General features: G+C 57.8%; 59 protein-coding genes and 2 tRNA genes (1 of these 61 cut by a window edge). 35 read left to right on the top strand and 26 right to left on the bottom strand.

The window, feature by feature from the left end; genetic code table 11:
- The first annotated feature begins 119 nt into the window (after window positions 1–119).
- A tRNA-Met gene (locus tag ACR0JE_RS11695) sits at window positions 120–196 on the top strand.
- Window positions 197–312: 116 nt separating this feature from the next.
- Here the strand turns inward: ACR0JE_RS11695 and ACR0JE_RS11700 are convergent.
- The 10 genes from ACR0JE_RS11700 to ACR0JE_RS11745 all read right to left on the bottom strand — a co-directional run bounded on the left by ACR0JE_RS11700 (window position 313) and on the right by ACR0JE_RS11745 (window position 9625).
- Window positions 313–939 carry a hypothetical protein gene (locus ACR0JE_RS11700; RefSeq protein ID WP_480864280.1) on the bottom strand — a complete coding sequence of 209 codons (627 nt, stop codon included), beginning with the start codon at window positions 937–939 and terminating at the stop codon, window positions 313–315.
- Between the two features lie 400 nt (window positions 940–1339).
- A tRNA-Ser gene (locus ACR0JE_RS11705) sits at window positions 1340–1429 on the bottom strand.
- A gap of 141 nt (window positions 1430–1570) precedes the next feature.
- On the bottom strand, window positions 1571–2362 hold the full coding sequence (locus tag ACR0JE_RS11710; RefSeq protein WP_480864281.1) for a hypothetical protein: 792 nt from the start codon (window positions 2360–2362) through the stop codon (window positions 1571–1573).
- Between the two features lie 121 nt (window positions 2363–2483).
- Window positions 2484–3377, bottom strand: a complete 894-nt coding sequence (locus tag ACR0JE_RS11715; protein ID WP_480864282.1) for an RDD family protein — start codon at window positions 3375–3377, stop codon at window positions 2484–2486.
- Window positions 3374–4369 (bottom strand): stage II sporulation protein M, encoded by a 996-nt coding sequence (locus ACR0JE_RS11720; protein WP_480864283.1) that lies wholly within the window; start codon window positions 4367–4369, stop codon window positions 3374–3376. The genes ACR0JE_RS11715 and ACR0JE_RS11720 overlap by 4 nt, the downstream gene beginning before the upstream one ends.
- The gene (locus ACR0JE_RS11725; protein ID WP_480544461.1) at window positions 4369–5631 is read right to left on the bottom strand and encodes a DUF58 domain-containing protein; all 1263 of its coding nucleotides are present in this window, start codon (window positions 5629–5631) and stop codon (window positions 4369–4371) included. Before ACR0JE_RS11725 ends, ACR0JE_RS11720 begins: the two co-directional genes overlap by 1 nt.
- 17 nt (window positions 5632–5648) lie before the next feature.
- Window positions 5649–6605, bottom strand: coding sequence for an AAA family ATPase (locus ACR0JE_RS11730; RefSeq protein WP_480864284.1), 957 nt, complete (start codon window positions 6603–6605; stop codon window positions 5649–5651).
- Window positions 6595–7905: a hypothetical protein gene (locus ACR0JE_RS11735; RefSeq protein ID WP_480864285.1), complete on the bottom strand. Its 1311-nt coding sequence runs from the start codon at window positions 7903–7905 to the stop codon at window positions 6595–6597. Before ACR0JE_RS11735 ends, ACR0JE_RS11730 begins: the two co-directional genes overlap by 11 nt.
- Window positions 7902–8603 (bottom strand): hypothetical protein, encoded by a 702-nt coding sequence (locus tag ACR0JE_RS11740; protein WP_480864286.1) that lies wholly within the window; start codon window positions 8601–8603, stop codon window positions 7902–7904. Before ACR0JE_RS11740 ends, ACR0JE_RS11735 begins: the two co-directional genes overlap by 4 nt.
- A 134-nt stretch (window positions 8604–8737) precedes the next feature.
- A complete protein-coding gene (locus ACR0JE_RS11745; protein ID WP_480864287.1) occupies window positions 8738–9625 on the bottom strand; it encodes a MurR/RpiR family transcriptional regulator in 888 nt (295 codons plus the stop codon).
- A 96-nt stretch (window positions 9626–9721) separates the two neighbouring features.
- Between ACR0JE_RS11745 and ACR0JE_RS11750 the strand changes: the two genes are divergently transcribed.
- Genes ACR0JE_RS11750 through ACR0JE_RS11775 form a run of 6 tightly spaced genes read left to right on the top strand, consistent with a single transcriptional unit; the run spans window position 9722 to window position 15171 of the window.
- The gene (locus ACR0JE_RS11750) at window positions 9722–10804 is read left to right on the top strand and encodes an alcohol dehydrogenase family protein (RefSeq protein ID WP_480827860.1); all 1083 of its coding nucleotides are present in this window, start codon (window positions 9722–9724) and stop codon (window positions 10802–10804) included.
- Window positions 10801–11379, top strand: a complete 579-nt coding sequence (locus ACR0JE_RS11755) for a dimethylsulfonioproprionate lyase family protein (protein ID WP_480864288.1) — start codon at window positions 10801–10803, stop codon at window positions 11377–11379. Before ACR0JE_RS11750 ends, ACR0JE_RS11755 begins: the two co-directional genes overlap by 4 nt.
- Window positions 11376–12482: a mandelate racemase/muconate lactonizing enzyme family protein gene (locus tag ACR0JE_RS11760; RefSeq protein ID WP_480864289.1), complete on the top strand. Its 1107-nt coding sequence runs from the start codon at window positions 11376–11378 to the stop codon at window positions 12480–12482. Before ACR0JE_RS11755 ends, ACR0JE_RS11760 begins: the two co-directional genes overlap by 4 nt.
- Window positions 12479–12763 carry a cupin domain-containing protein gene (locus tag ACR0JE_RS11765; protein ID WP_480864290.1) on the top strand — a complete coding sequence of 95 codons (285 nt, stop codon included), beginning with the start codon at window positions 12479–12481 and terminating at the stop codon, window positions 12761–12763. Before ACR0JE_RS11760 ends, ACR0JE_RS11765 begins: the two co-directional genes overlap by 4 nt.
- The gene (locus tag ACR0JE_RS11770; RefSeq protein ID WP_480864291.1) at window positions 12760–13866 is read left to right on the top strand and encodes a mandelate racemase/muconate lactonizing enzyme family protein; all 1107 of its coding nucleotides are present in this window, start codon (window positions 12760–12762) and stop codon (window positions 13864–13866) included. The genes ACR0JE_RS11765 and ACR0JE_RS11770 overlap by 4 nt, the downstream gene beginning before the upstream one ends.
- Window positions 13867–13899: 33 nt before the next feature.
- Entirely contained in the window at window positions 13900–15171 is a 1272-nt protein-coding gene (locus ACR0JE_RS11775; protein WP_480864292.1) for an aspartate aminotransferase family protein, read from the top strand.
- A gap of 218 nt (window positions 15172–15389) precedes the next feature.
- Here ACR0JE_RS11775 and hemC read toward each other — a convergent pair whose 3' ends face one another.
- Window positions 15390–16361 (bottom strand): hydroxymethylbilane synthase, encoded by a 972-nt coding sequence (gene hemC, locus ACR0JE_RS11780; RefSeq protein WP_480548405.1) that lies wholly within the window; start codon window positions 16359–16361, stop codon window positions 15390–15392.
- Window positions 16362–16468: 107 nt separating this feature from the next.
- On the opposite strand from hemC, the gene hemE reads away from it, so the two are divergent.
- A complete protein-coding gene (hemE, locus tag ACR0JE_RS11785) occupies window positions 16469–17503 on the top strand; it encodes a uroporphyrinogen decarboxylase (protein ID WP_480864396.1) in 1035 nt (344 codons plus the stop codon).
- A gap of 58 nt (window positions 17504–17561) precedes the next feature.
- On the opposite strand, the gene ACR0JE_RS11790 is transcribed toward hemE, so the two are convergent.
- Complete coding sequence (locus ACR0JE_RS11790) at window positions 17562–18671, bottom strand: CaiB/BaiF CoA transferase family protein (protein WP_480827865.1); 1110 nt, start codon at window positions 18669–18671, stop codon at window positions 17562–17564.
- A 158-nt stretch (window positions 18672–18829) separates the two neighbouring features.
- Here ACR0JE_RS11790 and ACR0JE_RS11795 point away from each other — a divergent pair, with 158 nt between their 5' ends.
- The 6 genes from ACR0JE_RS11795 to uvrC all read left to right on the top strand — a co-directional run bounded on the left by ACR0JE_RS11795 (window position 18830) and on the right by uvrC (window position 25503).
- Window positions 18830–19759, top strand: a complete 930-nt coding sequence (locus ACR0JE_RS11795) for an ABC transporter ATP-binding protein (RefSeq protein ID WP_480864293.1) — start codon at window positions 18830–18832, stop codon at window positions 19757–19759.
- Window positions 19756–20517, top strand: a complete 762-nt coding sequence (locus tag ACR0JE_RS11800) for an ABC transporter permease (protein ID WP_480864294.1) — start codon at window positions 19756–19758, stop codon at window positions 20515–20517. The genes ACR0JE_RS11795 and ACR0JE_RS11800 overlap by 4 nt, the downstream gene beginning before the upstream one ends.
- Before the next feature lie 103 nt (window positions 20518–20620).
- On the top strand, window positions 20621–21418 hold the full coding sequence (locus tag ACR0JE_RS11805; protein ID WP_480864295.1) for a S49 family peptidase: 798 nt from the start codon (window positions 20621–20623) through the stop codon (window positions 21416–21418).
- Window positions 21419–21586: 168 nt separating this feature from the next.
- The gene (locus ACR0JE_RS11810; RefSeq protein WP_480864296.1) at window positions 21587–22537 is read left to right on the top strand and encodes a calcium/sodium antiporter; all 951 of its coding nucleotides are present in this window, start codon (window positions 21587–21589) and stop codon (window positions 22535–22537) included.
- 21 nt (window positions 22538–22558) lie between these two features.
- Window positions 22559–23338 (top strand): SDR family oxidoreductase, encoded by a 780-nt coding sequence (locus tag ACR0JE_RS11815; protein ID WP_480864297.1) that lies wholly within the window; start codon window positions 22559–22561, stop codon window positions 23336–23338.
- Between the two features lie 290 nt (window positions 23339–23628).
- The gene (gene uvrC, locus ACR0JE_RS11820; RefSeq protein ID WP_480864298.1) at window positions 23629–25503 is read left to right on the top strand and encodes an excinuclease ABC subunit UvrC; all 1875 of its coding nucleotides are present in this window, start codon (window positions 23629–23631) and stop codon (window positions 25501–25503) included.
- On the opposite strand, the gene ACR0JE_RS11825 is transcribed toward uvrC, so the two are convergent.
- The gene (locus tag ACR0JE_RS11825; protein ID WP_480864299.1) at window positions 25500–26384 is read right to left on the bottom strand and encodes a DMT family transporter; all 885 of its coding nucleotides are present in this window, start codon (window positions 26382–26384) and stop codon (window positions 25500–25502) included. The two genes, uvrC and ACR0JE_RS11825, sit on opposite strands and share 4 nt — an antisense overlap.
- Window positions 26385–26553: 169 nt before the next feature.
- Between ACR0JE_RS11825 and pgsA the strand changes: the two genes are divergently transcribed.
- From pgsA to ACR0JE_RS11840, 3 genes are read left to right on the top strand one after another with little or no spacing between them, the layout of a single operon-like run.
- Complete coding sequence (gene pgsA, locus ACR0JE_RS11830; RefSeq protein WP_480864300.1) at window positions 26554–27222, top strand: CDP-diacylglycerol--glycerol-3-phosphate 3-phosphatidyltransferase; 669 nt, start codon at window positions 26554–26556, stop codon at window positions 27220–27222.
- 3 nt (window positions 27223–27225) lie between these two features.
- Window positions 27226–27471, top strand: coding sequence for a molybdopterin converting factor subunit 1 (gene moaD, locus ACR0JE_RS11835; protein ID WP_480544441.1), 246 nt, complete (start codon window positions 27226–27228; stop codon window positions 27469–27471).
- Window position 27472: 1 nt separating this feature from the next.
- On the top strand, window positions 27473–27916 hold the full coding sequence (locus ACR0JE_RS11840) for a molybdenum cofactor biosynthesis protein MoaE (protein ID WP_480864301.1): 444 nt from the start codon (window positions 27473–27475) through the stop codon (window positions 27914–27916).
- A gap of 10 nt (window positions 27917–27926) precedes the next feature.
- Here ACR0JE_RS11840 and ACR0JE_RS11845 read toward each other — a convergent pair whose 3' ends face one another.
- From ACR0JE_RS11845 to ubiA, 3 genes are all read right to left on the bottom strand, one after another.
- On the bottom strand, window positions 27927–28247 hold the full coding sequence (locus tag ACR0JE_RS11845; protein WP_170446384.1) for a hypothetical protein: 321 nt from the start codon (window positions 28245–28247) through the stop codon (window positions 27927–27929).
- A gap of 1 nt (window position 28248) precedes the next feature.
- On the bottom strand, window positions 28249–30168 hold the full coding sequence (locus tag ACR0JE_RS11850; protein WP_480864302.1) for an OmpA family protein: 1920 nt from the start codon (window positions 30166–30168) through the stop codon (window positions 28249–28251).
- A 63-nt stretch (window positions 30169–30231) separates the two neighbouring features.
- Window positions 30232–31194, bottom strand: a complete 963-nt coding sequence (gene ubiA, locus ACR0JE_RS11855) for a 4-hydroxybenzoate octaprenyltransferase (RefSeq protein WP_480864303.1) — start codon at window positions 31192–31194, stop codon at window positions 30232–30234.
- 12 nt (window positions 31195–31206) lie between these two features.
- On the opposite strand from ubiA, the gene ACR0JE_RS11860 reads away from it, so the two are divergent.
- The 9 genes from ACR0JE_RS11860 (at window position 31207) to pheT (ending at window position 40918) form a co-directional block, all read left to right on the top strand.
- The gene (locus ACR0JE_RS11860; protein WP_480864304.1) at window positions 31207–31932 is read left to right on the top strand and encodes a 16S rRNA (uracil(1498)-N(3))-methyltransferase; all 726 of its coding nucleotides are present in this window, start codon (window positions 31207–31209) and stop codon (window positions 31930–31932) included.
- A 9-nt stretch (window positions 31933–31941) separates the two neighbouring features.
- A complete protein-coding gene (locus ACR0JE_RS11865) occupies window positions 31942–32667 on the top strand; it encodes an endonuclease NucS domain-containing protein (protein ID WP_480864305.1) in 726 nt (241 codons plus the stop codon).
- A complete protein-coding gene (locus tag ACR0JE_RS11870) occupies window positions 32664–33191 on the top strand; it encodes a hypothetical protein (protein WP_480864306.1) in 528 nt (175 codons plus the stop codon). Before ACR0JE_RS11865 ends, ACR0JE_RS11870 begins: the two co-directional genes overlap by 4 nt.
- A 67-nt stretch (window positions 33192–33258) precedes the next feature.
- Window positions 33259–34629, top strand: coding sequence for a glutamate--cysteine ligase (locus ACR0JE_RS11875; protein WP_480864307.1), 1371 nt, complete (start codon window positions 33259–33261; stop codon window positions 34627–34629).
- 106 nt (window positions 34630–34735) lie between these two features.
- Window positions 34736–35806: a Hint domain-containing protein gene (locus ACR0JE_RS11880; protein WP_480548432.1), complete on the top strand. Its 1071-nt coding sequence runs from the start codon at window positions 34736–34738 to the stop codon at window positions 35804–35806.
- An 85-nt stretch (window positions 35807–35891) separates the two neighbouring features.
- A complete protein-coding gene (gene pheS, locus ACR0JE_RS11885) occupies window positions 35892–36965 on the top strand; it encodes a phenylalanine--tRNA ligase subunit alpha (RefSeq protein ID WP_480864308.1) in 1074 nt (357 codons plus the stop codon).
- Window positions 36962–37396: a hypothetical protein gene (locus ACR0JE_RS11890; RefSeq protein WP_480864309.1), complete on the top strand. Its 435-nt coding sequence runs from the start codon at window positions 36962–36964 to the stop codon at window positions 37394–37396. Before pheS ends, ACR0JE_RS11890 begins: the two co-directional genes overlap by 4 nt.
- A 243-nt stretch (window positions 37397–37639) precedes the next feature.
- Window positions 37640–38443 carry a CE1 family esterase gene (locus ACR0JE_RS11895; RefSeq protein WP_480864310.1) on the top strand — a complete coding sequence of 268 codons (804 nt, stop codon included), beginning with the start codon at window positions 37640–37642 and terminating at the stop codon, window positions 38441–38443.
- Window positions 38444–38521: 78 nt separating this feature from the next.
- Window positions 38522–40918 (top strand): phenylalanine--tRNA ligase subunit beta, encoded by a 2397-nt coding sequence (pheT, locus tag ACR0JE_RS11900; RefSeq protein WP_480864311.1) that lies wholly within the window; start codon window positions 38522–38524, stop codon window positions 40916–40918.
- A 45-nt stretch (window positions 40919–40963) separates the two neighbouring features.
- Here the strand turns inward: pheT and ACR0JE_RS11905 are convergent, their stop codons facing one another.
- On the bottom strand, window positions 40964–41848 hold the full coding sequence (locus ACR0JE_RS11905; RefSeq protein WP_480864312.1) for a LysR family transcriptional regulator: 885 nt from the start codon (window positions 41846–41848) through the stop codon (window positions 40964–40966).
- An 84-nt stretch (window positions 41849–41932) separates the two neighbouring features.
- Between ACR0JE_RS11905 and ACR0JE_RS11910 the strand changes: the two genes are divergently transcribed.
- Complete coding sequence (locus tag ACR0JE_RS11910) at window positions 41933–42568, top strand: class I SAM-dependent methyltransferase (protein ID WP_480544428.1); 636 nt, start codon at window positions 41933–41935, stop codon at window positions 42566–42568.
- 85 nt (window positions 42569–42653) lie between these two features.
- The gene (locus tag ACR0JE_RS11915) at window positions 42654–43103 is read left to right on the top strand and encodes a YtoQ family protein (protein ID WP_353013522.1); all 450 of its coding nucleotides are present in this window, start codon (window positions 42654–42656) and stop codon (window positions 43101–43103) included.
- Between the two features lie 63 nt (window positions 43104–43166).
- Here the strand turns inward: ACR0JE_RS11915 and ACR0JE_RS11920 are convergent, their stop codons facing one another.
- The gene (locus ACR0JE_RS11920; protein ID WP_480548443.1) at window positions 43167–43865 is read right to left on the bottom strand and encodes a glutathione S-transferase family protein; all 699 of its coding nucleotides are present in this window, start codon (window positions 43863–43865) and stop codon (window positions 43167–43169) included.
- Between the two features lie 146 nt (window positions 43866–44011).
- Here ACR0JE_RS11920 and mscL point away from each other — a divergent pair, with 146 nt between their 5' ends.
- The gene (mscL, locus tag ACR0JE_RS11925; protein WP_480864313.1) at window positions 44012–44440 is read left to right on the top strand and encodes a large conductance mechanosensitive channel protein MscL; all 429 of its coding nucleotides are present in this window, start codon (window positions 44012–44014) and stop codon (window positions 44438–44440) included.
- Window positions 44441–44536: 96 nt separating this feature from the next.
- Window positions 44537–45346, top strand: coding sequence for a mechanosensitive ion channel family protein (locus ACR0JE_RS11930; RefSeq protein ID WP_480544496.1), 810 nt, complete (start codon window positions 44537–44539; stop codon window positions 45344–45346).
- Window positions 45347–45534: 188 nt separating this feature from the next.
- Here ACR0JE_RS11930 and ald read toward each other — a convergent pair whose 3' ends face one another.
- On the bottom strand, window positions 45535–46653 hold the full coding sequence (gene ald, locus ACR0JE_RS11935; RefSeq protein WP_480864314.1) for an alanine dehydrogenase: 1119 nt from the start codon (window positions 46651–46653) through the stop codon (window positions 45535–45537).
- A gap of 138 nt (window positions 46654–46791) precedes the next feature.
- Here ald and ACR0JE_RS11940 point away from each other — a divergent pair, with 138 nt between their 5' ends.
- On the top strand, window positions 46792–47250 hold the full coding sequence (locus ACR0JE_RS11940) for an Lrp/AsnC family transcriptional regulator (RefSeq protein ID WP_480544424.1): 459 nt from the start codon (window positions 46792–46794) through the stop codon (window positions 47248–47250).
- Here the strand turns inward: ACR0JE_RS11940 and ACR0JE_RS11945 are convergent, their stop codons facing one another.
- A complete protein-coding gene (locus tag ACR0JE_RS11945) occupies window positions 47251–48090 on the bottom strand; it encodes a CPBP family intramembrane glutamic endopeptidase (protein ID WP_480864315.1) in 840 nt (279 codons plus the stop codon).
- A gap of 226 nt (window positions 48091–48316) precedes the next feature.
- On the opposite strand from ACR0JE_RS11945, the gene ppk2 reads away from it, so the two are divergent.
- Window positions 48317–49252 carry a polyphosphate kinase 2 gene (ppk2, locus tag ACR0JE_RS11950; RefSeq protein ID WP_353013533.1) on the top strand — a complete coding sequence of 312 codons (936 nt, stop codon included), beginning with the start codon at window positions 48317–48319 and terminating at the stop codon, window positions 49250–49252.
- A gap of 66 nt (window positions 49253–49318) precedes the next feature.
- Here the strand turns inward: ppk2 and ACR0JE_RS11955 are convergent, their stop codons facing one another.
- Entirely contained in the window at window positions 49319–50338 is a 1020-nt protein-coding gene (locus ACR0JE_RS11955; protein WP_480864316.1) for a CAP domain-containing protein, read from the bottom strand.
- 302 nt (window positions 50339–50640) lie between these two features.
- The gene (gene rpsU / locus ACR0JE_RS11960) at window positions 50641–50847 is read right to left on the bottom strand and encodes a 30S ribosomal protein S21 (RefSeq protein ID WP_008207378.1); all 207 of its coding nucleotides are present in this window, start codon (window positions 50845–50847) and stop codon (window positions 50641–50643) included.
- Window positions 50848–50958: 111 nt separating this feature from the next.
- Between rpsU and ACR0JE_RS11965 the strand changes: the two genes are divergently transcribed.
- The 3 genes from ACR0JE_RS11965 to ACR0JE_RS11975 all read left to right on the top strand — a co-directional run bounded on the left by ACR0JE_RS11965 (window position 50959) and on the right by ACR0JE_RS11975 (window position 53787).
- Window positions 50959–51651, top strand: coding sequence for a COQ9 family protein (locus ACR0JE_RS11965; protein WP_480544420.1), 693 nt, complete (start codon window positions 50959–50961; stop codon window positions 51649–51651).
- A gap of 57 nt (window positions 51652–51708) precedes the next feature.
- Window positions 51709–52695: an NAD(P)H-quinone oxidoreductase gene (locus ACR0JE_RS11970; protein WP_480864317.1), complete on the top strand. Its 987-nt coding sequence runs from the start codon at window positions 51709–51711 to the stop codon at window positions 52693–52695.
- Between the two features lie 108 nt (window positions 52696–52803).
- On the top strand, window positions 52804–53787 hold the full coding sequence (locus ACR0JE_RS11975; RefSeq protein ID WP_480864318.1) for a quinone oxidoreductase family protein: 984 nt from the start codon (window positions 52804–52806) through the stop codon (window positions 53785–53787).
- A 130-nt stretch (window positions 53788–53917) separates the two neighbouring features.
- On the opposite strand, the gene ACR0JE_RS11980 is transcribed toward ACR0JE_RS11975, so the two are convergent.
- The 4 genes from ACR0JE_RS11980 to pyrC all read right to left on the bottom strand — a co-directional run.
- A complete protein-coding gene (locus ACR0JE_RS11980) occupies window positions 53918–54391 on the bottom strand; it encodes a YHS domain-containing (seleno)protein (RefSeq protein ID WP_353013544.1) in 474 nt (157 codons plus the stop codon).
- Window positions 54392–54579: 188 nt separating this feature from the next.
- Window positions 54580–54849 carry a hypothetical protein gene (locus ACR0JE_RS11985; protein WP_480864319.1) on the bottom strand — a complete coding sequence of 90 codons (270 nt, stop codon included), beginning with the start codon at window positions 54847–54849 and terminating at the stop codon, window positions 54580–54582.
- Window positions 54846–55451, bottom strand: a complete 606-nt coding sequence (plsY, locus tag ACR0JE_RS11990; RefSeq protein WP_170535701.1) for a glycerol-3-phosphate 1-O-acyltransferase PlsY — start codon at window positions 55449–55451, stop codon at window positions 54846–54848. The genes ACR0JE_RS11985 and plsY overlap by 4 nt, the downstream gene beginning before the upstream one ends.
- On the bottom strand, window positions 55451–55477 hold the 3' portion of the coding sequence (pyrC, locus tag ACR0JE_RS11995) for a dihydroorotase (protein WP_480864320.1). The gene runs 1254 nt beyond the window's last position; only the last 27 of its 1281 coding nucleotides appear in the window; its start codon lies beyond the right edge, outside the window; its stop codon occupies window positions 55451–55453. Before pyrC ends, plsY begins: the two co-directional genes overlap by 1 nt.

Consider the following 55477-nt stretch of genomic DNA (forward strand, 5'->3'; position numbering starts at 1 on the left):
AAGCCCCGGGAGAGTAGGTCACCGCCAAACCTAGTAAAAGCCCATATCTCTCTAATACGATGAAAAGAACACTACCCGGTCTCAAGTAGCCAAATAGGCAGTAGACCAACGCAAAGTGTCGCGGGGTGGAGCAGTCCGGTAGCTCGTCAGGCTCATAACCTGAAGGTCAGAGGTTCAAATCCTCTCCCCGCAACCAGCGTCAGAAAACCTCAGAACAGCCCATTCAGACTACAATTGATCCCCCGGATCAAGCGCTTACTCGTTGTCGACAGGTTTAGGTCCGGCACGACGCATTCGCTTCATGAGGGCCAGTTACTTTATGGTATTGGCAAAATTACCTGCGGCTTCGCCGAACCCAGATAAGGCATCTTCAATCTGTTGCTTCAACTCTTCTAGATTTGCGATTTCTCGCTGCTTAAAAGCCTCGAAGTCAACCAATAGCTGCTGTTCTATGATCGGAACGATGGGCGAATTGTTGATTATATTCTGCATTTCTTGCCACCATTGTGATCCCCCACCGTTGAGTGATTTTCTGAGTTGGGCTAGCTGATCCGCAAGAACTTCGTGCGCGCGTATTGCTCTCTGCAAGCGCTGATCCAGTTCGTCCTTTGAGGAGCCTGCACGATTTTGGCCGCGTTCATTTACTGCTGTTTGCGCCCTCTTGAGTGAATCAATCATTCCTTGGTTACTCTTTTGAAGGTCTTTGGTTGCAGATCTTGCCGCTGAGCGGGTACTTCCAAGCGCCTCGCGCTGACTAGTTCTATCCCTATCATCACCATTTCTTGTTTGATCTTTTCGATGATGGTGACCTTGCGCCCAGTTGACGCTGATTTGAAAAGCCTCGCCAACAATCGGCGCAGCTTGACAAGCCAGAGCGGTGGATTGGATAGCTGTAGCAAGAATAACGACTACAAATATTCTTGTGTTTGTCGAAATCATGTTTGCTCCTAGTCGTCGTCTATAGAATGCGTTCTTCAGAGAAATCGAAATACACTTCTCCAAGTTTCTTCCCGTGACGGTCGTTCACGTCGTGGCGACTATCTTCGTATTCGTCAGCCTCAAGTTTATCTGCAATTTCCCTAAGCGGTTTTGCTGTCCCCCAGCTAAGACCTTCACAGTTGGCCTTTTAACCTTGAGCTCAACATCACACTGAATCCAGTTTGTGGCTTAGCTGACTAAATAGTTGTCCACTGATTTCTCTTATATTGCTGATCTTTGAAAATACTGTTCGCTTTGCTTCGCATTTCGTCCCCAATTTTCTCTGCATTAGCCGTATATGGGGTAAATTCTATCTCAGCGCGCAGTTGTCTAGAACAAACAATGCAATGCTAAATTAGAATGGCGGAGACGAAGGGATTCGAACCCTCGAGACGGTTTCCCGCCTACTCCCTTAGCAGGGGAGCGCCTTCGACCACTCGGCCACGTCTCCGCCGACGGGTATATCCGTGCATGTCACGGAGTTACAAGGTCGATTCTGGTGCTGGAGTCATTTTTTATGACCTCAAGCACGGTTCTGGAAACGAAGCAGGGCCCCGACGGCAGTTATGCCGCCGCCGGGTTTAAGCGGGCTCTAACGGAACACGTCGACCAGATCCGAGACGCTGACGCCTTCCTTGATTTCTTTCAGGCGAGCAAAGATCATCGCGATTGCCACACCTGTCCAGCCATAGGCCAGCGCGTTCAGGATAGCCTCGGCTACGATCCACGTAAGGGTGGGTTCAAATCCGATGGCAGAGGTGTCGCCAAATCCAAACGCAAATACGAACCCCACTGCTGCAGACACCAGAAAGATGCACAGAATAAGCAGGACTAACGTGCCGACGATTGGCCAGCGATAGCCCTTTGTGAGCTGCGAGCTGCGATTGAGAGCTCCGAAACCGGATTTATCAATGACGATGGCCGGGACGATGACTGAGAATACCGCGTAGAGCCAAAGCCCGGGTACAAACACAAGCGCAAACCCGATCACAATCAGAATGCCGCTTACGATGGACAAAACCGCCAAGGCTGGCAGGTTGACCAAGGCGTTTTTGAAGTATTGGCCAATCTGGGCGGGCCGTCCGGATTTGGCGTCATAGGCCAGTTGAATGACCATGGCCGAGGTTAGCGAGATGGCGACGGATGAGATCAGCAGGGCCACGACAAAGGTGGAACTGAAAGTCGCCCAGTCGAACTCAACCCCCGGAACGGCTTCGAAATCCGTGTCCCAGGCATATGTATTCACAATGACGTCGATCAGAGCGGGGATGAAACCCAAAAGGATCACGATGTGAATTTTCCGGAAGAAGATCGAAAATGTATCACTCAGAACCGCGCCCACTCCGAAGGGGGCGTGGACGTGAGAAGTTGCAGTATCAGCCATCTGTATATCCTAAATTAAACGATATGGTCTTGGCTCAGATAAAGCAGCGCAGTTCCATTCACCTGCAAGGGGAAACTGCGCGTTAAGTCTCGCCCTTGGGCAAAACGGCAACAGCTTCTTATTAGACGTCTCCGTTCTCGGCGGTGTGGTGCTTGTCCTTCCGTTTGTCTCCGAACAACTGACGTTGTTCGAGGAAGGCGCGCTGTGCCTTGTAGAAGGCTTCGAGGAAGGCTTGGTGGTCTGCGTCCGGAACCGGGTCGGCATAGTCGATCTTGCGGCGCACCTGCGCGAAGACAGCGGCCAGCGTTTCTTTCTGTTGCTTGTAGGCGGCGGGGCCTTTGGCGCGATTGGCACCGCGCAGAACCCCTTCGAGGGTCTGCAATTCGAACGCACCATAATGTTCCAATTGATGCGACAGGAATTGATAAGAGGATTGCGTAGCTGTTAGTGGCCGGTTGTTTTCTGACATATCCGGCAGCAAAATGGGTTTCGGCAAATGGATCACGTATGTGCCTGCGATGATGTCCCCAAGCCGCTGCCGACGTTTATTGAACAAAGGGATCGCCAGAACGCTCAAGACCCAGGCCAACGAGATTAGGGATGGCACCAGAGCATCGGTTGTCAGCGTCAGCACCATCGTGCCGGGCAGGAAGATCTCGGCCTCTTTCATCAGGTTGCGCACGACCAGCGATTGCGTTGTCAGGGCCTGACCGTCTGCCGATACCACTTTGATCTTCATCAGCCGTTTACCAAGGGTTTGACCATTCCAGATCAGCTCGGAGGCGGCGTAGTAGGGGATGCGGATGACGAAGAAAAGCATCGCGCCAATTGCCGAAGCCGTGAACGGTTCGACCAGATCGAAGGAAACCGCTAGAAGGAACAGCGCAACCGCCACGGCCCCGGTGATCAGAATGTCGGTTAGCTGCGCGGCGGTTCGAACGCCGACACCGGCGACACGGAAGTAAAGCGGCACACCTTCGGGTGGCAGCAGGCGGTCCATTGCGGCAACGCTCATGACCGCCTCCTTCCGCCGAGAAGGAACCACAATAGCCAAAGCGCCCCGATGCTCCAGCCGATGGCAATGCGCGTAGAGCGATCCTGTACCAGTTGCCTGCCGAACCCTTCCAAAAGGGCCGCAACCACCAGCATCATTGCCGCGATCAGCGCCAGCTTGACCGCATCATGGCCCGCCGCGCGCAGGGCCACCGCCCGGGTTTGAAGGCCGGGGAACAGGACAGCCAGACCCAGTTTCAGCCCCCCTGCGCCTGCGATGCAGATCGCCGACAGCTCGGTCACGCCGTGGATCGAGAGCCATCCGAACATATCCCAACCCAACCCGCGATCTATATGCAGGGCGTAGAAGACGCCAAGGATCAACCCGTTGTAAAACAACAGCATGATCGTTGGTGCGCATAAGAACGCGCCCAGGCCAAAGACAAAAATCGCGATCCGGGTGTTGTGGGAAAACAGATAGGTCGCAAAGGCCCCAAGGCCCGATGCATCCTCTTCCCCGTAAATGGCCGAGCGCAGATAGTCGGTGCTGGCGTCAGGCCCGCGTCCTCCGGCGAGGTCTGTTGGCATGAAGACGTAGAACCATTCGGGGTTGTCGAAATAGAAGAAGTATCCGGCCAGCGCACCGGCGGCCATGCACAGAAACCCCAACAGTGTGACGCGCCATGAGGATCGCATCGCCCGTGGCCCGCCGCTGGTCACGAACCTACGGATTGTGCCGCCCAACCGTTGTTGTGGTGCATAAACACTTAGATAAGCGCGGCTGGTCAGGGCTTCGAGATAGTCCAACAAGCCGCGATCCAGCGAAATCTCACGTGCGATGGACAGGGACGTGGTCGCCTGACGGTACAGATCGGCCAGATCGCGCGCCTCTTGGAAACTCATGCGATGCAGGCCCTGACCTTCGGCCTTATCGACCAGTTCGGACAATCTGCGCCAGTCGCCTTCGCGTTCCTGCCGAAACCGGGCAGAGCGGATCAGGTCACGTTCAGACATCAGATCATCTCTCGCGCTTTGATTTCCAGATAGGTGGAGATCAGGCGAGCAGACACCTCACCCGGTTCCGCATCGATCACAGTGACACCCAGTTGATGCAACCGTTCCAGTACAAGGCGACGTTCGCGCAGCAGTTGCCCGGTCGAAACCGTCTCTGCCACCCCGTCCATATCCGACGGGGCTTCATTGACCTGCGCTTCCAATATCGGATCACGCAAGGTGACGAAGACGATCAAATGCCGCTTGGCCAGAACGCTGACATTCTCGACCATCAGCTCGGCTGTGGTTGTGTCCACGAAATCCGAGAACACGATGATCAGGCTGCGCTTTGGCGTGCGTCCGTTCAGCTCGGTCATGGCCAGTGTATGGTTGGTCTCAACGTTTTCATAGCTGAGTTCGGCTGTGCGGCTGCGCAGCCGGTTGAACGCGGTGCGCCCCGGTTCGGGGGGCAGGAACATGCGTGGTTTGGCGTCATAGGCATAAAGTCCGACCTGATCGCCACCGATGGCGGCGGCCCAGGCGGTTGCCAATGCAGCAGTGATGGCGTGATCGATCTTTGGCAATCCCGCGACCTCTTCGCGCATCTGATAGCCGTTATCCAGCGCGATAATCACGTGGTGATTGCGTTCGGCGCGCACCTCTTTGGCGACAAGCGAGCGATACCGGGCCGAGCGTTTCCAGTCGATCGAGCTGGCATCCATGCCGCGCACGAAATCGCGCAGCTGGTGAAATTCGGTGCCTTCGCCGATGGCGCGGTTTTCCTTCACACCGAACAGGCGCGATTGGACGGTGGTCGAAATCTCACCAGACATAACCCGGCGGATGTTGGGTACCACAGGGACCTTCAGGCCAAAGCTCAGTTTGGGGACGAATTCGAACAGTTTCAGCCGCGAAGACCATGACAGCCACAGATGTGACAAATCCCAGGTGCCTCTTTGCCCCGCACGAAACGGGATTTGAACCGTGCCTTTCGACAGGTCAAAGCCCGACGGGCCGATCAGGCCCGATGGCCAGTCCAACTCTCCCAACATGCCCGGCGCAGTGGGGGAGACGGTCAGGTCGATCCGGCCTTCCTCGCCCACAAAGATATCCGGCATGGGGTCAACCGTCACAGACCGCCGACGCGGCCAGGACAACAGCAGATCGACAATCGCCAAACCGCATAGCACAACCCAGGGCAAACCAGCGATGGGCCGGGTTGCATCCCCCAGAACAATCGCCAGCAGCGACAGGCACAGCGCCGCGCAGGCCGCGATCAGCAATATGCGGGATGGCCGGATCAGCGGGGGGCCTCGATCTGGTTGAGGATGTTTTCCAGCACTTGCCGCGGGCCACGCCCTTCGATCTCAGCCGACGGGGACAGCACGATGCGGTGTTGCAGCGCGTGGATGATCAGGGTTTTGACATCATCGGGGATCGCAAAGTCGCGCCCGTTCAGGGCGGCCGTCGCACGGGTTGCCCCGGCAATGGCATCCGCCGCACGCGTCGAGGCGCCAAAGGCGATGTCCGCGCTTTCGCGCGTGGCACGGACCAGCCGCAGGATATAGGCCAGAATGTCATCATCCAGCACGATCCCGTCGATCAACTGGCGCGCGGCCAACATGGTCGGCGCATCCAGCAGGGGCTGAACGGTTTGCGTTGCGCTCAGGAAATCCAGCGGCTCATTCGCGTGCTGACGCAGGATCGACAGCTCAACATCTTCCGGCGGGAAACTCAGGTTCACCTTGAACAGGAACCGGTCCAACTGCGCTTCGGGCAAGGGGTAGGTGCCTTGCTGTTCAATCGGATTTTGGGTCGCGACCACGATGAATTCCGACCCCAGAGTGTGGTCGGTGCCGTCAATCGTCACCATCCGTTCGTTCATCGCCTGCAACAGGGCGGCCTGGGTTTTGGGCGGGGCGCGGTTGATTTCGTCCGCCAGCAGGATTTGGCTGAAGACAGGGCCTTTTGTCAGAACGAATTCGCTGGTCTGGAAGTTGTAGATCGATGTGCCCAAAACGTCGCCCGGCATCAGATCGGGGGTAAACTGGATACGTCCGAATTGCAGGTTCAACGCCCCGGCAAAGCTGCGGGCCAGCAGGGTTTTCGCGGTGCCCGGAGGGCCTTCGAGCAGCACGTGCCCGCGTGCGAACAAGGCGGTCAGCAGCAGGTCAACAGCCTCTTCTTGGCCTTGCACAACTTTGCCGATCTCGGCGCGCAACGCCTCGGCCCGGGCGAACAATTCTTCAAGCGTCATTGGCAAGGTGCTCCAGTATCAGTTCGAATTGGTCAATGTAGGAAATCGCGTCATCTGCGCCCAAATGCGGGGGCAGGGCGCGTATGGTTTGGATCAACCCGTCCAGCTGGACGGCCAGATCAGGCTTTCTGGCGTGGACGTATTTCAGATACGCCTCCTCAGGTGTGCCGACTGTCATTTGCGTATTGCCAAACAGCGCGGCGGCGCGGGCGCGCAACCGTGTGTCGACATAGTCCGATAGCATCGCGCCATCCTGATCCGTCAGGCGCATAAGCCGTGCGCGTGCCCGATTGGCCGTACGTTTGCCAGTGCCCAGCGTCGGGACAAAGCCCACCACGGGCCCGCTGCGCAAACCGCCACGCCAGATCGAAAGCGCCAGTAAAAGACCCGCCCCGATCCACAAAACCCGAAACGGAGGTTCGAACAGGCGTTTCAAATCATCCCATGTACGTTCACGGGCGACTACGTTTTCCGGTGCGGTCAGCCAGTTCTGGTCGCTGTAATCGATGATGATCCGCTGACCCCCTGCAATCTGAGGCAAGACCCGCGCCGCAATCCAGGCATTGTCACCCAGGGTCAGGCCGTGATTGTTCAACAGATCCGCGTCGGACAGGATGTAGACTTGTTGCTCGCCCTCAGACCCCGGCAGCGGGCATAGGCCCAGCAGCATCTCACCTGGTTGTCCGACGATGGGATCGCACCCGTTTCCGGCAAAGGTCTGGGCCGCATAAATTCGGGCTTTCAGCTGTGGGTCTGCGACCAGTTCATAGTCCAGAAACGGTCTGCGCGCGAAGTGCAGGACTCCGACCTCGGGCCCGACAAGCCCGTGCAGGATCGTTTCAAGATCGGTCCTTTGCGCGATCAGAAAGGGATGTCCAAACCCGGTCAGGCGCATGCCGCTGCGCCATTTCGGCAGAATGATCAGGCTGGGAACCGATTGCGCCTTGTCACGAATGACGTCGATGTCCTGATCGAACTCATCGGGCTGAAACAACAACTCTTCTTTGGTCTTCGCGGCGGTCCGATCTGTATCGAGGCGCGTGTCGTAAAGCGGCTGAACCAGAAGGCCCACGGTGCTGCGATCCAACGGCCAGCCGCCCGTGAAGCTTTGGGTGGCGTGCGATTGGCTGTTCAGCCAGCGGTCCAGCCCGTCAAACCCGCTGGCCGACTCGCGCAATGCATATTGGCGACCCGCCATGACATACAGAAATATGCCAACGCAGATCGCAATCACCACGCCGACGATGATCCAGTCCAAACGGATACGATCTGTCGGTGGGAACCCTGTTGTCTCGCTCATGCCCGCACCTCGCGCAGGACGGGCCGGATACGTGAGAGCAGTGCGTCAAAATCGCCCTTGCTGATCGAGTGATGACCGAAATTCACGCGCTCGCTTTCCAGAACCAGCGCGCGCAGATCAGGGATGTACCACAGGTTCTGCGGCATGCTGCGTAGGGCCTCGCGGTGGGTCCAGCTTCGTTTGAACAGCACCTCATTGGCGGCCAGACAGCGGCTCAGTGCCAGCTGGGCCAACCCGGTGATGGCCAGATCACGATCCTTAAGCCTGAGCAGCGCGTCCAGATCAGGCATTTCCTCGCCGTTTATCGCCGCCTCGGGGTCGCCATGCCGACCCTTGCGCTTGGCATTGTCCGAGGATCTGCGGAAAGAAACAGATGTTTTACTCGCACTGTTATAGATGAAAAGCGCCAGGAAAATCAGGGCAATCGCAGAGACCAGACCCACGATCCAGCGACTATCTGCAGACAGTTGAACCGGTTGGTTCTCAGCCTGAGGCGTGAAATCCGTGTCCAGTGGCGGCGCGGGTTTGGTGGGATCGAAATACAGCACATCTGTGTCGATCCCGCGGTATCTGACTGCTTTCAGATAGTCCTGCCCCGAGGCGCTAAGGTCCGGTCGGGATAGCGTCGCCTCCTGCGCGTGGGCAGGGGGTAAAGCGCACAGAAAACACGCAGAAAAACAGGCCAAAACAAATCTCATCGCGGTATCGATAGATCACTGGCGAATGGCAGGCAACAACCTAGACGCGTTTGTCAGGATCATCGTCCACAACCTGTTGCTATGGGCCACATCGAGGATGTGAAACCGGGCGATGATAGAGCCGCATAGTAGGTCTATTCAGGCTCTGCCGCATACAGGCCCAACTGATGCCTGCGCTGGTGAAACCGTTCGACACGTTCCACGATTTCATCGCTGGAAACCGAGATGACGAAGGACAACAGCGTTTCCAAAAGGGCGATGGTCGATACTGAGGAGGGAAAAAACTGCGGCGTATCCGCGGCCACGACAAACCCGTGTTGTGCGTTCAGGATCACGGGGCTGGCGGGGCTGTCCGAGATGCCAACAACTGTCATCCCCTGCCGCCGGGCCAGTTTGATCGCATCAATCACTTCGGTCCGGTAGGGGTGGCAGGTGATGGCGATCAGGACATCCTGTTCATCCGCCCAGGCCAGATCATCCACCGGGGTCGAACCTGACCGGGGGATGGCGTGAAACTGCTTCATCCCGGTCGAGGCCAGATAGGTGAAGTTTCGCGCGTTCGAGTTGTTCACACCAACGCCCAGCGTGAAAATCTGGCGACAGTTCCAGATATCTTCGGCTGCCGAGCGCAGACGGTCGACATCAATGCCGGCAAATGTCTCTTCAATATTGCGGATGGCTGCGCCGATCATATCGGCGTAGAGGCCCCCCATCTCACCTGATTTGCCGATTTCCTGTAGCCAGCGGGCGCGGTCGGGAAATGAAACCGAACCTTTGCGGATCGCTTCGCGGAAGGGCGCGCGGAAATCTTCGTAGCCTTCGAACCCGACCTGCCGCGCCATGCGGACAAAGGTATTGGGTTTGACTTTGGCAGCCTCGGCAATCTCGCGCACGGTGGATACGCCCACATCCGTAGGGTTTTCCAGCACATACCGTGCGGCCTTTTGGGCTTCGGGCGTCAGGGCATCCCATTCCTCGGATAGACGATCCAGAACGATTGATGATACATTTGTGTCATTCATGATTGACGATGGTACAGTTGTGAAATTAGCCTGTCGAGCAGAATCGCAGGCCATGAAGCGTGTATCAACCCGTGGCCCAACTACGGAGACTAAAGGATGACCCTGCCTGATACAATGAAGGCCATGGTGACCATGGGACATGGCGGTCTCGAGCAGATGGTTTTGCACGACAACTGGCCGCGCCCCGATCCTGCGCCGGGTGAGGTGTTGATCCGTGTGGCCGCATGCGGGCTGAATAATACGGATGTGAACACACGGTCGGGCTGGTATTCGAAAACCGTGACCGACGCGACAACCGGTGGTGCGTTTGCCGAGGTTGGCGAAGATGATCCCACTTGGGGCGGTGCGCCCATCACTTTTCCCCGCATTCAAGGCGCTGACATTTGTGGCCATATCGTTGCGGTTGGCGAGGGTGTGGACCCATCGTGCGTCGGACAACGGGTGATCACCGATGGCTGGCTGCGTGACCCGGACGATCCGCAGAACATGGATAAGACGGGCTACTACGGGTCCGAACGGGATGGCGGCTTTGCTGAATTCGCGACGACATTAGCGGTGAATGCCGTGCCAGTCACCTCGGACCTTTCGGACGCTGAACTGGCCACATTCTCCTGTTCCTACTCGACCGCTGAAGGGATGCTGACCCGCGCCAATGTGACCCGCGCGGATACGGTTCTGGTACCGGGCGCGTCGGGTGGTGTTGGCGGTGCTTTGGTGCAGCTGGCCAAACGCCGGGGTGCCCGTGTGATCGCTATGGCGTCTGAGGTAAAGCACGAAGATGTGGCCAAGCTGGGCCCGGACAGAATCCTGCCCCGCGCGCCCGATAATCTGCGCGCAGCGCTTGGGGCAGAAAAAATCACGGTTGTGGCCGATGTTGTGGGTGGCCCTTACTGGCCGCACCTGATTGACATAATGGAACGCGGTGGGCGGTACACCTGCTCGGGCGCTATCGCCGGGCCGATGGTCGAGTTCGACCTGCGTACATTCTATCTGCGCGATCTGACCTTCACCGGCTCGACCGTGATTGACCCTCAGGTCATGCAGCACCTCGTGAAATACATCGAAGCAGGTGAGATCAAACCCGCCCTTGCCGCGACCTATCCGCTGGAGGAATTGCGAGAGGCACAGGCCGCGTTCATCGCCAAACAACACACCGGCAATATCGTGGTGATCCCATGACACTGGATGATGTGCTCGAAGCCGCTCGGCAGGTGCATCAGGCACACCCCGCGCTGTCTGCGTTTAGCACGTGGCCCTCGGACCTGTCCCTTATACAAACCCAACCCAGTCACATTGCAGCCGCAGACCAAGTGCGGGATTTTGAAATCAAAGGCAGTGAACTGACCCAAAACTTGGTTGCGGCTGTGCGGGGCACCACACATCTGGCCCATTGGAAACAGACCTATACCGAAGAGGAGGTCGGCGCGGATTTCCTGCGACGCTATGGGTATTACGAGCTGTTCGGGCCCACGGGCCATTTCCACTCGACCCAATTGCGCGGCTACATCGCCTATTGGGGGCCGGGGCTGAACTATGACTGGCACAGCCATCAGGCTGAGGAGCTTTATTTGACCTTGGCGGGCGGCGCTGTGTTCAAGAGCGCCGAGGATGCGGCATTCGTTGGGCCAGATCAAACCCGAATGCACTCCAGTTGGGAAAGCCATGCCATGGTTACAACCGATCAACCCATCCTGACATTTGTTCTGTGGCGCGGCGCGGGTATGGGCGATCTGCCAAGAATGGACGCGGCATGAAGATCACACGCATCCGCATCTATCAGACCGGATTGCCCTATGTTGGGGGCGCTTATGTTTGGAGTGCGGGAAACGCGATTGAAACCGCCATAGCATCGGTCGTGGTGATCGACACGGATGCCGGCCTGCAGGGCTGTGGTGAGTTTACGCCCTGTGGCGAGAATTACATGGTTGCCCATTCCGAAGGGGTCGCGGCGCTGGCGCGGTTGGTTGCATCCTCACTGTTGGGTCAAGACCCGCGACAAGTGGGTCAGATCGAACAGATCATGGATCATCTTGTACAAGGCCACGGCTACGCCAAGGCCCCGTTCGATGCCGCGTGCTGGGATATTCTGGGGCAGGCCTGCGATCAACCCGTCTGGATGCTGTTGGGGGGCAAGCTGACCGACGGTGCGCCGATGTATCGGGTTGCACCACAGAAAGACACTGACGAAACAATTGCCGAGATGAACCGGTATCGCGATCAGGGCTACCGCCAGTTCCAGATCAAGGTGGGTGGTGACTGGGCCAGTGACATTGACCGCATTCGCAGCACAGTGCCCTTTCTGGAACCCAGCGAAAAGGCGATGGCAGATGCAAATCAGGGCTGGAGGGTTGACAATGCGATCCGGGTGGCCCGTGCCACGCGCGATCTGGATTTCATCCTCGAACAGCCCTGCCGGACGTATGAGGAATGCCAGCAAGTCAGACGTGTTGCTGAGCAGCCGATGAAGCTGGACGAATGCCTAACCAGCATGCACGTGGCGCAGCGGATTGTTGCAGATCGCGGGGCCGAGATTTGCTGTCTGAAGATCTCGAACCTCGGCGGTCTCAGCAAAGCGCGGCGGGTGAGGGACTATCTGGTCGAAAACCGGATACCCGTGGTCAGCGAGGATACATGGGGCGGTGAGATCACATCTTCTGTTGTCGCCCATTTCGCGGCCTCGACCCCGTCGGAGTATCTGCAGAACACAACCGATTTGATGAACTACAACACCCGATCCACCGGCATCGGCGGCCCGATTGCCCGTGATGGCAAGCTATACGCGACTGACACACCCGGCCTGGGTGTCAAACCAGACTTTGAAAGCCTCGGCGCACCAGTGGCGGAGTATGCCTTATGAAGCCTCAAGCCATCGCTACCCAGATGATCGACGACGCGCGCGTGCGCGTCACACGTTTTGACTTTGCCCCCGGTGCAGAAACCGGGTGGCACCGGCACCAGATGGATTACGTCATCACGGCCATCACAGATTGTCACATGCGCCTTGAGCTGCCGGATGGTTCCGTCAACGAGGTCACTGTGCCAGCCGGAACAGCCTATCGCCGCGACGAAGGCGTCGAGCATAACGTGATTAACGCGGGCGACGAACCGATGTCTTTTGTCGAGGTGGAACTGAAATGAAGATCACACACCTTTCGGTCTATCACGTCGATCTACCGCTTGAGCACCCTTATTGGCTGTCTGGTGGGCGGCTGAAATTCGAAGTTTTGGACGCGACGCTGGTGAAGGTAGAAACCGATGCGGGTCTGATCGGTTGGGGTGAGGGCACGCCATGGGGTCACACCTATGTGCCCGCACATGGGCCGGGTATTCGGGCTGGGATCGAGACCATGGCACCGTTCATTCTGGGCCTCGATCCGCGAATGGTGCTGGATGTGGAACGGGCGATGGATCTGGCCTTGCCCGGCCATCTCTACGCCAAAAGCCCGATTGATATGGCCTGCTGGGATATTGCCGGACAGGCGGCGGGGCTGCCGATTGCCGATCTGATGGGCGGCGGATCCCGTACACCGCGCCCGATTGCCTCGTCCGTTGGGGCGAAAACGGTCGAAGAAACCCGCGAGGTGATCGAACGCTACCGCAGCCGGGGCTATGTGGCCCATTCGGTGAAGATCGGTGGCGATGTGGAACGTGACATCGCCCGTGTCCGCGACGTTGAAAGCATCCGGCGACCGGGTGAGATTGTCCTGTATGACGTCAATCGGGGCTGGACGCGGCAACAGGCCCTACGGGTGATGAGCGCCTGTGAAGACCTGAACGTGATGTTTGAACAGCCCGGCGAGTCACTCGACGATATCGCCGCCCTCACTGGCCGTCATGCCTCACCCGTGTCGGTCGATGAAAGTCTGGTGACGTTGCAGGATGCCGCCCACATCGCCCGCGAAGGGATCGCCGAGGTCTTTGGGATCAAGTTGAACCGGGTCGGTGGTTTGACCAAGGCCGCGCGGCTACGGGATATCGCACTGGCCCACGGGATCGACATGTTCGTGATGGCGACTGGCGGAACGGTTCTAGCCGATACCGAGGCGTTGCATCTGGCTGCGACGATCCCGGATCACAACTGTCACGCCGTCTGGGCCTGTCAGGATATGATTACCGTCGATATTGCCGTTGGTCGCGGCCCCCGCAATATCAACGGTCACCTGCACTTGCCCGAGGCTCCGGGTCTTGGCGTGCACCCTGACGAAGACGCGCTGGGCGATCCGGTCGCGATTTATGAATAGTCACTGAGTTTATTACGATGGAGATCGCGTGACATGCTGAAGATCAACACTCAAGCCGAATGGATCGACCGCGCGAATGCTGTTTTGCCAGCGGGCGGGTTTGGCAATTTCGATCCGGGGATCATTATCTCTCGTGGTGAGGGCAGCCGTGTCTGGGATGAGGATGGTAACGAATACATCGACTATCTGATCGGATCAGGGCCGATGTTGCTGGGTCATGGCCATCCCGAGGTGATGGAGGCCGTGCTGGAGCAACTGCCCAAGGGCATGACCTTTTTCGCCAACAACGCCAAGGGCATCGAACTGGCAGAAGCGATCATTGAGGCGGTGCCCTGTTGCGAACAGGTCCGTTTTGTTGCTTCGGGGGGTGAGGCGGATATGTATGCCATCCGTCTGGCACGGGCCTATACCGGGCGCGATAAAATCCTGAAATTCGAAGGTGGCTATCACGGGATGAGCGCCGAGGCACAGATGAGCCTGGCCCCTAGCCGACAGGTCAATTTCCCACAGGCTGTACCGGACAGCGCCGGCATCCCACAGGGGGTCGCGGATCAGATGCTGATCGCACCGTTTAATGATCTGGACGCGGTTGAGGCCCTGCTGAACGAACATGGCGACATCGCCGCGATCATGGTCGAACCTCTGCAGCGGATCATCCCGCCCATGCCCGGCTACCTGCAGGGCCTGCGTGATCTGTGTGACAAGCATGATGTCTTGCTGATCTTTGATGAAATCGTCACTGGTTTCCGCTTGGCCTATGGCGGCGCGCAGGAGCGCTATGGCGTGACACCCGACATCTGTACGATGGGCAAGATCACCGGTGGTGGCTTCCCGCTGGCCGCTTTGGGCGCAAGTGCCGATATCATGAAGCATTTCGACAAATCGCAAGTGGGCGAGGGCGGATGGCTGATGCAGCTTGGCACCTTGTCAGGTAACCCCGTCGCTTCAGTCGCCGGGCTGAAAACGATGGAGATTCTGCGCCGCGAAGGCACTTATGACCGCCTGCGCGACATTGGTGCGCGGCTGCAAAATATGCTGACCGATACATTGAATGAGGCAGGGATCGCGCACCAGATTTGCGGTGACGTGACCCTGTTTGACGTCTACTTCACTAGCAACGACTGTCGGGACTATCGCAGCGCCAAGCATGACGATCCGAAGCGCAACATCCTGTTCAATGACGTGTTGCGCGCGCATGGTATCTTCAAATCGCCCGGTAAGCTCTATCCGTCCTTGGCGATTACCGAGGCGGATCTGGAACAGACACAATATGCCATTCAGCAAGCTGTCAGCGCCATAAGCTGAAGATACGTCATGATCCAAAAAAGTCGGGCCGCTGTTGACCCCCAACAGCGACCCTGGACCTTTTGAATGTCGGGGTCAGCCTCGCCCCCTCGAACACTGATTAAAACACTAACAACTTGAAACTTTTCGATACTTTCGAGACTGTCCCGATTTTCCAACCGGTATGAACACACTATCAGCTGAATTCCGGCCCTGCGCTGTGAAAAAGTTCACATTGGTTAAAATTTTTCGATTTTTTTCCAATCAAAGAATCCGGGGCCTGCATTTTTGAGCAGGATATCAGCTACGGCACGGCCCATTTCAGCGCCGTCTTCGATGGCTCCGGTGGTGTCTTCACCAATCGCTTCGGACCCGTCGGGGCGCAGAACCTCGCCGCGCAGCCTTAGCTGACCATTGTTGATCTCGGCCAGACCAGCGATTGGGGTTTCGCATGAACCATCCAGCGCCGCCAGCAAGGATCGCTCGGCTGTCAGTCGGTTGCTGGTCTCCACATGGTGAATTGCTTCAAGCAGTTCGGCGGCGCGGCTGTCATCTTCGCGACGCTCTATTCCGATAGCGCCTTGTGCAATGGCGGGCAGCATCTCGTCGGGCGAGATCGGGCTGGCTGGAACATCCGCCATGTCCAGGCGCCGGATGCCCGCCATCGCCAGAAACGTGCATTCGGCCACGCCATCTGCCAGTTTCTTTAGGCGCGTCTGAACATTACCCCGGAATTCGACAACACTCAGATCAGGCCGGCGATTGAGCAATTGCGCCTTGCGCCGCAGCGACGAGGTGCCAACCACTGCATCCTGAGGCAGGTCGTGGATGGCCTGAAACTGCGGAGAGATGAAGGCATCCCGAACGTCTTCACGCGGCAGGAACGCGTCCAGCACCAGACCTTCGGGCTGTGCAACCGGCATGTCTTTGGTCGAATGCACGGCGATGTCGATAGCGCCGCGCAGCATCGCCTCTTCGATCTCTTTGGTGAACAGGCCCTTGTTGCCGATTTCTTTCAGCGGTCGGTCCGCATCGATCATGGCGCGGTTGTCGCCGGTGGTTTTGATTACCACGATGTCAAACGCGTTCTCGGGCAAATCGAACGCATCACGTAACCGTTGGCGCGTTTCAAAGGCCTGCGCCAGAGCAAGCGGCGAGCCTCGGGTGCCGATCTTCAGCGGCGATGCGGGGGTGGGCAGGGTCAGTGTCATGGGCACAGCTTTAGTCGCGTCACATTGCCCTGACAATGGGGGCTACGCTTGACAAATTGCCGCCAAAGGATGACCCCGTGGACCAAATTGCAAACTTGGGGGCAAAGATGGCCGAGACGAAAAAGCTGCTTCGGGCGCTGGCAGGTGAGGTGCAGGACGTGCCACCGATCTGGATGATGCGTCAGGCTGGCCGGTATCTGCCCGAATATCGTGCAACGCGGGCGCAAGCCGGAGATTTCCTGTCGCTGTGCTACAATCCGGAACTGGCCGCCGAGGTCACGCTGCAGCCAATCCGCCGCTATGGATTCGATGCGGCGATCCTGTTTGCAGATATCCTGTTGGTGCCACAGGCGCTGGGCGCTGATTTGTGGTTCGTGACCGGTGAGGGCCCACGCCTGTCGACGATCACGCAGCAATCGGATTTTGGTGTTCTGAAGCCTGTCGAGGATATCCATGAGACACTGTCTCCGGTCTATGAAACCGTGCGGATTCTGTCGCGCGAGTTGCCATCCGAGACTACATTGATCGGCTTTGCCGGTGCGCCCTGGACAGTGGCGACCTATATGATCGCAGGGCGCGGCACGCCGGATCAGGGTCCTGCGCATGCGCTGCGCGAGGGCAATACTGCGCTGTTTGAAGCTTTGCTGGATCGGATCACGCTGGCGACGATCGAATATCTCTCGGCTCAGATCGAAGCGGGTGCGGAAGTGGTCAAAATTTTTGACAGCTGGGCCGGGTCTTTGAAGGGTGAAGCGTTCCTGAAGTACGCGGTCGAGCCTTGCCGAGTGATCACCCAAACCATCAAGGCGCGCCATCCCGATATCCCGGTCATTGGTTTTCCGCGAGAAGCAGGCGATGGCTATATCGGCTTTGCCAAAGACACTGGCGTGGATTGCGTAGCTTTGGACAATTCGGTCGCACCCGATTGGGCGGCAGCGCATGTACAGGTAGACGGCTGTGTTCAGGGCAATCTTGCGTCCTCGCATATGGTCACAGGCGGTCAGGCGCTGGTCGATGAGACGCGGCAGATTGTCGAGGCGTTCTCAAATGGCCCCCATATCTTTAATCTGGGGCATGGGATCACGCCGGATGCAGACCCCGAGAATGTGCAGTTGATGATCGACACTGTGCGGGGGCAGTAAGGGGGAAAGGGGCCAGCCCCCTTCTTGGCCTTTGGCCAATTCATCCCCCGGGATATTTTTAGCCAGATGAAGGGTTGGATCGGCGCAAGCCGTCGAGTTCGGCTTTGATCTCGGCGCTGTGTTGGCCTCGGGTCGGGCTGGGCTGCGGGGTCCAGCAGCGGTTTGAGAAGCGGGGCGCGGCTGCTGCCTGAAGGGTGCCGTCGACGCTCTGCCATGTTTGACGCATATCGTTCATGGGATGGGCGACGGCTTCATCCGGGCTGAGAACCGGAGCGACACAGGCGTCTGAGCCTTGGAACAAGTTTGCCCAGTGGTCCCGCGGATGTTTGCAGAATAGCTGCGCCAAGCGACGGGTCTGCTCGGGCCAGAGCGTCGGCTTGTATTGAGGTTCAAAGGCGTCGTGTTCAGACAGCCCCATGATCTTCAGGAATTCGGCGTAGAACTTGGGTTCGAGACATTGAACGGTGATATAACGCCCATCCGAACAGGTGTACGTGCGGCTCCAATGCGGGCCGTCCAGCAGGCTTTGACCGCGTGCCTCTTGCAGGTTGCCAGTTTGGCGCATGGTCATCAGCAGGTTCATCATATGGGCCGAGCCGTCATAGATGGCGGCGTCGACCACCGTGCCTTCTCCAGTGCTTTGGGCGTTGATGAGGCCTGCGAGCAGCCCTGCGACCAGGTACATCGCACCGCCGCCGATATCGCCCACCAGTGTGGCTGGGGTTTGTGGAACCGCATCGGATGCTGATGCGTACCAAAGCGCACCGGAAAGAGAGATGTAGTTCAGATCATGGCCTGCGGTCTGGGCCAAGGGGCTGTTCTGCCCCCAACCAGTCATGCGCCCATAGACCAGTTTTGGATTGCTTCGCAGGCATTCATCTGGCCCGAGGCCCAGCTTTTCCATCACGCCGGGGCGGAAGCCTTCGATCAGCGCATCGGCGGTGTCGATCAACTGCTTTGCGGTTTCCAGATCGTCAGCGTCTTTCAGATCCAGCGCAATCGATCGTTTGCCCCGGTCCAGGATTGCACGATCCGGCATTCCAGGCGGTGGCGTGCCTGTTTTGCGATGGATCGTGACCACATCCGCGCCCAGATCGGCCAACAGCATGGCGGCAAAGGGCGCGGGGCCAAGCCCTTCAACCTCGATGATGCGTAATCCGTTCAGCATATGACGCCTCCTGTTTTGGCCAAAGTTTCCGGCGGATTGGTAAGATTGCAAGGGTGGCGATTGATCTTTCCACAAAAATGCGGAGAACACTGTGCGGAACTGACCTGTCGCATGCTGGCAAGTCGCGATATGGTTCCGACCAGAAACGAGGGCCAGCCATGACTGCTATTTTGTCCATCAAGGATTTGCGTAAATCCTATGCCGACGGGTTTGAGGCGCTGAAAGGCGTTTCGCTGGACATTGAAGAAGGTGAGATTCTGGCTCTGCTCGGGCCGAACGGGGCGGGCAAGACCACCCTGATCTCGACCGTCTGTGGGATCACCACGCCCAGTTCCGGGTCAGTCACCGTTGGTGGCCATGACATTCAGGCCGAGTTTCGCGCCGCCCGCAGGATGATCGGTCTGGTGCCGCAGGAAATCGCGTTGGAGCCGTTTGAGAAAGTGTACAACACCGTCCGGTTTTCACGCGGTCTGTTCGGGTATGGGCGCGACGATAGCCGGATCGAGGAAATATTGCGGAAGCTATCGCTGTGGGACAAGCGAAGCAATGCGATCAAAGAGCTATCGGGGGGCATGAAGCGGCGGGTCCTGATTGCCAAGGCGCTGGCGCATGAGCCCCGTATTCTGTTTCTGGATGAGCCCACGGCCGGGGTCGATGTCGAACTGCGCAAGGACATGTGGGAGATTGTGGCCGAGTTGAAACAGGCCGGTGTCACCATCATCCTGACGACGCACTACATCGAAGAGGCCGAGGCGATTGCGGATCGGGTCGGGGTAATCGACAAGGGTGAGCTGCTGCTGGTGCAGGGCAAGGACACCCTGATGGCGCAGATGGGCAAAAAGCAGATCGAAGTGATGCTGGCGGCGCCGATATCAGAGATACCGGATAGTCTGGCTGCTCATAATCTGGTCTTGAACGGAAACGGCGATGCGCTGGTTTACACATATGACACCAACGCCGATCGAACCGGGATTACGACGCTGTTGAATGATGTGGCGCAGGCCGGGTTGGTCTTGCGGGACGTTCAGACCCGGCAATCCAGCCTGGAAGAGATATTCGTCAACCTGGTATCGGGAGAGCCCGCATGAACTGGTCTGCTGTCGCTGCGATTTACCGATTTGAAATGACCCGTTTCTTTAGGACTTTGGCGCAAAGTTTTTTGTCGCCGGTTCTGTCGACCTCACTCTATTTTGTCGTATTTGGCACCGCCATCGGCAGCCGTATCCAGGAGGTCGAGGGCGTGTCTTATGGTGCCTTCATCGTGCCCGGGTTGATCATGTTGTCGATTGTGACGCTGTCGATTTCAAACGCGTCTTTCGGCATCTATTTCCCTAAGTTTCTAGGCACAATTTACGAGCTGCTCTCGGCCCCGGTGAACTTTATTGAGATTGTTATCGGTTATGTGGGGGCGGCGGCGACCAAGGCCCTGTTCGTTGGTCTGGTGATCCTGATCACTGCGACATTCTTTGTGGATATCCGAATAGAACACCCTCTTGCGATGGCGGCGTTCTTGATCCTGTCCTGCCTCAGCTTCTCGCTGCTGGGGTTCATTATCGGTATCTGGGCCAGCAACTTTGAACAGATGTCGCTGGTGCCGCAGCTTGTGGTGACGCCGCTGATCTTTCTGGGTGGCACTTTCTACTCCATTTCGATGCTGCCCCCCTTGTGGCAGACTATCACCTTATTCAATCCGGTCGTGTACCTGATATCGGGTTTCCGCTGGTCGTTTTACGGGCTGGCGGACGTACCAGTTGTGTTCAGCTTGCTGGCCATCGTGGCGTTCACGCTGATCTGCCTTGCGGTGATCGGTTGGATATTCAAAACCGGATGGCGTATCCGCAGCTAGGCGTTGCATTTTTGCCCGTCGACTGTGTGAATTTGGTTCACGTCGCGTTTAAGGCCGGATGAGTCCCTTGTTTACGGGTTGGGGGCACTCTACATCGGCACCCATGAAACTCCGCCTGCCGTTTGTCAAAAAACATCCCGTCGTCGCCGTCATACGCCTGTCCGGGGCTATTGGAATGGCCGGGCGCGGAGCGTTAAACGATACCTCGCTCGCCCCTGTTTTGGAAAAGGCGTTTCGCAAGGGAAAGCCAGTTGCCGTCGCGCTAGAGGTCAACTCTCCGGGTGGCTCACCGGTTCAAAGCTCGCTGATTGGGTCACGTATTCGGCGATTGTCTGATGAGCTCGACATCCCGGTGATTGCCTTTGTCGAGGACGTCGCGGCCTCGGGCGGCTATTGGCTGGCAGCTGCGGCTGACGAAATCTGGGCTGATGAAAGCTCGGTTTTGGGGTCAATCGGAGTGATTTCGGCCGGCTTTGGAGCGCATGAATTCCTGACCAAACAGGGGTTCGAGCGGCGTGTGCATACGGCCGGCAAGTCGAAATCAATGCTCGACCCGTTCCGGCCGGAAAAGAAGGAAGACGTCAAGCGTCTGCAAGGCCTGTTGGGCGACATCCATGAAAACTTCATTGCGCATGTCAAAGCCCGTCGTGGGGAAAAGCTGGACGAAAGTGCCGATCTTTTTACGGGAGAAGTCTGGCTTGGAAAACGCGCGCAGGAGTTGGGGTTGATCGAAGGCATCGCCCATCTCAAACCCAAGATGCAAGAGCGGTTCGGCGAGAAAGTTAAATTTCGGCGCTACGGCGTGCGCAAACCGATTTGGTCGCGCTTCGGGGCTTCGCTGGCGCAAGACGCCATTGCCGGGCTAGAGGAGCGGGCGGCCTACGCGCGTTTCGGTCTGTGACGTGATCATCAAAATTGTCACCTTGTTTCTGGTTGCCATGGGTGTTTTGGCGATGTTCGGCAAGCTGCGGTTTCCCGGGCAAAAACGTTTGAGCTCGGCCAAATGTCCGCGCTGTGGCAGATTCCAGATCGGCAAGGGGCCTTGTGCCTGTGAAAAAGGAGGCCGGACATGACGGCATGGCTGCTCTCCGGCCTGGGTTTGGTGATCCTGCTGTTGGCAGGCGATGCGCTGGTACGCGGAGCAGTGAACCTGAGCCTACGATTGGGGGTACCTGCCCTGATCGTCAGCCTGACCATCGTGGCCTTTGGCACCTCGGCGCCTGAATTGTTGATCGCCATCAGCGCGATTGACGAAGGTGCGCCTGGTCTTGCGCTGGGCAATGTCGTTGGGTCCAATACGGCCAACATCCTGTTGGTACTGGGTGTGCCCGCATTGCTAGCGACCCTGCACACAAGCGAATGCGACAGCCGCAAAAGCTATGTCTTTATGTTGCTGGCGAGTGTTCTGTTCATTGGCCTGGCCTTTTGTGGTGTCTTCAACCTGTTCAGCGGCGCAATCCTGTTGGCCGCACTTGGGCTGGTTCTGTGGAACGCGTTTCGAGATGCAAAAGCACATCGCAAAGCCTGCGCGGCTGATGATGAGTTGGATGGTCTGGAAGAGGCTGATCCAGACATGCCGTATTGGAAGATTTCGATCTACTTGATCCTGGGCCTGATCGGCCTGCCCATGGGCGCGCACCTTCTGGTGGACAACGCCACAATTATCGCACGTATGTATGGCATCAGCGAAACCGTGATCGGCCTCACGCTGGTCGCGATTGGGACGTCTCTGCCTGAACTGGCGACAACGGTTATGGCCGCGCTGAGGCGACAGGCGGACGTAGCGCTGGGCAACGTGATAGGGTCGAACATGTTCAACCTTCTGGCCATTGTCGGCATTGCCACCTGGTTCGGCAACATTCCCGTCGACCCGGAATTCCTGCGCTTTGACCTGTGGGTGATGCTGGGGGCCTCGCTGCTGCTGATCCCGTTTGTGTTTTTCAAACAGGATATCTCGCGCATCTGGGGTCTGGCCTTGACGTTTCTTTATGCGCTTTATCTCACCGCATTGCTGATGTGATCTGACAAAGAGAGGTAGCCCATGTCCCGAGCCTTAGTGACCGGAGCCGGAATCCGTTTGGGGCGGGCTATGGCGCTGTATCTAGCCAAGCGCGGGTATAATGTGGCCGTTCATTATGCGACCTCGGAACAGCCTGCGTCAGAGACGGTTGCACAGATCGAAGCCCTGGGCCGTAAGGCGGTCGCGCTGCAGGCTGATCTGTTGGATGAAGCGCAGGTCGCGGCCTTGCTTCCACGCGCGGCTAAGGCGCTGGGCGGGCCGATCACCTGTCTGGTGAACAATGCCTCTATCTTTGAATATGACAACATCCACACGGCCACGCGCCAAAGCTGGGACCGGCACATCGATAGCAACCTTCGGGCACCCTTCGTGCTGACGCAAGCTATGGCAGAACAGGGCCTGCAGCCCGAAACTGATGCGCACGATGAACCGGTGGCGACCGGGCTGATCGTCAACATGGTAGATATGCGGGTGCGCAAGCTGACGCCGGAATTCATGACCTACACCATTGCCAAGATGGGGCTTTGGGCACTGACCCGAACGGCGGCGCAGGCGCTGACACCTGCGATCCGAGTCAACGCCATTGGGCCCGGCCCGACCATGCAAGGACATCGACAATCTGAGGAGCACTTTCAGGCCCAACGCGCGAACACGGTGCTGGAACGCGGTGCGAATCCCTCGGATATCACGGCGGCACTTGGCTATTTTCTCGATGCTCATGCGGTCACAGGGCAGCTGTTATGCGTGGATGGCGGGCAGCATCTGGGGTGGCAAACCCCCGATGTTCTGGGCGTAGAATAGGTAAATCCGCTGCAAGTTTTGCACCGCTCGCTTTTCTGTTACATGCGCGTTACAAAAATGTCTTTTTTTTCATGCACTTGCCGGCGCCTCAAAAAAATAACATTATAAAACAAAGCATTAGGATAGCGCCTAAATTTTGTGCAAATCAGCGAACTGGCAATGAAACAAGGAAGATTCCCAGATCAGGGAAACTTATCTGCATACTTATCCACAGAAACCGTGGATTTGTTTTCTCTTGAACTGTGGTCCACAAGATTGCAGCCAATGCCAGAGAATCATATCTCAGAGCTATGACCGGCCCAAGCGAATCGACCTCGGACACTCAGCCAACCGGCTACGCCTGCATTCAGCGCTATCTGAAGACGCTGGACAGTTCGCCTGGCGTCTACCGGATGTTGGATGCCGATAGTCGGGTTTTGTACGTGGGCAAAGCGCGAAACCTGAAGGCGCGGGTGTCGAACTATACGCGCCCGGGGCATTCCGGTCGGATCGAGAAGATGATTGCCGCGACCGCATCGATGATGTTCCTGACCACACGGACCGAGACCGAGGCGCTGCTGCTGGAACAAAACCTGATCAAGCAGCTTAAGCCTAAGTACAACGTGCTTCTGCGGGACGATAAGAGCTTTCCGAACATACTGGTCGCCAAAGATCATGCCTTTCCGCAGATCAAAAAGCATCGTGGGGCGAAGAAGGAAAAAGGCACGTATTTCGGGCCCTTCGCCAGTGCGGGGGCGGTGAACCGGACGCTGAACCAGTTGCAAAAGGCATTCCTGCTGCGCAATTGCTCGGATTCCATGTTCGACAGCCGGACGCGGCCCTGTCTGCTGTATCAGATCAAAAGGTGTTCGGGACCGTGTGTTGGCCTGATTTCCGAGGGCGACTACCGCGAAAGTGTCAAAGATGCGGAACGGTTCCTATCGGGGCGATCCACCAAGGTGCAGGAAGATCTGGCCGACCAAATGATGGCCGCGTCCGAAGCGATGGAGTTCGAACGCGCCGCAGGATTGCGTGATCGCATCCGGGCGTTGACGCAGGTGCAGACCAGCCAGGGCATCAATCCGCGCGGTGTGACCGAGGCGGACGTGATCGGCCTTTATATGGACAGCGGACAGGCTTGCGTGCAGGTGTTTTTCATCCGGGCCAACCAGAACTGGGGGAACAAGGATTTCTATCCCCGGGTTGGGGCCGATGTGTCTCCGGCTGAGGTGATGGAGGCCTTCCTAGGTCAATTCTACGACAACAAGGAACCGCCACGCCAGTTGATCCTGTCAGACGGGGTCGAGAATGCTGATCTGATGCAAGAGGCGCTGACTGAAAAGGCAGGTCGCAAGGTTGAAATCCTTGTGCCTCAACGCGGTGAAAAACAAGAGCTGGTCGCCGGTGCCCTGCGCAATGCGCGCGAGTCGCTGGCGCGCCGCATGTCGGAAAGTGCCACACAAGCCAAGTTGCTGAGAGGTGTGGCCGAGGCGTTTGATCTGGACGCGCCGCCGGGTCGGATCGAGGTCTACGATAACTCACACATTCAAGGCACCAACGCGGTGGGCGGGATGATCGTGGCAGGGCCCGAAGGGTATATGAAAAACGCCTATCGCAAGTTCAACATTCGCGGCGATGACCTGACCCCGGGCGATGACTTCGGCATGATGAAAGAGGTTCTGACCCGTCGCTTTACCCGCCTGCAAAAGGAAGACCCCGACCGCGACAAAGGCATGTGGCCCGATCTGCTGCTGATCGACGGCGGGGCCGGGCAGGTTAGCGCAGTGCAAGAGATCATGGAGCAGTATGGCGTTGAAGACATCCCGATGGTTGGTGTCGCCAAGGGCGTCGACAGGGACCACGGTAAGGAAGAATTCCACCGCATCGGTCAGCGCCCCTTTGCCCTGAAACGCAACGACCCCGTATTGTATTTCATTCAACGCCTCAGGGATGAGGCACACCGCTTTGCTATCGGCACCCATCGCGCGAAACGCGCCAAGGCCGTTGGGGCGACGCCACTGGATGAAATTCCCGGCGTTGGTGCAGCGCGCAAACGTGCTTTGCTGACCCATTTCGGCAGCGCCAAGGCGGTCAGCCGCGCCAATCTGGCAGATCTGAAAGCGGTCGAGGGGATCTCAGCCGGGTTGGCGCAAAAAGTCTACGATTTCTTCCACGACAAGGGCTAGGTCCGCCGCCCCCGCCACAGGATGTAGAGCCCAGATGCCACGATCAGCGCGCTGCCGATCCACATGGTCTGATCCAGATGCTCGCCAAAGAAGATCACGCCCAACGCAACCCCGAACAGCAGGCGCGAGTAGCGGAAGGGCGTCACAGCTGACACTTCTCCGGTCCGCATGGCCTTCATCAGCGACGCGTAGGCAATGGTTCCAAGGATCACGGCGCCGGCCATATGCAGGCTTGTGTTGAGGGGTAGCGATACAATGGGTGCTTGTTCCCAAAATCTATAGGCAAACCCCGCGATGATCACACAAGCGAAGCCGTAAAACCCTAGCACTTCGGTGCCCAGACTGGCCGGTGCCGCGCGGCTGGCAAGATCACGCCCCGCAAACCCCAACATCCCGAACACGGCAAGCAAAGATAGGACGCTGAAGCTGTCGCCTGTTGGTTGGATGATGATGACGACACCGATCAGACCCACAAGAATGGCACTCCACCGCCGCCAGCCAACGGTTTCGCCGAACAGCAGCGCGGCGCAGGCGACAACCACCAGCGGTGTGGCTTGCAGGATTACTGTGGCTGAGGACAATGGGGTCAGCGTGAAGGCCAGAATGTAGAACAGGCGACCCAGAACCTCAAAAACCGCACGGATTTTCATTGCAGGCGATAAGACGTCGGGCTGCCACAGGCGTGTGCCACGCGCCATGGCGACGCTGGCAAAGATCAGCGATCCGCCTATCCCGAACAGGACAAGTGTTTGCCAGATGGGCAAGGCCAAGGCGGTTGCTTTCAGCAGCGCATCCTCCAGCGCGAAACACGCCATTGCGCCGATCATCCAAGCGCTGCCGACCAAATTGGCGCGCGCGTCCGTTTCGATATGTGGGGTCATTCTGTGCCCTTGGCAGATTTATCCGCAATCTGACGTCATTCCGGCCCGGGGCCAAGGGCGAAAAGGGCACATCTGGTCGGCTGTGCCACTTTGACCAAGCCTCTGGGATTGGTGCGGTTTTTTAACCCTTTGTCTTTTCTGTCCTGACCCGGCGATGTAGGGTCTGCCCATGAAGTGGAACTTGCCGAATATTCTGACCTTGCTGCGCTTGCTGGCAGCCCCCGGTCTGGCCGTAATGTTTCTGTATTTCACCCGTCCCTATGCGGATTGGTTTGCGCTGATCTTGTTTCTGTCGGCGGCGATCACCGACTGGTTCGATGGCTATCTGGCGCGCGCGTGGAAACAGGAAACTAAGATCGGGGCGATGCTGGACCCGATTGCCGACAAAGCGATGGTGGTGATCGCGCTGATGATCCTTGTCGGCTATTCGACCGAGCATTGGACACCTTGGCTGGTTCTGCCCGCCACCGTGATCCTGTTCCGCGAGGTCTTCGTCTCGGGTCTGCGCGAGTATTTGGGCGATGTTGCTGGGACGCTCAAGGTCACCAAACTGGCCAAGTGGAAGACAACCGCGCAAATGGTAGCGATTGCGATCCTGTTCTCGCAGGGTATTTTCGAGCACTATTTTGTGATGGCCACATTCGGGATGGATGCGATCACCATTGATCAGGTTTTGACCGGCCAAATAGAGGATGTGAACAACATAGGCTGGACGCTTGAGGGTATGTACTGGTCAGGCCAGATCGGCCTATGGCTGCTGTGGATCGCTGCGGCGCTGACATTGATCACCGGCTATGACTACCTACGTAAAGCCATGCCTCATCTGAAGGAGAGCTAACCGATGAACGTGCTGTATTTCGCCTGGGTGCGCGAGCGGATCGGTCTGCCGAAAGAGAAGGTCGAGACAGATGCAGCGACCGTGTCGGAACTGGTTGCAGAACTCAGCGCACGTGAAGACCGCTATGCTGCTGCATTTGCCGATATCTCGGCCCTGCGCGTGGCGCTGGATCAGGAACTATCGGATTTCGATGCGCCCTTGGATGGTGTGCGCGAAGTGGCGTTTTTTCCACCCATGACCGGCGGCTGACATGCGTATCGTCGTTCAGGAACAGCCGTTCGATCTGGGGGCCGAGGCTAATGCCTTTGCCGCCGGGGGCGACGCCAATGGCGCCATCGTGACCTTTACCGGCGTGGTGCGCGATCTGGTCTCGGGTGATCTGGACGTGATGGAGATCGAACACTATCCGGGCATGACCGAACGCGCCCTCACTAAGATCGCCGAAGAGGCGCAGATGCGATGGTCATTGGGGGATGTGCTGGTCATTCATCGCTATGGGCGGTTGTCCCCAGGGGACCGGATCATGATGGTGGCCACGGCCGCCCCGCATCGCAAGGATGCGTTCGAGGCGGCCGAGTACCTTATGGACTACCTCAAATCCCGCGCGCCGTTTTGGAAGAAAGAGATCACGCGCTCAGGCGCGGAATGGGTTGCCGCAAAGGATGAGGACGAAGACGCGCTGACTCGCTGGTAGTCGTGGGCTATCAGTCCGCGTTGTTGATGCGCCCGCGCAATTCCTCTGCCTCTTGCCTTGCCGCGCGCAACCCGTCCATGGCGGCGGCCAGTTCGGCTTCGGTCTGGGTCAGTTGGTTGGTCAGCTCCGCCTCGCGCTGTTGCAGGTAGGTGATCGCCTGATCGCGGGTTTCTTCGGCTTCGTGCAGTTCCTGGCTCATCCGGTCCAGATCGGCCACGTCGCTTTGACGGACGCGCGACAGGCGATGTGCCAGCCAGTTGGCGAACCAGCCCATGCAGAACGCCGCGAACAAGATGATGGCTGTGGCGATGATGAATTCGATTCTGTTCAACTTACTGGTCCTCTTCATCCGCCTCGGGTTCCGATGCGGTCGTGTCAGTCTGTTCTGCCGCGCCTGTCTCGGACTCAAGCGCTTCCAGCCCTGTCTCGGTGTTCTCAGTGGGCGCGGGGCGGATCAGACGAAACTCAATCCGACGGTTTTCTTCTCGGCCCTCTTCGCTCTCATTGTCGGCTATGGGTTGCGTTTCACCATAGCCAACGGCTGTGTAGCTTGAGGTTGGAATCCGCCGTCCGCGCAACTCGTTTAAGATGGATTGTGCGCGCGCCTGGCTGAGTTGCTGGTTCATCTCTTCACGGCCTTGACTGTCGGTATGACCCTGAATCTCCATCCGGATTGGACCACAGTCGCGCAGGATGTCGGCGATCTGATTAACTGTATCGCGCGAGTCGCTTGCAATCGTGGCCGAGCCGGGCTCGAACGCGATTTTGCTGTTGGACTGTATCTGGGCGATCTGTTCTTCGCATTGCTCTGGGTCGGGCAGGGCGTCCTCGGGCTCGGGCGGCTCCACGTAGGTGATGGACAAGCTGAATTCTTGCGCGTCGCCCAGTTTCTCGGACAACAGGCGAGCGATCCGGGCTTTCGCCTCCTGATCATGGCTGATGCCGTGCAGGTCGACCGTCTCCGTCGTGACGGCCAGCGCACCGTTGTGAAGCTGGGACAGTGCCTCAAGCCCGGCCAGCACGCGCACGGGCCAGTCCCCTGGAAGGTCAGGGACAATGCGGGTGGCGGTGTACACCTGTTCCGAACCGAAGGTTGCGCGGGCATAACTGTCGACCATGTCGCGCAGTGTTTCATCGCCGACCCGACCGCGCATTTGCACAAGGCCCTCAGGGCTACGGGTGGCTGAAAACTCGATGGGCTCATTTGCTCCATCGGTTTCTGGTTCCGGCAGAACAGCGTGCAGGGCAAAGACCTCGGGCAGGGCGTTTTCCAATTCGCCCACCACGCGATCAAACACGTTCGGATTTGTGCCTTGCGCAGCGATAAGGGTCATATCTGCGTCCGATATAGTCAATGACCCTTGACCGATTTCAGCCAATGCCTTGATTCCCAGCGAAGCCGCCTCGGGCCAGCGCGGCGTAGGGACGCCCAGGCCAATGGTACAGCTGAAAGGGGCGGTTAAACCTGCGGACTGAGCCGCCGCCATGATTTGATCGCGGGCTTTTTCGTCCTGGGCCGAACACGCATCGAACTGCCCGCCATCAGTACCGATGAGATAGCGCAGCGTGAAGGGTGTGATCACCGGACGCGGGGCCGAGATCGACAGGCCGATCCGCAAGCTGGGCGGGGCAGCGCGGGTCAGCGCCTGCTCCAGCCGTTCTTTTTCGGCCTGACTGTCGGCAATCGCAGTCACTCGGACCAGCCCCGGGCTGGCCGAGATTTTGGCACGCGGCAGTCGGGAAAGCGCGCTGATGGCAAAGCTGATAGCATCGTCCCAGCCATCTGGCTTGGGATAGTCCGCGGTTTCCATCAGATCCGACACCGCCACGGTCGGGTCCAGATCGTTTAACCTCTCGACAAGTTCCTCCCGATCCTCGCTAGCCGGGATCAGGCCGATGATCGAGATGCCGCTGTCATTGCGCAGGATCTCAGTCGAAAAGCGAGGCGCGGCCAGAGCAGTGGTCAGGGTGACATCCATCTCGTCGATGACGCGCGAGGTATCGACCTCGGTGCCTGCGGCGGTCAGAGCGTTAAAGCGTTTGGCCTCGTCCGGTGCGGTCCCGGTCAGAACAACGCGCAACCCGTCGGATTGCACTTCGGCCCAATCGTGGCCGTTCAGGTCCAGCGCGCGGCGCACCGCAAATTCCGACGTTTCCTCGATCTTTGTGACGGCAAAACTGGCCGCCAACAGTGAAAGCCCTGCAGACACAACAAAGATCAGGGAAACAGACAGAACATAGGGCAGACGCATGTGCGGGCTTTGAACTCCTCGGGCGTTTGGCGAACTCTTACAGACCCCGGCCAGCAGGTGCAATCAGAGCAACAGTGCAACGCAGAGGAAGATCAGCGGAATAAGGCCGGTGTCCCGGTTGGAATGGAACAGTTGCAGCAGCTTGCCATTGTCTTCGATATCCAGCCCACGCAACTGCCACATCATGTGCCAGCCCATGGCCCAGGGGCCGCCAAGCGCAATGACCAGTGCCAGAATAGATGCCTGGGGTACCATGGCGTCGACAATCGACAGCCCCATCAGGGCCACCGTTGCAACCAGAAAGTACTTGAGCCAATTGGCGGTATCGGTGCCAAACAGGCGTGCCGTGGATTTGATACCGACAAGCTCGTCATCTTCCGCATCCTGATGCGCGTAGATGGTGTCATAAAACAACGTCCACGCAATCCCCGCCAGATAGAGCGTGATTGCGGGCCACCCCACGCTGCCGGTGTGGGCTGCCCAAGCCAGCAAAGCGCCCCAGTTGAATGCAAGGCCCAGAAACACCTGTGGCCACCATGTGAAGCGTTTGGCAAAAGGATAGATCGTCACGGGCAACAGCGACAGAACGCCCATCGCTATGGCGGCTTGGTTGAAGCTGAGCAGGATGCCCAGAGCCAGCACACATTGCAGGATCATCCAGATCACAGCTTGCCGAACGGTGACCTGCCCGGATGGCAGAGGGCGCGACCGCGTGCGTTCCACTTGCGCGTCGAACTCGCGATCCGTGATGTCATTCCAGGTGCAGCCCGCACCGCGCATCAGGAAGGCACCCAGTGCACAACCGATGGCGATCCACAAATCTTCTAGCCTGGGTTGCCCGTCATGCAGAATTGCGAGCGCCAAACCCCACCAACAGGGAATCAGCAGCAGCCATGTACCGATAGGTCGGTCCGCGCGGCTGAGGCGCAGATACGGGCGGGTGAAGTCCGGGGCATATGTGTCTACCCAGTTCCCGCTTACGGCATCAGCGACCTGACCATCTGGTGTTGGGGCATTGCCTTGCATATGTAAGGCCTCATGAGTGCGAAGATCAGACTGTATGTAGATCAGCCTTTGGGTCAGGGGCAATCCGTTGAATTGACGCGCGAGCAGGCCCATTACCTGTTCGGTGTCATGCGCCTGTCGGTGGGTGGGTCTGTCGCCCTGTTCAATGGCGAGGATGGCGAGTGGCTGGCCGAGGTGGCCGAGGCCGGAAAACGCGGCGGTGTTCTGAGCTGTGTGGAGCAGACCAAACCGCTGCAGTTGCCCCCTGATTTGTGGCTTCTTTTTGCACCGATCAAAAAGGCGCGCACGGATTTCATTGTGGAAAAAGCAACCGAGATGGGGGCTGCGCGGGTTCTGCCGGTGCAGACAGAATTCACCAATTCCGAACGTATTCGGCAAGATCGCCTGCAAGCCCATGCGGTTGAGGCTGCCGAGCAATGTGGCGGAACCTTCGTACCCGAGGTCGCCGAGTTGAAGCGGTTGGACCGGGTGCTGGACACATGGCCTGAGGGGCGGAACCTGATGTTTTGTGATGAGGCCGAGGCTGGCTCGGCCCTTCGATTGGCCGCCAATGAGAAAGGCCAGCCCTGGGCTATTCTCATCGGTCCCGAGGGCGGGTTTTCTGGCAAAGAGCGCGCGCGTTTGGCGGCATTGCCTTTTGCGCATGTGGTCAGCCTAGGGCCGCGTATCCTGCGCGCCGATACGGCTGCTGTGGCCGCGCTGACGGTTTGGCAACAGGCGCTAGGGGATTGGAGCTAGGTTAAGACAATGAATGCGCAATATCGAGATTGGCTTGTTGCGGAGGGTTATGCAGAAAACACCTGTACCGCTCAGATTTACCGAGTCCAAAAAGTTGAAGAACACTATGGTTCGTTGGACGAAGCTTCTGATCTTGGGAAACTACAAGATGTACTGGCGAGCCTGAACTATTCCACGTCGGACGAGCGCAGCGGCAAAGAGAACCCCTCGCGGATTCCGATAAATGGAAACCTGCGAAATGGGTTGCAGTCTTACAAGAACGCGGTTCAGCGCTACGCACGATTTTTGCGTGAAGACGAACCCAGAAGTGGATTGATGGCCACGAGCGATAGAATTGAAACCAAGGGGCAGACAAAGCCAGAGAGGCAGCGGTTTGCGCTTGAGAGAGATATGCAAACTGCAATTCGGCAAGAAATCTCTTTATTGGATGCCGGACTCGAAATTGTGGATGACGGAGCTGAACGGGCAGTTACCTCGGGCTTTATTGATATTCTATGCCGCGACGCGGAAAGCAGCTTGGTGGTCGTGGAACTGAAAGCCGGTAAAACGGATTCGAAGGTTGTCGCTCAAATACTGGGTTACATGGGTGATTTGGTGGAGGAGGGCGAAGAAGCCATCAGAGGGATTATCGTCGCTCACGACTTCGACACCCGCACAATTTCGGCATCAATGGCCGTCCCTAACCTCAAGTTGGTTCGCTACTCGGTCTCGTTTACGTTCGAGGCTTTGTCATGAGCTTTATCCGGCCCGAAGCAAAACTGGCCCTATGGCGCTGGCGCGAAGTGCTGATCGCTGTGTTTGTTCTGATCCTCGGCCTCAGCTGGATCAACGGACCGGGCGGTTTGTTGGGATGGCTTGGATGGGTGCTGGTTGTGGTCGCCAGCGCCTTGGCTGTGATCGGGATTCAGCGTGCCCGGTTCCGCACGGGATCGGGCGGGCAGGGCATTGTGACGGTGGACGAGGGCCAAATAACCTATTTCGGCCCGCTGGACGGTGGCATGGTTGCCACGCGTGAGATTGAGAGGCTGGCGCTTGATCCCACGTCGGCCCCGGCGCATTGGGTTTTGGACCAACCAGGGCAACCGGCGCTTCACATTCCTGTGAATGCGGAAGGGGCCGAGGCGCTGTTCGATGTTTTCTCGGCCCTGCCGGGGTTGAAAACCGAGCAAATGCTGACGGAATTGAACGGCCGCTCGTCGCATCCGGTGGTGATTTGGGAGCGCACGCCCTCACGCCCTGCGCATCTTCGGTTGCATTGACACTGGCGCTAATTGCGCCCACGACTGACCGTCAAGACAGACACATCAGGATCGGAGCACAGGTCTCATGTCCATCCCTCAGTCCGGCGGCGGTCCCATCGAACGCCACGAGCAACTGGCCGAATATCTGGAATCGGGTTGCAAGCCCAAGGAAGATTGGCGCATCGGGACCGAGCACGAGAAGTTCGGCTATTGCAAAGACACGCTTAAGCCGCTGCCGTTTGAAGGCAAACGCTCGATCGTGGCGGTGTTGGAGGGGCTGCGGGATCGCCATGGCTGGGGCGAGGTACGTGAAGGCGGCAAGCTGATCGGTTTGGAAAAAGACGGGGCCAATGTCAGCCTCGAACCCGGCGGTGCGCTGGAACTATCAGGCGCTCCGCTCGAGACGATCCACGAGACCTGCGATGAGGTGAATACTCACCTGCGTGAGGTGAAGGACATCGCCGATGAGATCGGCGTGGGCTTCATAGGTCTGGGCGCGGCTCCGATCTGGACCCATGATGAGATGCCATTGATGCCCAAGGGGCGCTATCGGCTGATGAACGATTACATGGAAGAAGTCGGCACCATGGGCCGCGCCATGATGCGCCGGACCTGCACGGTTCAGGTCAATATCGATTTTGGCTCCGAGGCCGACATGGTTCAGAAGCTGCGCGTCGCGCTGGCCCTGCAGCCGGTGGCGACGGCGCTGTTTGCCAATTCTCCGTTCTTCGAAGGCAAGCCCAATGGCCAGAAAAGCTGGCGTAGCCATATCTGGCGGCATCTGGATGATGCGCGTACCGGTATGTTGCCCTTTGTGTTCGAAGATGGGTTCGGTTTTGAACGCTATGTGCAATACGCGCTGGACGTGCCGATGTATTTTGTCTACCGCAACGGCGAATACATCAACGCCTTGGGGCAATCCTTCCGGGATTTCCTGAAAGGCGAATTGCCCGCTTTGCCCGGTGAAACACCAACCTTGTCGGATTGGGCCGATCATCTGACCACCGCCTTCCCAGAGGCGCGGATCAAGAAATTCATGGAAATGCGCGGGGCCGATGGTGGCCCGTGGCGCAGGCTGTGTGCATTGCCTGCGTTCTGGGTTGGCCTGACCTACGACCAAGGCGCGCTGGATGCCGCCTGGGATCTGGTCAAGCGCTGGGATGCTGAAACGCGCGAGGAATTGCGGGTTCAAGCCGCCGTCCAAGGCCTGCAAGCGCAAGTTGGCGACATCAACATGCACGATCTGGCGCGCGAGGTTGTGGCGATCTCAGAAGCCGGGCTCAAATCCCGCGCCCGTCCGGGTGCCGGGGGTCTTGTGCCAGATGAGACGCATTTCCTGAATGCGCTGAAGGAAAGCATCGAAACCGGCAAGGTGCCTGCTGATGAGTTGCTGGAACACTACAATGGTGACTGGAACGGCGATCTGACGCGGATTTATCCCGAATACAGCTACTGAATAGGCCATTTTCCGGTTAACATTCGGTTTGCCAGTGTCTTCCTCTCGGATTGAATACGGTCTGGGATGACGGATATTGTCGCGTGTCTGTATCGGAGGGTGATGTTTGGCCCGTATCAGCGAACTCCACTATTCCAACGCCTATGCCGCAAGCTCGGGCGTCAGCGAATTTTTGGAAGTGTCGATTGGTGCCTCCGAAGACCCGGCCAATTTCACTGTGTCCTTTTATCAGGCCAATGGTCAGGTCGGGATTGAAATCCCGCTCACCAGTGTTCCAACGGCGCAAGTGACCGTCGACACCGACAACAATGAGGTTGTCTATGTAATCTCAGCGGATGACTTCCCGATCCTGCTCACTGATCCAAACGGTGGCGGCTCGACAAACTACGAAGCGTACGCCCTAACCAACACAGCCACAGGAGAGGTGATCGACTTTTACGATATTGGTGGCGGCACGACGAATATCGTTGCTCAGAATGGGCTTGCAGCGGGGGAAACCTCGGTCAATCTGCCCGTGCTGGTCGGCCCGAACCAAACCACGACATCGCTGCAGTTCAATCGACCAGACACCAATACGCTGGTTTATGCCCCTGTAAGCCCCGGGGACAGCGGCGCCGCCTGCTTCACCGCCGGGACGATGGTGGATACATCGGATGGGGCGCGACGGATCGAAACGCTGCAACCGGGCGACTCTGTCAGCACGTTGGACAATGGCCTGCAACCGGTGCGTTGGGTTGGCCAGCGTACCGTGCCCGGGCGTGGTCGGTTCGCGCCGATCCAGATTTGCGCAGGCACGCTGGGGGCAAAAACGGATGTGCTGGTCTCGCCGCAGCACCGCATTTTGATATCCGGCTGGCAGGCAGAACTGATGTTCGGTGAAGCCGAGATACTGGTGCCCGCCATATCGCTGGTCAACGGAACCACCGTGATCCAGGCGCCGAGCGACAGCGTCACCTATGTTCACCTGCTGTTTGATCACCACCAATTGCTCAGCACCGCGGGTCTTGTCTCGGAAAGCTTTTTCCCTGGTCGCCAAGGTCTGGCTGGGCTGGCACCGGAAACTGCCGAAGAACTGTTTACCTTGTTCCCGGAACTCCGGCGCTCACCTGCATCTTACGGCAAGGTTACCCGACCTGTTTGGCAAGGCAAAGCCGTGGCATTGTTGCGCTCGGTCTGATTGCGCCACGCGCCCCCTCTTGCTTTCGCGGGCTGCTGTGATAGCAGGTCTTCAACAGCAATCAGGGCCAAGTTCGGGAAGCGTCATGGACGATCTAAAGACAAAATATCTGGGTCAGATCGCCGAGGCGGGCGACGAAAACGCGCTTGAGGCGATCCGTGTCGCTGCCGTGGGTAAAAAGGGCGAGGTCGCGTTGAAGATGCGCGAGCTGGGCAAGATGACACCCGAGGAACGTCAGGTCGCAGGCCCGGCGCTCAATGCCCTGAAGGATGAGATCAACTCGGCGCTTGCCGCCAAAAAGGCTGCGCTGGCAGATGCGGCACTGGACGAGCGTCTGCGCACCGAATGGCTGGATGTCACCCTACCGACCCGCGCGCGCCGTCAGGGCTCGATCCACCCGGTCAGCCAGGCAACCGAGGAACTGACCGCGATCTTTGCCGAACTTGGCTTCTCGGTGGCTGAAGGGCCGCGGATTGAGACCGACTGGCACAACTTTGATGCGCTGAACATCCCCGGTCACCACCCTGCGCGGGCTGAGATGGACACGTTCTACATGCACCGTGCTGAGGGCGACAATCGCCCGCCGCATGTGCTGCGGACGCATACGTCTCCGGTACAGATCCGCTCGATGGAGCTGCAGGGCGCGCCGATCCGCGTGATCTGTCCGGGCGGTGTCTACCGCGCTGACTATGACCAGACCCACACTCCGATGTTCCATCAGGTTGAAGGGTTGGCCATCGACAAAGACATCTCGATGGCGAACCTGAAATGGGTTTTGGAAGAGTTCGTGAAGGCCTTCTTCGAAGTCGACGATGTCGAACTGCGCTTCCGCGCCTCGCACTTCCCCTTCACCGAGCCGTCGGCCGAGGTCGATATCCGCTGTTCCTGGGACAATGGCCAGCTGAAGATCGGTGAGGGCGACGACTGGATGGAGATTCTGGGTTCCGGCATGGTCCACCCCAAGGTGATCGCCGCGGGCAACATCGACCCCGAGGTCTATCAGGGCTTTGCCTTCGGGATCGGGATCGACCGTCTGGCCATGTTGAAATACGGGATCCCTGATCTGCGGGCGTTCTTTGATAGCGACCTGCGCTGGCTGCGGCACTACGGGTTCGCGGCGTTGGATATGCCGAACCTACATGGTGGTTTGTCGCGGTGAATATAGAGGCGCTGCTCCTAGCGTTTCTTACTTTTTGGCTGGGTGTTGTTGCGTACTTGGTTCAAAAGCACTTTGACCGCCGCGAACAAATCAGAGCGCGGCACTTTGATATCTATATCGAAATGCTCGAAGCAATCTGCGAGTTGGCGAATGCGCACAATCGTGGAGGCGCCGGAAAGGACGATGCTCTTTCGCGCTATGCAATGGCAAAGATGAAGTTCGCAGTCGTGGCTTCAGACAAGACCATGAAAAAGTTTGTTGCTTTTGATCAGCGAATTTCGTCTGCAGCCAAGGTTACTCATGAGGAATTTGATGATCTGCTTTCAAAGTTGATGAAAGAGATCCGAAAAGAAAACCTTGGTGAGACAGTTATCACTAATGAAGAACTGATAACTGTTACGCCATATGGTCGTTCACTGCTGGATGAATAGCTCACACTGAAAAGCGCGGAGCAAAGGCCGATAGGCCGCCGCGCCATCGCCAGACCGCCCGCACGGGCTGGCGATTTGGCTGCCACCAGCGCACCACTCGAAAGGTGCACGGATTTGGCCAGCATAAAGTGTCCACCACAAACCAAGGATCGCCACCCCACGGTCTGGCGATGGCGCGGCTTGTTACAGGTTCCCACAGGGTTGTGACGTGACTTAGCGCTCAGGCTGAGTAGGGTCGGGCCCATGATCTATCGACTGCTTTTCCTTCTGCTGACCGCTTCACCCGCCTTTGCCATGGGGCCGTGGAACACCGAATGCCACGGCGATACCGCCTGTCAGGTTGGCGACCGCTCGTACCACGTGCTGGAGCCAGAGGGGTGGGACGGCGAGACGCCTCTGCCGGTGCTTCTGCATTTCCACGGTTGGGCGCGGCAGGGGACCGTGGTGGTGAACCACGAACGCATTGCCGGGGCGACCAATCTACGGGGCGTGCTGCTGGTCGCCCCCAACGGGTTGGGCAAAACCTGGAACTTCTGGTCGGCGGATACGCGGGACGTGCCCTTTGCCGACCGGGTGCTGGAGGATGTGGCCAAACACTATCCGATTGACCGCGACCGCATCTATGTCTCGGGCTATTCCTATGGCGGCGCGATGGCGTGGCGCTATGTGTGCCAGTCGGGCGATGACATCGCCGCCTTGCTGGCCGTGGCCGGTTCAATTCAGCAGACCGAAACCTGCCCAGAGGCCCCGGTCGAGGCGCGCCATGTGCATGGCCTGCGCGATAAAGTGATGGATTTTCCCTATGGCGCAAACGGCGACACGACCTATCCGGTGGCCCTGTGGCGCGCGGCTTATGATTGCCATGATGCAACCCCGCGCGGGGATTGGAGTGTCGAGCCGTTCCTGACGCTTAGCCGCATGGAATGGACCGATTGCGCGCAGGGGCAGGTGGTGCTGGACACCCATCCCGGCGGGCATTTCATCCCCCACGGTTGGATCGGGCGGCAATTGGACGAGCTTTTGGGACGCACCCCGACCTATCCATGACGCGCAGCGCTTGCACCCCGGCCCATTCTTTGCCATTGCCTGTGCCAAACGGATGTTTGCCCAAGAAGGCCGCTTGCAATGAAATTCACTCTGTCCTGGTTGAAAGACCACCTCGATACGGATGCGTCGGTTGATGAGATCGCCGAGGCGCTGACCGATCTTGGCCTTGAGGTCGAAGAGATCGTGAACCCGGCGGACCGGTTGAAGGGCTTTACGCTGGGCCATGTGAAGCACGCGGAAAAGCATCCCGACGCTGACAAGCTGCGCGTTTGCAAGGTCGACACCGACGAGGGCGAGCTGCAGATCATCTGTGGCGCTCCAAATGCGCGCGAAGGCATCACGGTCGTGGTCTGCAAACCGGGCATGTATATCCCCGGTCTGGATATCACCATCAATGTTGGCAAGATCCGCGGCGTCGAAAGCTTTGGCATGATGGCCTCGGAACGCGAGCTGGAGCTGTCGGATGAACATGATGGCATCATCGAGCTGCCCTCGGGCGAGGTTGGCGATGCGTTTGTCGACTGGCTGGCCGAGAATGACCCGTCGAAGATCGACCCGATGATCGAGATTGCGATCACCCCGAACCGCCCCGATGCGCTGGGCGTTGCGGGCATTGCGCGTGATCTGGCAGCGCGCGGTCTGGGGACTTTGAAGATACGCGACTACGTTCCGGTGCCCGGTGATTTTGAAAGCCCGATCAAGGTGACCATTGATGAGGACACGCTGGACGGTGCGCCGCATTTCACGGGACGACTGATCAAAGGTGTGAGGAACGGCCCAAGCCCGCAATGGCTGCAGGATCAACTGAAGGCGATTGGCCTGCGTCCGATCTCGGCCCTGGTCGACATCACCAACTACATGACCTTCGACCACAACCGCCCGCTGCATGTGTTCGATGCGGACAAGGTACAGGGAAACCTGCGGGTTCACCGCGCCAAGGGGGGCGAGACACTGGTCGCGCTGGATGAGAAGGAATACACGCTGCAACCTGGCATGATGGTAATCTCGGACGACAATGGCCCGGAATCGATTGCTGGCATCATGGGCGGGGAAGAGACTGGCTGTACTGAGGAGACAGTGAATGTCTTCCTCGAAAGCGCATTTTGGGATCATGTGCAGATTGCCCTGACGGGTCGTGCGCTCAAGATTAACTCGGATGCACGGTATCGGTTCGAACGCGGCGTTGATCCGGAATACACGCTTGAAGGGCTGGAACATGCGACCCAGATGATCCTGGATATCTGTGGTGGCGAAGCGTCCAAGGTGGTTGAGGCTGGCAAAGCGCCGAACCATGCGCGTGCCTACAAGCTGGATTCGGAACGTGTGCAGTCTCTGGTTGGCATGGATATTCCTGAAAGCGATCAGCGCCAGACCCTGACGCGCCTGGGCTTCCGCCTCGAAGGTGAAATGGCCCATGTGCCCAGCTGGCGCCCTGATGTCATGGGTGAGGCTGACCTGGTGGAAGAGGTCGCGCGGATTGCTTCGCTGACCAAGTTGCAGGGCAAACCATTGCCACGCGTGACCGATGGCATCCCGAAGCCGGTGATGACCCCGACACAGCGCCGCCAATCGATGGCGCGGCGCACCTGCGCTGCACTGGGTTACAATGAATGTGTTACCTACACTTTCATTGATCAGGATGCAGCGGCTTTGTTCGGAGGCGGGGATGCGGCGACCCAGCTTGAGAACCCCATCTCGTCCGAGATGAGCCACATGCGCCCGGATCTACTGCCCGGATTGCTTCAGGCCGCGGCCCGCAATCAGGCGCGCGGCTATACGGATGTGGCCCTGTTTGAGGTTGGTCCGGTGTTCCATGACGGAGAGCCGGGGGAACAGCAAACGCAGATCACCGGCCTTTTGGTTGGCCGTTCGGCCCCAAAGGACGTACATGGCGCGTCCCGCCCGGTTGATCTGTTTGATGTCAAAGCGGATGCTGAGGCTGTTCTGGCAGCCATCGGCGCGCCCGCTAAGGTTCAGATCCTGCGTGATGGAGATGCTTGGTGGCATCCGGGCCGTCATGGAAAGATTTGCCTAGGTCCGAAAAAGGTGCTGGGCGTGTTTGGTGAATTGCATCCACGCATCCTGCAGTCGATGGATATCAAGGGCCCGGCGATGGCCTTTACCATTTGGCCGGATCAGGTGCCTCTGCCCCGTAAATCCGGCGCGACCCGCGCGGCTTTGGAGCTGCGTGATTTGCAGGCGGTCGAGCGTGACTTTGCCTTTGTCGTCGATGAAGGTGTCGAGGCGCTGACGCTGGTCAACGCCGCTGCGGGAGCCGACAAAGCGTTGATCGAGGATGTGCGCGTCTTTGATGAATTTATCGGGGGCAGCCTGGGTGAAGGCAAGAAATCCCTGGCCATCACCGTGCGCCTGCAACCAACCGATGCGACGCTTAAAGAAAAAGATATCGAGGCGGTGGCCGAGAAGATCATCGCCAAGGTTTCCAAAGCGACGGGCGGTGTCCTACGCGGGTAGTCGCAGCAATATACACTTTGCAGAGCGCGCCTTTTGGCGCGCTTTTCAGTTTGAGAAGAACTTGGTCAGCACATCAAAGACCAACCGGATGCGCCGACTGGTGTGCAGCTCGCGATGCGCGACCAACCAGATTGGAAATTCAAAGGGGTCCATATCTGGCAGAACCCGCTCCATCTCCGTAGCCGCATCCCCAACATTCTGCGACATGGGGGCGATGCCGAAGCCATGTTTGGCATATTCCCAAGCAACAACGCCATTTTGTGAACCGAGCCTGAAATTATCTTCCGTCAGGTGAATGCCAAGTGGCGCCAGATAAGCGATCATCTGATGGGCGTCGCCGAAGCTAATGAAGTCGTGGTTGGGCAAATCGCTTTTGGATTCAGGGTGCCCCATGCGGTTCAAATACGCGGAAGACGCATAAAAGTGGCCGGGCGCTTGCTGCACCAGTTTGGCGATAAGATCTGGTTGTTCAGGTCGCACATGGCGGATTGCGATATCGGCTTCGCGCCGCATCAGGTCGCTCACATCGTTCGAAGCGATCACTTCTATGCGCAGACGTGGAGCTTGTGCCTGAACCTCGCGTAGCAAATCCGGCAGAATGTGCGCTGACATGACATCGCTCGCGGTGATCCGAACACGCCCCTCGATCGATTGCGCTTGACCAGATGCCGTCAAGGCGATCCGATTGGCAGCTTCGCCCATAGCGCGGGCGTGTTCCAGGATCTCCAAACCAGCTTGCGTAATTTCTAACGCGCGGCCCACGCGCTCGAACAGCAAAACGCCCAAATCGGCCTCAAGCGCAGCGATCTGGCGGCTAAGGGTTGGTTGACTCTGTCCCAGATGCCTTGCCGCTGCTGAAAGCGATCCGCTATCCGCGGTCGCCAGAAAGGCGCGCATGTGATTCCAATCAAATTCATCGATACTGGCCATACAAATATGTATAAGTGCTCTGCGATCTTCCGCAATTCCTATTCAATATCCGCATGAGTAGATAGGCCGCAAAGGAGATTTACCATGAAGACTGGTGCAAAGTTTTGGGATGGCATTGCGGCGAAATACGCGCGTAGCCCAATCCGTGACATGGAGTCGTATGAATACACTCTGGGACGGACCCGGTCCTATCTGACCCAACAGCACAACGTTCTTGAGCTTGGCTGCGGAACCGGCTCAACCGCGCTGCTGCTTGCATCGTCAGTCGCGCATATCACGGCCAGCGATTTCTCTGACGCGATGCTGGATATTGGCCGGGATAAGGCGAAAAAAGAAGGGGTCGACAATATCTCGTTCACGCCTATCGACATCACCTTGCCAGACGATGAACAGTCCTTTGATGTCATTCTTGGCTTCAACGTGTTTCATCTTGTGCCGGATATTGAAAAGGCCTTTGCGGACATCTATGAACGTCTGCCCTCGGGCGGGTTGTTCATATCCAAAACACCTTGCCTTACCGAGGGAAGTTTGGGTTTTAAATTCGGACTGATGAAACTCATGCTGCCTGTGATGCAGCTGTTTGGCAAAGCGCCCTATGTGAACCTGTTCGACGTAAAAACGCTTGAAGCTGCGATCACAGATGCTGGCTTTGAAATTGTCGAAAGCGGGAACTATCCGGCAAAGCCCCCGTCTCGGTATCTGGTGGCGCAAAAGAAATAGCAATCCTGGGCGGTTTCTTCGGCTTACGCATTGGGCTTTGCGTGATTGCCGCTTAAGTAGGGTCCAAACTGTTTTGGAGGAAACCATGGGCCTGAACGTCTATCTATCTGGGGAAATTCACACCGATTGGCGCGAACAAATCATCGATGGTGCACAGGGGCTGGATGTTTCATTCAACAGCCCGGTCACCGATCATGCCGCCAGTGACGATTGCGGCGTTGCCATTCTGGGTGCTGAGCCGAACAAGTATTGGCATGACCATAAGGGTGCGATGGTCAACGCGATCCGCACACGTAAGGGTATCGCTGACGCCGATGTAGTGGTTGTGCGATTTGGCGACAAATACAAACAGTGGAATGCAGCGTTTGACGCCGGATACGCAGCTGCATTGGGCAAATCGTTGATCGTGCTGCACGGGCCGGATCATCAGCACGCGCTGAAAGAGGTCGACGCCGCCGCACTTGCTGTAGCTGAGGAACCCGCTCAGGTGGTCGAAGTTCTGCGCTATGTGCTGACCGGTAAGCTGCCTGGCTAAGAAGATGGGCTTGTGACCGGTTCTTGGCCGCAAGCCCGATATCGGCAACGGGTACGGTGGGCCCTAGTCTCGCGCGGGTGTCACCAAGCCTTTTTGAACCGCAGGCCGTTCAAGGAAACGATCCAGATAGGCCACGACATTGGCGTGATCGTCCCAGTCGACCAAATCCTTCGCTTCGTAGAAGTCCAATCCGCGCAGCCAGGGGGCGATGGCCATGTCAGCGATCGAGTAGTCTCCGGCAACCCAATCCTGACCTTCAAGCTGCGTGTTCAGGACGTTCAGCAGGCGTTTGGCCTCGGCCACATAGCGTTCACGGGGACGAGGGTCTTCGATCTCGCGGCCTGCGAACTTGTGGAAAAAACCAAGCTGGCCAAACATCGGCCCAATGCCACCCATCTGAAACATCAGCCATTGGGTAATATGGTGTTTGTCGGATGCACTCTGCCCGATGAACTTGCCGGTCTTTTCGGCCAGATACAGCAGGATCGCGCCGCTTTCGAACAGGCCGATAGGTTCACCATCCGGACCGTTGGGATCAATGATCGCCGGAATCTTGTTGTTGGGGTTCAGTGACAGAAACTCGGGGCTTTTGACGTCGGCATCGGCCAGTGTGACCTTATGTGCCTCATAAGGAAGACCGGTTTCTTCCAACATGATCGATGCTTTGACCCCATTAGGGGTTGGGAAGGAATAGAGCTGAATGACCGATGGATCTTTGGCGGGCCATTTTTGGGTCACGGCGAAGGGGGCTAAAGCGGACATGGGCTCTCCTGAATGATCTGATTGGGGAAAAATAGGCACGCTTTCCCATAAAAAAATATGTTTTTGGGTGCAATTAGCGCACAATTACCCTGCGCCTATGCGCGAACAGGGGCGAAAAAACGCTTACAACAGGAAAGAGGGAACACATGATCCAGGAATTCAAAACGTTCATTGCCAAGGGCAATGTCATGGACATGGCTGTGGGTATTATTATCGGTGCCGCATTTACTGCAATCGTGACATCATTGGTCGGAGACCTGATCAATCCACTGATTGGTCTGTTCACGGGTGGAATTGACTTCACAAATAACTACGCCGTTCTTGCAGGTGACGTTGCCGAAGGAGCGAGCCTTGAAGCGGCGCGTGAAACAGGCGCTTCGGTGTTTGCTTATGGCGCGTTTATCATGGCGATCATCAACTTCCTGATCATCGCATGGGTTGTCTTCATGCTGGTACGGTCCGTGAACCGCGTTAAGGATGCGGCTGCCAAAGAAGAGGAAGCTGTTGAGGAGGCCCCAGCTGGTCCAAGCGAGCTGGATATCCTCATGGAAATCCGGGACGCTTTGAAGAAGTAAATCCGGAAGTTGGCAAGCATACGGGGCTCCGCATCGTTGTCGGTGCCCCTTCTAATTTGATCGAGAAGGAAACCTGACATGGATCAGACAGTCGATATGGCAAATCAAGCTGTGGATTTAGCGAGTGGCTATTTGCCGATCCTGTTGAGTGCGGGTAAGGCGTTGATTGTCCTGATCATCGGTTGGATCGTGGCCGGGATGGTGTCGGGCGTAGTGCGGCGTCGCATCAACAAAACGCCTCAGATCGATCCCACGCTTGGCAATTTTGCCGCCAGCGTTGTCAAATGGGTGATCTTGGCGATCGTCCTCGTGGCCGTTCTGGGGATCTTCGGGATCGAAGCCACAAGTATCGTTGCCATTCTGGGTGCCGCCTCGCTGGCGATTGGTCTTGCGCTGCAAGGGACGCTAAGCGATCTGGCGGCGGGCGTGATGCTGGTTGTGTTCCGCCCCTATAAGCTGGGTCAGTATGTGGATATCGGCGGAACGGCAGGAACGGTCAAAGACCTGAACCTGTTCACCACTGAGCTGGTGACGCCAGACAACGTACAGATCATAGTCCCGAACGGGCAGGCTTGGGGGTCGGTTATCACCAACTATTCCGCACATGAAACGCGGCGTGTCGATCTGGTGTTCGGAATTGACTACGGCGACAGCGCGGATGAGGCCATGAAGATCATTTTGGATGTCGCCAATGCGGATGCGCGCATCCACAAGGATCCAGAGCCTTGGGTGAGGGTCACAAATCTGGGTGACAGCTCGGTCGATCTAACTGCGCGTTTGTGGTGTGCTGCGGCGGACTACTGGGATGTGAAATTCGAGCTGACCAAGACCATCAAGGAAGCCTTCGACGCCAAGGGTGTCTCGATTCCTTATCCGCATTCGGTGGAAATTCAAAAGCAGGGCTAAAGGCTCCCGCCCGTCGATCGGGCATTCAAAATGCCCTTCTCCGGTTGGGCCCGGCGCCGCACTATCGTGCGGCGCTGCTTCGTTCTGCGACGGTTTATTTTAGTGTACCCGCGCCGCACCACGGGCGCGGTGCTACGCCCAACCTTTTAAAGCGACTTTTTCAGAAGGCGCTTTCAGGGGCGGGAGGATTACGCCTTTATCACCACGTTGGGCGAGACGACGTCGATGCCAAGCGCCTTGCCAACTGCGTAGTAGGTCAGTTGTCCGGCATGGACGTTCAGTCCCGCCAGCAGATGCGGATCATCCTGACAGGCCTGTTTCCAGCCTTTATCTGCCAATGACAACATGAACGGCATTGTTGCGTTGCCCAGTGCAATAGTCGAGGTGCGCGCTACAGCGCCCGGCATGTTGGCCACGCAGTAGTGCATTACCCCATCGACCTCATAGATCGGATCGGCATGGGTGGTCGCGCGAGAGGTTTCGAAACAACCGCCCTGATCGATGGCCACATCCACCAGCACCGCACCGGGTTTCATTGTCGACAGCTGCGCGCGTGAGACCAGCTTGGGGGCTGCTGCGCCGGGGATCAGAACCGCGCCGATGACCATATCGGCATCGCGGATCAACTCGGCAGTTGCACCGGCCGTTGAATACTGGTTCTTGAACTGGCCGCCAAACACATCGTCCAGATAGCGCAGGCGAGGCAGGGACCGATCCAGAACGGTTACATCTGCTCCCATGCCAGCGGCGATCTTCGCCGCATGGGTGCCAACCACGCCACCGCCGATCACGACGACCTTGGCCGGGCCAACCCCAGGCACGCCACCCATCAGCACACCGCGCCCGCCATTGGCCTTTTGCAAGGTCCATGACCCGACCTGAGGGGCCAGGCGCCCGGCAACTTCGGACATCGGGGCGAGCAGAGGCAGGCCACCATTGGCATCGGTTACGGTTTCATAGGCAATGGCCGTACAGCCCGATTCCAGCAGGTCATGGGTCTGAGCCGGGTCGGGGGCCAGATGCAGGTAGGTGAACAGCAACTGACCTTCGCGCAGCATCTTGCGCTCTCCGGCCTGGGGTTCTTTGACCTTCACGATCATGTCGGCGGTGGCGAACACCTCTTCTGCTGTGTCCAGAATGCGCGCGCCAGCTGCGATATAGGCGTCGTTGTCGAACCCCGCGCCGATCCCAGCACTGGTTTCGATAAGCACCTCATGCCCACGTGAGACCGCTTCCTGAGCTGCATTCGGTGTCATGCCAACGCGGAATTCCTGTGGTTTTATTTCTTTTGGGCACCCGATTTTCATGTGACCCTCCTCCGTTCATAAGCTGCCTAAATTATGTGCATTACGTGGCGCAATTTCTGTGAAACAATGCCTGCTATTGGGCTTTCTTTTGAAAGAATCCAGCGAAAGATACTGAATCAACGCAATGGATATGCGCAAATGAGCTTGGATACGACTGATCGTAAGATTCTGGCCGCCCTGCAAAAGAATGGTCGGGTTTCGAATGCGGACCTGTCCGAAAAGGTGAACCTTTCACCCTCGGCCTGCCATCGCCGGGTCCAACGGCTAGAGTTGGAGGGCTATATACGAAACTACGTGGCCTTGCTGGACGCGCGGAAGATGAATGTTCCCACAACCGTGTTTGTTGAGATCACCTTGCAAGGTCAAGCCGAAGAGGTTCTGGATGCATTCGAAAAGGCGGTGGCCCGCATTCCGGATGTGTTGGAATGCCACCTGATGGCGGGGACGGCAGATTACCTTCTGAAAGTCGTGGCCGAAAACACCGAAGATTTCGCCCGCATTCACCGCCAATATCTCTCGCGCCTGCCGGGCGTGGCGCAGATGCAAAGCTCGTTTGCCTTGCGGACGGTGTTCAAGACCACGGCCTTGCCGGTCTGATCAGGCCGGCACAGGATAGGTGAAATAGGCGAGGTGGACAAAGTTGAAGGCAAAGTGCATCGCAATCGGCACCCAAAGCCGCCCGGTCGCGGCATAGGCCAGCCCCAGACCCAAGCCCAGCACCGTGGCAAAGATCACGAGTGCTGGACCACCGCCGAAATGCGCCAAACCGAACAACAGGCTGGCTGCGACAACGCCACCAATAGGATCAAGTTTCGAACTGAACAGAGATTGTAGGTAGCCGCGAAAAAAGGCCTCTTCCGCGAAACAGGTCAGAAACAAGTTTGAAACTGCAAAAACCAACCACCAAGGGGGAAGTTTAACTTCTGGCCGCAGCGCCCCGATTGAAACAGCTGCAAGAAAGATCAGTGGCAGTAGGGCAAGCCCGATGACGAGCCACGTGGCATTGGTTTTCTGACGCGCAAACAGCATGCTGGGCCAAGCCAATAGGACCGTAAAGAATACCATTGGTTTGTCGAGGTTCAGATACATTGTAAACGCGGCGCTGTTTTCACCGGCATGGACCTGATCCAAAACAAGCAGATTGTTGAATCCAGGAACCAGATGCGCGCCCAAGGTGAAACACCACAGGATTAGAAGCGTATGCCCGGCAACTGCCATCGCGCCGCTCAGGCGTGGCAGGGTCGCGGCCCCTAGCAACCCGATCGCAATCACTGCAATCGCCCATGGCGTGATCAGATTGGCAACTGAGCTGACGCTGATGAACAGAACCAGCAGCGCCAATGCCACGCCCATCCGTCCGCTCAGCGCGGTAATCTGGGCCGCGATCAGTATCAGCCAGGGCCAGATCATCGGAAGAAGGGTCAGCACATACGCCACGGTGGCCTCGACAGTTCGACTGGCTTAGTCATGGCGCGCAGCTTTCCCTGGTGCAAGCCTTTCCAGTTGCGGCAATTCTTACGGTTGTATCCCCCGCGCGAGCGGTTCAGAATTACACGTAATGTCTTTACTTAGCAGCGGTCACCTCATCGGCGCCTGTAGTAAGATCAACTTATCCGATGACATCAGGCGGTTACACAGGCGCATTACTGTCCGCACCCGGTGAATGAAGAAGGAACAGACTTTGGCGTATGAAAACAATGACTCTCCCAAAGACTGGCTAGAGGCCGAGCTGGAAGACACGCTGGACGAAGACTTTGAGATCGAGTTCAGCGAACCCATGCTGTCGATGGAAGTGCGCAAGATCTACAAGGATCAGCATCCCGACATGCTGGATCGCAAGGTCTATTTCCGCAACCTGCTGCGCCTGCAGGCCGAGCTGATCAAGGTTCAGGATTGGGTGCAGCATACCGGGGCCAAAGTGTGCATCCTGTTCGAAGGTCGCGACAGTGCGGGCAAGGGGGGCGTGATCAAACGGATCACCCAACGCTTGAACCCTCGGGTCGCGCGTGTGGTGGCGCTGCCTGCACCCAGCCGCCGGGAACAGAGCCAGTGGTATTTCCAGCGCTATGTCCCGCATTTGCCTGCGGCGGGTGAAATCGTGTTCTTCGACCGGTCCTGGTACAACCGGGCAGGGGTTGAACGCGTCATGGGCTTTGCGACCGAGGATCAGGTCGAACAGTTCTTTCAGGACGTTCCCGAATTTGAACGGATGTTGGTTCGGTCCGGGATCATCTTGCTGAAATACTGGTTCTCGATCACCGATGAAGAACAACAGTTGCGATTCCTCATGCGGATTCACGATCCGATGAAACAGTGGAAACTGTCTCCGATGGATCTGGAATCCCGTATTCGCTGGGAATCCTACACCAAGGCCAAAGAGGACATGTTGTTTCGGACGAATATCTCTGAGGCGCCGTGGTACATTGTCGAGGGCAATGACAAAAAGCGCGAACGCCTGAACTGTATCGAGCATCTGCTGACCAAGATCCCCTATACAGACGTGCCGCAGGAGCGGGTCGATCTACCTGATCGTAGGTATAACCCTGATTACGAACGTCGCATTCTACCCGACGAGCTGTACGTTCCGAAAATCTACTAGGCGGAACGGGTCTCTGGCCCCAAAAAGCAGGGCGCGATGTCGCGCGCCCTGCCCAAGTGCCAGCCGCTAGGCGACGTCCATCATGCATTCGCCACCCATTGGGGTGAAGATCAGCATGTCATCATCGTCGGTGAAGCCCGCGACGGGTTCTTCTGTCGGCGGCGTTCCACCATCGCCTGCTTCCGAGATCAGGATCAGACCGTCATCCATTGGTACATCACCGCCGGGTTGCGCGACGGGTAGTTCGATGTCGATCCAGTCGAAATCATCGACCAGTGCCAGCACTTCGTTCAGGAATTCTTCCAGCGCCGCAACAAAGGCTTCGATATCAAAACCATTCTCAGCCGTTGGTTCAGGCGTTTCTGGCTCTTCAGGCGCCTCTGGTTCTTCCGGAGTCTCAGGTTCCACAGGTTCTTCGGGTTCCTCTGGCGTTTCGGGTTCCATGGGAGTCTCTGGTTCCTCTGGCGCTTCCGGCTCCGCAGGCGTTTCCGGTTCTTCCGGAGTTCCAGGTTCAGTTGGTGTCTCTGGTTCTTCTGGAACTTCCGGCGTCTGAGGTTCTTCGGGTGTCTCAGGCTCTTCCGGTGTTTCGGGCTCTTCGGGCATCGGCGTAGGGGTTGGGGTGGTGCCTGTATCCAGGTCCACCGTACCACCGGTTGCACCAAAGTTCTGCGTGACCATCACGGCATCAAAACCCTGCATATCGCCTGTTTCGATCCCGATCCCGATATAGTCGAAGTTCGGATTCAGGATATTGGCGCGGTGGCCCGGGCTGTTCATCAGGTTCTGATGCAGCTGAGCGACGTCGTCGCTGATGCCCGGCGCGCCGCGCTCAGATTGCCAGGCGATGTTTTCGCCCGTGCGCCAGCTGCCCGATAGATCAAACCCCGCAGCCTGCATCCGTTGCGTTGCGCTGGACCCGCCTGCGCCTGTATGGCTGAAAATATCGCGGTCCAGCATCCAGGTGCTGTGATCTTCAGAAGATTCGTTCAGGTTGGTTTCCAATTGCAGTGGGTTCAGCCCGCGGGATGTTCGCTCTTCATTGATAAGTGCGAGCATTTCGCGCTCGATTGTGCTTGCAGTCGACATAGTAGCCTCCGTTATTGATTTGGTGTCTGAGTAGACGAGAGGCTGATACAAAGACCTTTCCTGTGACGGATAGGTGGGCTGACCTGTCAGGAGAATTTGAGCATCGCAGTGCTACCGATGCGGGATTCGCTGCGCTGCAAAATGCCGGGCAAAATTCTGCCGGGGCCGAAATGGCAGCTTGCCGCACAGCATCACGCACGAGTCGGCAAGATCAAACCGGTCTTAGAAACGACAAACCCCCGGGCGGGGCCTCGGGGGTCGTCAAATAGTGTCATCCAAAGCTGGACGAGACGGGTTGCTGCTTAGAGCATACCTTCGCGCTGGGCTTTCTTGCGTGCCAGTTTACGGGCACGGCGGATCGCTTCAGCTTTCTCGCGCGCTTTTTTCTCGGACGGTTTCTCGAAATGTTGCTTCAGCTTCATTTCACGGAACACGCCTTCGCGCTGCAGCTTTTTCTTCAGGGCACGAAGCGCCTGATCGACGTTATTGTCGCGAACACTAACCTGCATGTGGTTGTCACCACCTTTCTAGATAGAGTTGCAAGGAAATTGCAGGAATTGGCCGTATAGCAAAGCCGTTCTATCTTGTCTAGTACTGGCCCCGAACACCGGAGAACCGCCATGACAGTGACCTATGAAGACGCAAAACAGCAGATGCTGGACGCGATGCTTGCCCATGTTCCGTTTGACGGATGGTCCGAAACCAGCTTTCGCGCCGCCGTTGCAGAATGCGAACTGGATGACGGTCTTGCCCGGGCGATTTGCCCGCGCGGCGCGGTTGATCTGGCGCTGGCCTATCATGCGCGTGGGGACCAGATGATGCTGGACCGGATCAAGTCTGAAGACCTCAGCGCGCTTAAGTTCCGCGAAAAGGTAGCCGCTGCTGTTCGGTTCCGGCTTGAGGCGGTCGAAGATAAGGAACTGGTCCGCCGGGGCATGACTTTGTTTGCCCTGCCAATGCATGCAGGTGACGGGGCCAAGGCTGTTTGGGGTACCTGCGATCTGATTTGGGATGCATTGGGTGACACGTCGGATGACGTAAACTGGTACACCAAGCGGGCGACGCTGTCGGGCGTCTATTCCTCGACCCTTTTGTTCTGGCTGGGGGACGATTCGCCTGATCACCAGAAGACGTGGGAGTTTCTGGACAGGCGCATTGGCGACGTGATGCAGTTTGAGAAGCTGAAGGCGCAGGTGAACAGCAACCCGTTGTTCAAACCGTTTCTGGCCGTTCCGAATTGGCTGGCGGGTCAGGTCAAGGCTCCGATGAAAATGCGAGCAGATTTGCCGGGCCTGCTGAACCCGCGCAAGTAGTCAAAGCTTGGCCTTTGCTCAGATGACAGCTAGGCATTGGGCAAAGGAGATTTGCCCATGACCCAGATGATGCGCGCTGTCGAAATCACGCAGCCCGGTGGTCCCGATGTTCTTAAGCTGACCGAACGACCGATGCCGACGGCGGAGGCCGGGCAGGTTGTTCTGAAAGTGGCCTATGCCGGTGTGAATCGCCCGGATGCGTTGCAGCGCGCAGGGGCCTATGATCCCCCGCCGGGAGCCAGCGATCTGCCGGGGCTGGAAGCCTCGGGCGAGGTAGTTGCCGTGGGCGCAGGGGTCGAGGGCTTGGCGCTGGGCGACAAGGTCTGCGCCCTGTTGCCCGGTGGCGGTTACGCCGAATACGTCGCCACACCCGCTGCGCATTGCCTGCCAGTGCCGGACAGGATGGACATGAAGCAAGCGGCTTGCCTGCCAGAGACGTTCTTTACCGTCTGGTCCAACGTGTTCACGCGCGGCGGTCTGAAACCAGGCGAGCGCTTCCTTGTTCATGGTGGGTCCAGCGGCATCGGAACCACTGCGATCCAGCTGGCCAATGCCTTTGGTGCGCGGGTCTTTGCAACTGCTGGCTCGGATGAGAAATGTGCCGCCTGCCTGAAACTTGGTGCTGAGAAGGCAATCAACTACCGCGACGAAGATTTCGTGGGTGTTATGCGCGCTGAAGGCGGGGCGAACCTGATCCTCGATATGGTGGGCGGAGACTATATCCCGCGCAACGTGAAGGCATTGGCCGAGGATGGGCGTCTGGTTCAGATCGCGTTTTTGCAGGGCCCGGTGGCTGAGTTGAATTTTGCCCTGATGATGGTGAAACGCCTGACTTTGACGGGCAGTACCTTGCGCCCGCAAAGCGATCTGGCCAAAGCCAAGATCGCACAGGACCTGCGTGAGGCCGTCTGGCCCTTGCTGGCCGCCGGTAAGGTTGCCCCGGTTATGGACAGCGAATTCCCGCTGGCCGATGCTGCGGCAGCGCATGCCCATATGGAAAGCTCGACCCATATCGGCAAGATCGTTTTGAACGTGGCGGGCTAGTGGTGATGCGCGGGGTTTGATCCGCGCGCGAACTCGCCACAGCACAAGCTCCTGATTGCTCTGTCACGCAAGCATGCTAGCTTGGGATCAGGCAAGAGGAGGTTCAGAATGCAGAATATTGCGCGCACAGTCGTTATCCACGAATTCGGCGGCCCCGAGGCCTTGCAGATCGAAGATCGGCCCCTGGGTGATCCCGGTCCGGGTGAGGTTCGTATCCGCCATCATGCCTGCGGCCTGAACTTTATCGACGTTTATCAGCGCACCGGTCTCTATCCGCTGGAGTTGCCACATGCGCTTGGGATGGAAGCATCGGGCGTGATCGAAGTGGTTGGCGACGGAGTCGCTCATCTGACACCGGGTCAGCGCGCCGCCTATGCTGCCACACCGTCAGGTGCCTATTGCGAGGCGCGGGTGATGTCGGCGGCTCAGGTCTGCCCGTTGCCAGACGGCATTTCATTCGAAGCGGCGGCGGCGATGATGCTGAAGGGCATGACCGTTGAATACCTGTTCCACCGCACCACGCCTTTGCGTCGCGGAGATACGGTGTTGTTCCATGCTGCGGCTGGGGGTGTGGGCCTGATCGCCTGCCAATGGGCGAAATCCGAAGGTATCACTCTGATCGGTACTGCCGGTACGGATGAGAAATGCGCGTTGGCCCAGTTCAACGGCGCATCGCATTGCATTAACTACCGCACCGAGAACTTCGTCGATCGTGTGGCCGAGATTACCAATGGGCGAGGCGTTGATGTAGTGATGGACTCGGTCGGCGCCGACACGTTCGAAGGGTCGCTGGACTGTCTGAAACCGCTCGGGATGATGATTTCGTTCGGCAATGCTTCGGGGCCGGTTCCGCCTGTGAATATAGGGATCTTGGGGCAGAAAGGATCGCTCAAGATCACCCGCCCGACCTTGTTTACGCATATCGGTGATCATACGATCTGTCAGGCGATGGCGCGGCGGTTGTTTGGCAAGGTCGAAGGCGGCGAGGTCAAGATACATATCGATCAGCGCTTCCCACTAGATCAGATCGCCGACGCGCACCGTGCGCTTGAGGCGCGTCAGACCACGGGTAGCACAATCTTGGACGTCTGAATAACAAAACCCGGCGACACGCGCCGGGTTTTGATCAATCTGCCGGGTTCCAAAGGGTATTCCGCTCAGAGTGGGATTTGAGCGCGGCAGGAGCATTTCTGCTCCCACCGCAAAAGTTGTCGAGTATGGGTTATTGCTGTAATTCGGCCGGAGCTTTGTCAGCGATGTTTTCCCAGTTTGCGCTGGCCTGTTCGATGAAGCCCGGAATGTCGCCTTCCCAGCGTTCCTGGATGTCCTGCGACAGGTTCAGATACAGTGTGTTGTCAACGATCTTCCAGTGGTTCGGGTCACCATCAAACTTGAAGCCCATGGCTGCACCGAAAGCGCAGTAGCCACCGTAAGCAGGCAGATACGCTTCTGGGTTCGCTTCAAACGCGGCTTTGTTTTCCTCGGATGAGAAACGATACATCGCATCATCATGCAGAGTGGTGATGCGGTAGTCGCCTTTGGTGGCTTCGCCTTCGGTAAAATACGCAACCGGGTCATAGCCCTGCATCGCCAGCCCGGTCGAGCTGGCATTGATTTCAACACCAGCGGCAAGGGTTGAAGTTGCCAGAGCAACAGACAGCGCAACGCCACCGATCAGAGATTTAAACGTGTTCATAGCTTCACCTTTCGTGAAAGAGGATGCGCGTGGTCGCCGTAATTGCGATTTGCGATCCCGGATTTTGTCCTGTGCGACCGGTAATTGGCCGTCACAGGAACTCAGGTGGGAAGCCGGATGTTCACGTTCAAAGCAATCAATTGTGATTGTGCAGAAGCGCAGAGATGCTGTTCAGAAATGTGGCTGGGTTAGCCTTCGGGTGTGAGCGCCATAACAAAGGCGACGACCTTTTGAGCAGGCATTTCACAAGGGCGCAGCAATGCTCCGCTGTTGCTGGTTTGGTAGAGGTTCAGGCTGACATAGTCCCCGCCACCAAGCTCATGCGCCACAAGCTTATGAGACTTGTTTCCTGCCATGGCCTGACGCGAGACGACATAGCGCCGATCATGGGCGCGGCCAGAGAATGTGCCCAAGGGCAATGCGAAAAAGGCGCGGGTGAACGCGTCGGTCGTGGTCACGGCTTTCCGATTTTGGGCTCAGTCCCTGCCTTGATGCGGGCTACATTGGCGTTGTGGCGCCAGTAGACCAGCAAGGTAAGCGCAATACCCAAAACGAAGGTGGACCCATCCGTCAGCACCACGATCCAGGTGGTCGACAACGCAGCCGCCGCCAGTGCGCCGATCGAGGATATCCGCCAGATCGCTGCCGCAACCAACCATGTCAGACAGCAGGCAACACCGACCCGCCAATCCAGCGCCAACCAAAGGCCAAGGAAAGTGGCCACACCCTTACCGCCCTTGAAGTTTAGCCAAACAGGATAGCAATGACCCAGAAACGCCATGAGCGCGGCAATCTGGGCTGCATCCTCACCGGCAAAGGCGCGCGCCAGCAGAACCGCAACAGCGCCTTTTGCGGCGTCAAACAGCAGGGTCAGGGCGGCAGCGGCCTTGTTGCCGGTCCGCAGCACATTGGTGGCCCCGATGTTGCCCGACCCGATCTGGCGCAGATTGCCCAGCCCCATAATCTTGGCCAGGATCAGGCCAAAGGGAATTGACCCCAAAAGGTAGCCCATGGCCGCCCACAGCAGCAATTCGGATTGTGTACTGTCAATCAGGGGCATCAAGTTCTCCGGTAGACTTCTTTGCC

This window comes from Ruegeria sp. H3 (assembly GCF_056533095.1).

Bases quoted from the DNA above. Each gene is read 5' to 3' on its own strand.
- ACR0JE_RS11955 (WP_480864316.1), bottom strand. From the start codon at position 50,338: ATGTCGACTGCAAGCACAATCGAGCGCGAAATGCTCGCACTTATCAAT.
- hemC (WP_480548405.1), bottom strand. From the start codon at position 16,361: ATGACACTGACCCTGCCCACCCCCGCATCGCCGCTGAAGATCGGCACC.
- ACR0JE_RS11750 (WP_480827860.1), top strand. From the start codon at position 9,722: ATGACCCTGCCTGATACAATGAAGGCCATGGTGACCATGGGACATGGC.
- ACR0JE_RS11805 (WP_480864295.1), top strand. From the start codon at position 20,621: ATGAAACTCCGCCTGCCGTTTGTCAAAAAACATCCCGTCGTCGCCGTC.
- ACR0JE_RS11920 (WP_480548443.1), bottom strand. From the start codon at position 43,865: ATGTCCGCTTTAGCCCCCTTCGCCGTGACCCAAAAATGGCCCGCCAAA.
- ACR0JE_RS11770 (WP_480864291.1), top strand. From the start codon at position 12,760: ATGAAGATCACACACCTTTCGGTCTATCACGTCGATCTACCGCTTGAG.
- ppk2 (WP_353013533.1), top strand. From the start codon at position 48,317: ATGAAGAAGGAACAGACTTTGGCGTATGAAAACAATGACTCTCCCAAA.
- ACR0JE_RS11775 (WP_480864292.1), top strand. From the start codon at position 13,900: ATGCTGAAGATCAACACTCAAGCCGAATGGATCGACCGCGCGAATGCT.
- ACR0JE_RS11790 (WP_480827865.1), bottom strand. From the start codon at position 18,671: ATGCTGAACGGATTACGCATCATCGAGGTTGAAGGGCTTGGCCCCGCG.
- ACR0JE_RS11795 (WP_480864293.1), top strand. From the start codon at position 18,830: ATGACTGCTATTTTGTCCATCAAGGATTTGCGTAAATCCTATGCCGAC.
- ACR0JE_RS11700 (WP_480864280.1), bottom strand. From the start codon at position 939: ATGATTTCGACAAACACAAGAATATTTGTAGTCGTTATTCTTGCTACA.
- ACR0JE_RS11740 (WP_480864286.1), bottom strand. From the start codon at position 8,603: ATGAGATTTGTTTTGGCCTGTTTTTCTGCGTGTTTTCTGTGCGCTTTA.
- ACR0JE_RS11720 (WP_480864283.1), bottom strand. From the start codon at position 4,369: ATGTCTGAACGTGACCTGATCCGCTCTGCCCGGTTTCGGCAGGAACGC.
- ACR0JE_RS11730 (WP_480864284.1), bottom strand. From the start codon at position 6,605: ATGACGCTTGAAGAATTGTTCGCCCGGGCCGAGGCGTTGCGCGCCGAG.
- ACR0JE_RS11965 (WP_480544420.1), top strand. From the start codon at position 50,959: ATGACAGTGACCTATGAAGACGCAAAACAGCAGATGCTGGACGCGATG.
- ACR0JE_RS11915 (WP_353013522.1), top strand. From the start codon at position 42,654: ATGGGCCTGAACGTCTATCTATCTGGGGAAATTCACACCGATTGGCGC.
- ACR0JE_RS11800 (WP_480864294.1), top strand. From the start codon at position 19,756: ATGAACTGGTCTGCTGTCGCTGCGATTTACCGATTTGAAATGACCCGT.
- ACR0JE_RS11905 (WP_480864312.1), bottom strand. From the start codon at position 41,848: ATGGCCAGTATCGATGAATTTGATTGGAATCACATGCGCGCCTTTCTG.
- ACR0JE_RS11970 (WP_480864317.1), top strand. From the start codon at position 51,709: ATGACCCAGATGATGCGCGCTGTCGAAATCACGCAGCCCGGTGGTCCC.
- ACR0JE_RS11760 (WP_480864289.1), top strand. From the start codon at position 11,376: ATGAAGATCACACGCATCCGCATCTATCAGACCGGATTGCCCTATGTT.
- ACR0JE_RS11850 (WP_480864302.1), bottom strand. From the start codon at position 30,168: ATGCGTCTGCCCTATGTTCTGTCTGTTTCCCTGATCTTTGTTGTGTCT.
- ACR0JE_RS11810 (WP_480864296.1), top strand. From the start codon at position 21,587: ATGACGGCATGGCTGCTCTCCGGCCTGGGTTTGGTGATCCTGCTGTTG.
- ACR0JE_RS11895 (WP_480864310.1), top strand. From the start codon at position 37,640: ATGATCTATCGACTGCTTTTCCTTCTGCTGACCGCTTCACCCGCCTTT.
- pgsA (WP_480864300.1), top strand. From the start codon at position 26,554: ATGAAGTGGAACTTGCCGAATATTCTGACCTTGCTGCGCTTGCTGGCA.
- ACR0JE_RS11860 (WP_480864304.1), top strand. From the start codon at position 31,207: ATGAGTGCGAAGATCAGACTGTATGTAGATCAGCCTTTGGGTCAGGGG.
- ACR0JE_RS11815 (WP_480864297.1), top strand. From the start codon at position 22,559: ATGTCCCGAGCCTTAGTGACCGGAGCCGGAATCCGTTTGGGGCGGGCT.
- plsY (WP_170535701.1), bottom strand. From the start codon at position 55,451: ATGCCCCTGATTGACAGTACACAATCCGAATTGCTGCTGTGGGCGGCC.
- pheS (WP_480864308.1), top strand. From the start codon at position 35,892: ATGGACGATCTAAAGACAAAATATCTGGGTCAGATCGCCGAGGCGGGC.
- uvrC (WP_480864298.1), top strand. From the start codon at position 23,629: ATGACCGGCCCAAGCGAATCGACCTCGGACACTCAGCCAACCGGCTAC.
- ACR0JE_RS11910 (WP_480544428.1), top strand. From the start codon at position 41,933: ATGAAGACTGGTGCAAAGTTTTGGGATGGCATTGCGGCGAAATACGCG.
- ACR0JE_RS11735 (WP_480864285.1), bottom strand. From the start codon at position 7,905: ATGAGCGAGACAACAGGGTTCCCACCGACAGATCGTATCCGTTTGGAC.
- ACR0JE_RS11715 (WP_480864282.1), bottom strand. From the start codon at position 3,377: ATGAGCGTTGCCGCAATGGACCGCCTGCTGCCACCCGAAGGTGTGCCG.
- ACR0JE_RS11980 (WP_353013544.1), bottom strand. From the start codon at position 54,391: ATGAACACGTTTAAATCTCTGATCGGTGGCGTTGCGCTGTCTGTTGCT.
- hemE (WP_480864396.1), top strand. From the start codon at position 16,469: ATGGCCGAGACGAAAAAGCTGCTTCGGGCGCTGGCAGGTGAGGTGCAG.
- ACR0JE_RS11765 (WP_480864290.1), top strand. From the start codon at position 12,479: ATGAAGCCTCAAGCCATCGCTACCCAGATGATCGACGACGCGCGCGTG.
- ACR0JE_RS11840 (WP_480864301.1), top strand. From the start codon at position 27,473: ATGCGTATCGTCGTTCAGGAACAGCCGTTCGATCTGGGGGCCGAGGCT.
- mscL (WP_480864313.1), top strand. From the start codon at position 44,012: ATGATCCAGGAATTCAAAACGTTCATTGCCAAGGGCAATGTCATGGAC.
- moaD (WP_480544441.1), top strand. From the start codon at position 27,226: ATGAACGTGCTGTATTTCGCCTGGGTGCGCGAGCGGATCGGTCTGCCG.
- rpsU (WP_008207378.1), bottom strand. From the start codon at position 50,847: ATGCAGGTTAGTGTTCGCGACAATAACGTCGATCAGGCGCTTCGTGCC.
- ACR0JE_RS11870 (WP_480864306.1), top strand. From the start codon at position 32,664: ATGAGCTTTATCCGGCCCGAAGCAAAACTGGCCCTATGGCGCTGGCGC.
- ACR0JE_RS11745 (WP_480864287.1), bottom strand. From the start codon at position 9,625: ATGAATGACACAAATGTATCATCAATCGTTCTGGATCGTCTATCCGAG.
- ACR0JE_RS11755 (WP_480864288.1), top strand. From the start codon at position 10,801: ATGACACTGGATGATGTGCTCGAAGCCGCTCGGCAGGTGCATCAGGCA.
- ACR0JE_RS11865 (WP_480864305.1), top strand. From the start codon at position 31,942: ATGAATGCGCAATATCGAGATTGGCTTGTTGCGGAGGGTTATGCAGAA.
- ACR0JE_RS11825 (WP_480864299.1), bottom strand. From the start codon at position 26,384: ATGACCCCACATATCGAAACGGACGCGCGCGCCAATTTGGTCGGCAGC.
- ACR0JE_RS11710 (WP_480864281.1), bottom strand. From the start codon at position 2,362: ATGGCTGATACTGCAACTTCTCACGTCCACGCCCCCTTCGGAGTGGGC.
- ald (WP_480864314.1), bottom strand. From the start codon at position 46,653: ATGAAAATCGGGTGCCCAAAAGAAATAAAACCACAGGAATTCCGCGTT.
- ACR0JE_RS11930 (WP_480544496.1), top strand. From the start codon at position 44,537: ATGGCAAATCAAGCTGTGGATTTAGCGAGTGGCTATTTGCCGATCCTG.
- ACR0JE_RS11975 (WP_480864318.1), top strand. From the start codon at position 52,804: ATGCAGAATATTGCGCGCACAGTCGTTATCCACGAATTCGGCGGCCCC.
- pheT (WP_480864311.1), top strand. From the start codon at position 38,522: ATGAAATTCACTCTGTCCTGGTTGAAAGACCACCTCGATACGGATGCG.
- ACR0JE_RS11875 (WP_480864307.1), top strand. From the start codon at position 33,259: ATGTCCATCCCTCAGTCCGGCGGCGGTCCCATCGAACGCCACGAGCAA.
- ubiA (WP_480864303.1), bottom strand. From the start codon at position 31,194: ATGCAAGGCAATGCCCCAACACCAGATGGTCAGGTCGCTGATGCCGTA.
- ACR0JE_RS11940 (WP_480544424.1), top strand. From the start codon at position 46,792: ATGAGCTTGGATACGACTGATCGTAAGATTCTGGCCGCCCTGCAAAAG.